We start from the raw sequence: 55,250 nt of genomic DNA on the forward strand, positions 1-55,250 counted from the left end.
CTCGACCTGATCGAGCACCTTGCTGGACGGGGGACCGACATCCCCGTGCTCGGCACCTGGCGGGTGGACGATCCAACGATCGACCGGTCGAACCTCAAGTGGTTCACGCGAGTGCGGCGGTCCTCATCGGTGAGGTCGCTTCCGCTCGCCGCGCTCAGCCCGGCTGAGACGTGCGATCAGCTGGCGCTCCTGACGGGTCAAGCTCCGGCAGCCGGCTTCGTCGAAGGCATTTTCCGACGTACGCAGGGCCAGCCGCTGTTCACCGAGCAGCTTGCCGCGGACGTCGACGCGAACCGCGAGCTCCCCGCGCTCCTTGCCGATCTCCTCGATGATCGTCTGGGACGCCTGACCGGATCTGCTTGGGCCGTGGCCCGCGCCTTAGGCGCCGCCGATCGCCCGGTCACCGCTGCACTCCTCGCCCAGATCTCCGGTCTCTCCGCCGAGGCTCTCTCTGCCGGGCTGCACGATCTCGACGCCCGCCGGCTGCTCGGCACGTCGAGAGACGAGGTCATCTTGCGGCACCCACTGCTCGCCGAAGCGATCCGCCGACGACTCGTGGCGGGTGAGGTCGAAAGCCTGCACGCTGCAGTGGCCGGCGCCTTGGCAGCTACGCCAGACCCCGAGCCCGCTGAGGTCGCTCGCCATTGGCAGTCGGCAGGCAACCGTGACAAGGAGCTGCAATGGAGGATCCGCGCAGCACAGGTCGCCCATGAGCGCTACGCCATGCGTCAAGAGGTGGCGGAGTGGCGGCGAGTCCTCGAGCTCTGGCCGGAAGGCCAACTGGTCGCCAGTGAGCCGCCCACTCGACGATATGACGTGCTCGTCTCCTTAATGACCACGTGGACCGGGGTCGACGTCGAGCGCCCCGATGACGTGGCGGCAGACTGCTTGGCCCTTGTCCCGGACCTCCCGCCACTCGAGGCGGCCATGATGCTCTATCTCGCAGGCGACCACTACGCGGATTCCGGTCAACGAGAGTTGGGATTGGAGCTGCTGCACCGTGCGATTGCGATTTTCGAGGACTGCCCTCCAAACGAGGGGCATGTGCGGGCTATCAAATGTTTGGGTTCAGCACTGCGCGAGGCCGGTCGCAACCAGGACGCTGCACGAGCGGCCAGCCGCGGCATTGAAGTCAGCGCCGAGCTGAGGGACCCGGCGTGGCATCGAAGGATGCTCATGGAGAAGGCGTGGCACGACGTTCGAGCAGGGGACATTGCGCCCGGAATGGCGCGGGCGCGCCAGGCCGCGGCAATGTCGGTCGACCCACCCGACCCGCGCGGGGAGGCCAGTGTCCTGTCGGCCTACACCGACCTCCTGCTCCTCACTGCCGGTGACGTCGACGAGGTGGTCACGGTCGGTCAACAGGCACTCGACTCGGCTGCCGTTTGGACCCTGGAGTCGTACGGAGTGTCAGCGATCCGGTACAACATGGCCGTCGCGATGCGTCGCAGTGGTCAGGTGCGGCGAGCCGCTGCGCTGATCGAGCCGTACGCCGCCGAGGTGCCCACCAAGGGCCAATGGGGCGGGTTGCACGTCGAACGCGCACGCCTTCACATGTTGCAGGGGCACTTGGAGGCGGCTCAGGCGTTCAGGGACGTGCTACGCGCAAGCCGCCCGATCTCGCTCGACGAACTCCTCGAAGACGCCGAAGCATTCGCCGAGATCGACGTGTGGACCTGTGACCACGAGGCGGGGTTCGCCAACGCAGTCGCGCTGGCCGACGAGGTCGCGCCGACGGAAGCAGCGCTCTCTCTGGGACCGCACCTGACGTTGGCGGCGCGTTCAGCCGCAGACGGTCCTGCAAGCGACCGCGACGCTCGCCTGCGCCGGCTGCTCGCGGTGCGCGAGGCCTGTGTGGTGGATCCCTTCGCGATCCGGCCGGTACCGGCGGACGGCAAGGCGTGGACAGCGACCTGGACCGCGGAGATATCGCGATTGTCCAGCCGGCCCAGCGTCGAGCTCTGGATTACCGCAGCCAGTGAGTGGGACAGACTCAGCCGGCCACATGACTCGGCGTATTGCAGTTGGCGAGCAGCGCAGTTTGCTGTCTCGACCGGGCAGGCCGCGACGGCTGCCAAACTCCTGCGTCGAGCGTCGCGCGACGCTGCTGAGCACGTCCCCTTGCTGAAGGCCGTCCGCGCGACCACCCCTAAACCTGCCCGTGAGCCAGGTTGAATTCATGGCCGATCCTGTGGCCCACGACCGCAGGCAGATCCGGACGGTCAACCGGGCGCCGACAGGCGGCGTAGTGACGCACCCATTACGGCATCCGGTCGCTTCCCGACGTTCGCAATGCCGGCGGCTTCCGCTGGTCCTGGCACAGGCACGAGCCTGACGTGCCCGATCCGTCTGCGGACCTCTGCCACTGTCTCGCTTGGCGTCGCGGAGGTATCGCCTTAAGGCAGCAGATTGAGGTCCACCAGCACCGCGACCGCCTGGAGGTCCCGGTCGAAGCCGGCGTACGCCGGGTAGAGGCCGGAGCCGTCCGGGCACAGGAAGACCGCCGCGGCCACCCGCCCGTCCACCTCCATGGCCACGATCCGCTCGACGAGCGCGCGGTTGTAGACCTCCTGCATGTGCAGGGCGTCCTCGAACAGCGGCTTGAGCATGGCCGAGTCGGTGACGTCGTAGAACGCGCCGAGGGCCGAGTCGCAGTCGAGGTGGAAGTGCGACTCGTGATGCACCAGAGGCTGCCACGACGTCACCTGGTCGACCGCGCCGATGGCCGCCGCACAGCTCATCTCCACCGGCTCGGGCTGCCCGGCCCTCGGCACGGCGATCGTGCTGAGCACCGTGGTCTGCTCACCCTGCCCGATGCTGATCTGCTGGACCTCCGGCACGCTGGGTTCGAACCAAGGGTCGGCGATCGCCAGGGTGCCCCAGCGCAGCGGGACGCCCGGCCCGGGAGTGGCGGTCACGGTGACCGCCTCCCCCCGGAGCTCGACGCTGCGGCCGAAGTCGACTAGTACCTCTGGAGCCGTGCTCATGCTCCTCCTCAACACACGTTGCTGAACGACTCGATCCCGGCGGACCCACGGTTGCCGACGTAGAACGCCGATACCGTCCATGACGGGCACCGTATCGAGGACTGCCGCCACCGTCAGGGCGACTGCGCGAGGCAACTGACGAAGGGGCAAAGACTCTGATGCGTTCCTGTACTCGACTTAGTGACGCCGGCACGCGGCGGAATGACTCGGCATGCCCGAGGAGCAACTGCACGGATCAAACAAGCCGCGGTCGTTCGAGCCACCCAACAGCACCGGCATGGGTGTGGCGTGTCGGGCATCGCCGAACAAGTCGTGACCCGGTGGCCCTGACTAGGCCAGTGACAGCTCCATAGACGCGAACACAGGGCTGGCTCATGCTTGAGATGACTCGAGGGAGTGGTCCATGCAAGCAGTGACCTGGCGTCGCCGTATCCCGTTCACTATCTGTCTGATAGTCACGCTCTTCACGTTGCCGCCCACGGCTTCAGCCACCTCCAAGGCGCGCACGGAGTGCCTCGGCCAGAGCGCCACCTTGGTCGGGGAGGTTGGCTCGCCGCTGGAGGGAACCGACGGCCCGGACGTCGTTGTCACGAATGGCGTGGGCTTCGTTGAAACGTATGGCGGGGACGACGTCGTGTGCATCACCGGCTCGTATGACGCTGAGGCGTATGGCGACCATTGCCCCGTCTTTGCCACAGGCGCGGGGCGTGACCGCATCGACTCGTCGATGATGGCGGAGGACCCGCACTTGCTGCTCTGCATCGATCCGGGTCGGGATGCAGACAAGGTCACTGGTGGGCCGGTGAGCGAGGACGTTCGCGCGGCGGAGCCGACAGCGAAGTCCTCACAGATAGACGTCGTGGTTACGGCAGGAGGTCGAGATTTCGTCTGGACCCGCGGAGACGACGTAGTAACACTTGGGGCCGATGTCGACGAGCTGACGCTGTTGGGAGACATGTCCGGTGGCTCGTACGACGCCGGCGGGACCCTGGGTGACACCTTGCTCGCCGAGCTCCCTGGGTTGCGCAGTGACGCCTCGTGGCAGCTCGACAATCGCTCCGGGGAGATCGTCGGGGACGCCGGCGAGATCGGTATCAGCGGCTTCTCCACATTCAGGGTGCGCGCGAGCGGCGACTTCACGTTCACCGGGTCGGATGAACGAGAGACCTTCCACTTCGCAAACAACAACAAGTTCTGGATTCCCCGCGAAAGCTCCGTGCACCTGCGGATGCGGGGCGGTAACGACGAGGTGTGGTTCTACGGGGGCGCACCTGGCGGCCGGCTGGGCGGTGGAGATGGCAACGACACCTTCCACTACTTCCGCTCGAATGGTGAGGGCACGAACAGTCGCCTGCCAATCGTCTTCAACCTCGCCTCGGGCCGACTCGAGGACGTGGGATCCGCCGGTTACACGAGACGAGCCCTCGGCTTTGAGAACGGTGACGTCTTCAGTGCCTATTGCTCCCCAAACGGGGGAGCTTGCAGCATGGCTCCTATAGCCCTTACAGGAACACATGGGCCCAACTACCTTCGAGTGTGGGGCGCTGCGGGGCAGACTGAACGCAACGTCGTGCGCGGGCGCGGGGGCGACGACGTCCTGGCTGGTAGCGGCCTAGATGACATCCTCGTCGGGGGCGGCGGCGATGACGTAGCTAAGGGACGAATGGGCGTCGACCGGTGTTCAGCCGAGATTCAGATCGGCTGTGAGGACTAAGCACCGGGCCGAAAACAAATCGCAATGTCAGACGCCGGCGACGTAGGCGGTGAGGAAGTGGACGCCGTGGCGGTCGAGGTTCCCACGGGCCCGGTCGTAGTGCTCTGTGGTACGCGGGTCGGCGTGCCGAGCGAGGATCTGGGCGTCGCGCAGTGGGACGCCGGCGTCGAGGGCGTTGGTGATCGCGGCGTGGCGTAGGGAGTGGGGGCTGATGTGCCGTGGAATGGCCGCTGCTTTCGCGATGCGGGCCACCATTCGGTAGGCATCCCGGCGGTCGATGGGGTTGCCGGACACGGGGCGCAGAATGAGTCGGCCCTCGGAACGGTCGCCGCGGCAGGCTTCGAGGACGCGCAGCACGGGCACGGTGATAGGCATGGTGGCGGGCTTGTCGCCCTTCCCGACGAGGTGCAGAACCCGGTGCCCGCGAAGTGTTTCGGCGTAGTCCTCGATCCGGACCGCGGCTGCCTCGGATGCTCGTAGGGCGTTGATGCCGAGCAGGAATGCCAGCGCTCCGTGATGGACGGTGAGGGTCTGGGCGACTTGGAGGAACCGGATGAGCTCGAGGCGGTCCAGTCCTTGGGTGCGGGATTCGTCGCGGTGCACCTTGGGCAGGCGTGCGTAGACGGCTGGGTCGCACCCGATGAGTCCGTCGATGTGGGCGTACTTGAAGTAGCCGCGGACGGCGTGCATCGAGGTGACGACCGAGGACGCGATCAGGCCGGCTTGTCCGAGGTGTCGGATGTAGAGCTCGACGTGCGCGCGTCGGATCCCGATGAGCGGGTCGAGTTCGTTGCGTTCGCACCACGCGAACCAGCGCCGCAGCTGGGAGGAGTAGAGGGTGTGGGTGTGCCCGGAGTAGCGAGCGAGGTACGAGACAGCCGCCAGTTGTGCCGGCGTCATGGAATCTGGCTGGAAGGGCAGGAGGATGCTCACGGGTGTCACCTGGCGGAGTCGGGCAAGCCCCGACCTGGTCCGCCGGAGCGAGGACGAGGCACGTGCCTGACGTTATGCCGGAGCCGCTGCTCCGTAGACACCCGTCTCGGCAGGGATTGCGGCGAAGTGACGCGGTTGCTTGGTTGCCTGAGGAGGCGGCGATGTTCTCGCGGGACTTGGGACGCGAGCGTTTCCGAGGTCTTCACCCTTGTGCTCAGCGCACATGCCGCGCGCGCATGGGTTAGCCAGATCGCTCCAAGGGCATCAGGGGTTTAGCCAGGTCTGGCTGCAAGTCCAAAGGACCGCCTGAGAAGTCATGGAGTCGAAGTCCTGTGCAAAACCGCCGACCGTCACGCCGCCTCCGGGCGCGAAGGGTGAGGCACCGCGGGCAACCGCGGCGGCATAGACATTCGACCATCCGAGTGACCCATCGGGGACTGACGGTTGCGGCAGCCGGGCCTTGATGCCGCCGTCCCGGCGGTGGCCGATGTATGCCGTAGCGCCGTATCCTCGAAAACCTGGCTCCACTGCTGCTAGGTATCCGCTGTTGTGCAGGTCAACGGTTCGTATGCGCATCAATCGGACCGGGGAAGCGGCTGGGTTGCGCCACAGAATGGTCCGAATCGCGTCTCCTGGGCCGACGTGCTGGCCTCCGATGATGAGGCCGGAGTCGTCGACGTCGGTTGCCGCCGTCACGGCTGTGGTGTCCGTTGGACGGAGCGGCATGAGTTTGGGGCCGCCGTCCCAGGTCCATGAGCCTGCTGTCCCGTAGCGCCCCCAGTACGACCCCACGATCAAGCCATCGTTGTTGATGTCAGTCCCGTACGCCTTGTCGTGTCGTGGCACTGGAAGCCGCAACCGTTCGCCGTCTGTCCAGATCACCGGAACGCTTCCATGGCCGCGCCCGCGGACGTGTCCGAGTACATCTCCTTCGTCGTTGATCGCCGTGACCGAAGCGCGAGGCCGATACCTCGAGGTCGGCAAGACGGTGGCGCCGTCTTGCTGGCTCCACACGAGCGCCTCCTCATGGGAGATGCTGAGTCGCGGGGTCGACTTCCAGCGGTTGATGGCCACCGTTCCGCTCTCGTTGACGTCGATGGCGGAGGCGGATATCGCTACCCCATCGGCGACTGCCACGCCTCCGACGCCGGTGTCGACCACCCGCTCGGGGTCGGACCACACCACAGCTGAGTACGGTATCCCGTCTTCCCATGAGGCCCCGGCGACCCAGCCGCTGTCACTCAGCGCCTCAACCCTCGCGTCACTGGTCGGCGTCAGTCCCGGTAGGACATGCAACCGTGGCTCACAACTCGACTTGCTCACGCGCGAAGCCGGTTCCGTCCACATCGCTGCGCTCGGTAGACCGGCCGCACTGACTACCGCTGAGGCGAGAACCAGTGCCCCCACCGTGACGGGCCGCCGAGGGCGCAGCGACGCCGAACTGGCGCTCGTGCCACTGTGTCGTCGATGAGGCCGCATGCCTTCTCCTAGCGGAGCAACCATGCTGGGACGCCGCAACCCGCCCGTCCATCTTCAACCCGGCGACTGCTCCTCGCAAGACCGTAACTGGAAGCGAACGACGCTCCCATTGCCGAACTGAAGGTTGCTGCTGTGCCATCGCAATAACAGATTTCAGGTCACGAGTTGCACTGCGCGGTCACCAGGCTCGGCGCACTGATGGGCGCTATATCGTTCACGAAGCACAGGCCACGAGCTCAGGCAGTTCCCGTCGAGCTCGGAGCTTCTCGCATCCGTTACCGTGACGCCGGCACGCGGCGAAATGGGTCACCTGTGCGACTGCGCGGAACGCGGCAGCGGATGCCCGAACGGGCAGTACGGCTCGTTGGAGTGGACGGTTGGGGCTGGCAACGATTCGGTGACGTCCGTTGCACCTGTCGGTCTCCCCGGTCACCCTCGGCAGGTGAAGTCAGCAGTGGTCCTGCTCGGTGCACTGATGCTGTCCGCGTGCGGTAGCACCGCCGCACCGGCCCTGGTCGAGGACTCCGACGCTGCGGTACCGACGGGTCTGGAGTCCGGGTGCCCGCCGCCTGACACGCCGCCGCGGTACGCGGGCGGCGATCTGCCGCTGGGCACGGTCGGCGTACGACTGTGCCCCGGGAGCCCTGACGACCGCGTCCGACGGGACGACGTTCGGTGCGGTCATCCAGGCCCCTGCCGACGAACTGACCACCGGCGTCGATGCGCTGGTGGAGGTGGTGAACGACCTCTCGGTCTTCGACCCGGACACCGCGTGCTTCGCCGATGACGGGCCACATCACGTCTACTGGTTCCGCTACCCGGACGGCGACGCCCGAGCCGTCGCCTACGCCGAGGCCGGGTGCCATCTCCTGACCGTCGGGAAGTATCGGGAGTATCGGGAGGGAGAACGCGTAGCGGCGGCCTTCGCCGACGCACTGGCCGCTCAGCGCGCTGACTCCACGCCATCTGCGGCTACGCGCGCGGAAGGGCCGGGATGTTCGATGCCACCCATGTCGCAGCCCATCAGCACCCTGCCGCATGTACCGCTCGCCATGACCGCCGCGACCTGGTGCGAAGGCGTCGGGCCCTACCGCATGCGGGCCACCCCCATTCCCGCGCCTCTCCTGCAACGCATCAACGAGACGCTCCTGGGCGACCCCACCGACCAGCGCGATGACTGCGAGCCCTCCGCCTATGGACGCGGCATCGAAGGCACCACCGGATGGGGAGACCGGGTCTACTACGGCGTACAGGGTTGCGACATCTACGCCCGCACCGGGTACGGCCGCGACCTCGCCTACACCGTCTACGAAGCAGACCGCGACCTTCTCGCCGCCCTCAAGGCCCTCCCGCCCGGGCCGGTCCGACGCTGGCAACAACACCCGTGACTCTGTAAACGCTGGGCACACGTTCTGTGCAGGGGGTCTGAGGAGGCGCCATCTCATCGCCAGATCCCCTTGTGGCACCGGTGACGACACGCGGCGAAGCGACGCGGAGTTACGACACCACCCTGTCGGCGCTCGGGCCTACGCTGCCGGCATGTGGGAGAGCCCGACAGCCCTGTGGGCGCGATTGAAGCTGGGCCGCGAGGAGTATCTTCAGCGGCTCCTCACCACGCTGATCCTCGACGGCGATGCACCACCGTGGAACACGCCGCGGTCACCAGGCGCCGCGGGGCGACGGTTCCTCGAACTGCTGGACGAAGCCGTTCATGGTCCACACGTCAGGGATGGATCGTCGATGTCTCCAGAGGTGTTCATCGATGAGTACCTGCTGCCCAAGCTCGAGGAGGAAGCGGCGAACGGCTGGCCGGACTGGGCGGTCTTGTCTGATGACCGCGTGTGGGTCATCGAACTGAAGACGGAAGCCGGGAGCCACCGTGCCGATCAACTGCCGTACTACTTGAGGCTCGCCGCTGCGGCGCACCCCGATTGCAACCTGGACCTGACCTACATCACCGGTCCTCTGACGAAGCCCGCGCCAGCGTTGCGCAAGGGCCAGCGCTACAGCCACCTCGCATGGCAAGAGGTCCTTCCACTCGTCGATAGCGCGTGGGGTGACGACCAACGCCCAGAGGTGGAGGCCTACGTGGAGATGGTCGCCACAGTCGTGGGCAACCTGAGCCTGCTTAAGCCGTCGGAGCAGCGCCAGATGGTGCTCGGCTTGCCACGTGCCGACCCCGTCAGTGCCACGGATGAAGGGGTGGTCTCTGACCGGATGACAGACCTGTCAACGACGGAGCCACCTGCCTTGCTTGATCTCGCTCGCGCAACTGCCGCCGACGGTCGCCAGCGAGGTATCGGCGCTCAGAATCCCGAAGCGCTCGAAGCGCTCCGCGACCAAGCGCTCGCGGAGATTGGCAGCCTGCCGCCGGACGATGCCACTCGGTTCGTCCTTCCTTGGCTTTGGCGAGGCGGTCGCACCGACGGCCGGACACTCACGCCCGAGGGCGAGGAGTTCGGACTCGAACTTCGCTTCTCCCGGTACAAGAAGGTCCAGGTAGAGGCCTAGTGCGTGCCGCCGTCACGCGGCGGTATGACTCACCTGTCAGCGCGGTGGTCTCAACGCTCATCGCTTCAACGTGCGTGCCCGGCACGAATGACCCACGTTGGTCTATCTGCAGTCGCAGGACTTCTCTACATTCAGTACATGCCGGACCCTCCCGCCGCCTGCCAGCCGCTCGCCGATGAGCTCGCCACACTGCACGCTCAGGACCAGTCGCTCGCGGCCCTCGCAGAGACCCTCGTCGGTCCCGCCGCCTGGCAGTCCCTCGCCGAGCTTGGCCGCGTCAGAGCCCAAAAGGCAGCCAAGCAGCGCGAGCTCGACGGCTGCGTCGCCGCGAACACGGCGACGCTGACCGGAACCCTCACCGTCATCGACGTCCGACTGAGCCCCCCGCACGAGATTAGGAACATCGTCCTGTGGGACGTGGACCACCCCAACCACTCAGTCCCCGCGAACATGACCGGGCCCATGTTCGGTTTCAAGCCCCCGGGAGCGCTGCCGGAGAACAAGGCGGTCACGGTCCAGTCCATTGCGCCCAACGGAGCGGCGGTCGGCGCCGGTTTCGACTTCCGCACGGGTCCACTGCCGGCCATCCGGAATAGCCTGCCGATCGAGATCATGCTGCTACCCGACGTGAACTTCGACGAGGCCACCATCAATGCCTGGGCATTCACGGTCCAACTCCCCGCGCAGCCGATGAGCACCGGCGTTGGAGGAGCCGTGAACGTCGGCCCGACCACGTTCACGGTCTCGCTTGCGACCGGCAATCTCGTTGTGACCGTCCACAGCGTCCTTGCCGGCATCGGTGGTGGCGGTGGAGTGCCGTTGGTTTCGGCGACGCCCCACCCGGTGTCAGCAACCCTCCCAGTGACCGTGCTCCCAAACATGAACCCGGTCGGTGACCCGGCAGCGCCAGTGACGGTCAAGGTCGGCGACCCCACGTCGAGCCAGGACGGCGGCCTGTTCGGGGGAGTTGCCGCAGCGCTCGTCCCGCTCGCGTTCGGCTCTATCCGTAGCCAGTTTGAGCAACAGATCACCGCGTGGCTCAACGGCCAGCTGCCCGGCCTGGTGGCGGCCGTGTTCACTCTCGAATCACTTCCAACAGGGTGCTCGATCGCGGTGCGGTCTGTCGACGTTAGCTCGGCCGGGATGAGCCTCTCGGCGGTCGTCGGCAACCTCGGGACTGCTCTGAGCACGTTCAGCCCACATGATCTCTGAAGAAGTTCGAGGACCCTTGATGATCCCCGTGCTCGTTGACGGACCTTTCAAATGCCCATAGCGTCGTAAGCAATCACACTCGCCACCCAGTCGGTTGCCAACAGGCTCATGAAGGGTGCCCCCATGGAGATCCAACGTCGGGTCAACTTCGTCGTTGACCTCAGTGATGATGGCGGTTTGCAGCCTCACGAAATGCATGGACGCTGGTGGCTATTTCGGGACGTCGTAAACCCGGTCTCCGTGGTAGCCACGGCATCGCCGATCGATGGAGGCTATCTGAGTGTGAAAGATGTGATCGTGAAGGTCCGGATAGAGCCTTCCTACTGTTACGAGGTGGGCGTGAATGTAGTCAACATGGGCGAGGAGCCAGTCGGGCGTTTTACGGTAATGATCGACTTCCTGTTGCCGTAGCTAGCCCAGATCAAGTCGCCCATTCGATGCTCGGCCCGTTTAGCGGTCAGGGTGATGGAGCCGGAGCAACGAACCTTCTTCAGCGAGGACGTTGTTGAGTTTCGCCAGATCCGCCTCTGACACGTTCTGAACAGCTGAGAGCAGGGTCACTAGAGCCGGCACTCGCTGGTGCTCGTCAAGCAGTGCGAACCAGTGCTCTTCCGACCCGTGGGCGCTGGTCAACTTGGCGTCTATCTCCTGCAATGCGTCCTCGATGTCGCCAACGATCACCGATTCGGCATCGACCTCGGCGTAGGCGGCCCCATTGGCGAGCGGCACCTCCGTCGAGGAGGTGTCCTCCCCTTCAGTCGTGTGCTGGTAAGAGACGCCGTGAGGGTCGGAGATCTGAACCATCGTCGGCTCCCTGGTGGTTCGCGTCCAGGCCGAGAGCAGCACCGGGACAGGGCCGGAGGCTTGCGGCCACAGGCGAAGGAGTTTGCCCTCACGGGAAACGGGCGGTACCCGTAGCGTCACGTAGCCGGTCACCGGAACGTTCCTATATTCGACTCCTCCCGCGTGCTCGGGGTTCTCTCTGCGTTGGAAGTGCACCATCGTCGTGCCGCCGGCCGGTGCACGCAGCATCCACCATGCCCGGGTCGCTGATTTCGCGCTGCCTAGCTGAACGGGACCCATCTCGGTTCCAGCGACGACGAGCGATGCTCGCGGTACGTTCGCTCGGCCGAGTCGGTCCTTGGTTTCTGCATCGATATGCACGTGGGCCCCGACCAAGAACTTGATGGGCTCATCGTGGAGATTGGTGATCAGGGCGAAGAAGTCAGTGAACCGCTCGCCGAGCGGGGAACGCGCACGGTCCACGATGAAGTTCGACACCAGCACGGGACGACCTCCCTCGCTTCTCAGCCGCCGCGAGCCATCGTCCGGTGTCCTGCGGCCGCATGACGGGTCTGGGTGGCGACAATCCTGGGCGTGAGACGGTATCTGCTCTGATGGTGGCGTACTGCGGCGGTGACGTCCAGTGACGGCCGGGGAGACGGCCGCTCGGACCCGTTGGAGGTCGGTGTATTGCACCGGGGCGTCTGGGCATCCTGCAGGCGCCGCAATGACGCGCCTTGAGCTGTCTGAGCGGTCAGCGACAGGGCGCTACGGCTGCGAACGACATGCGAGCGCGACGGAATGACGCTAGGTGGGCGAGGTCGCGCTTATGCGCTGGCTTGATCGCCTTGGCAGGCCTTTCCGCGCCCTTGCCTGGGGAGCGAACTGCTAGTCCTTTTCGGTCGCGCCGTCAAGCAGTTGCTCGCAGTTCGAGGTCCACGGTCCCCCTATGTGCCGTGCAAAGGTGGGGCGTGCCTCCACCGTCACCTCGCTTGCGCCTTGCTGCCGCAACGGCACTCTTCCTCGTCGCCGGCCAACATGCCATCCAGTGCGCGGGACTCGCGGCGAAAGGACGCACTCCATGGCAGTGGGTCTGGACGGCAGAGACGCGATCGCCGCTCTCACCGTTTCGCCGCTCGGGGAGTGCCCTCAGATGCCGGTACCTGTCGGTCACGCCGACATGATCGAGCGGATCGGCGCCCCATACTTTAGGGATAGATGGTTACCCAGACAGCGAACGACGATGCAGTCATTAGCGTTGTTCCGCAGGCATGAGGAGGCTGCGGTGTCGGACTGGGTGGTCGTTCTCGGAACATTGAGTGGAACCGCGCTTGGTGCCGGAACCACCTACCTGAGCCAGCGAACCCAGGATCGACGTCGCGCAACCGAGGTCCTCCGAACCGACCGACGGCGAACCTACACAGACTTCTTGTCAGCGATGCACGGCCTCTTTCTAGAGGTTCGGATGGCTAGGCAAGCAGCACAGGCGCCGCTAGACAGCGGCCTCCCTGGAGATTCCGTTACGTTCAGATTGTCGCTCCGTAAAATCCAGCCACTTGAAGCGCAGAAAGCGTTGGACTCCCTTCGACTTATCGCCGGCGATGCGACGATCGAGCGCGGCGAGGCGATGTTCCGGTTTCTGCGCGAGGTAGAGCCTGAAGTACTTCGCGCGAACCGCTGGTCGGGATGGCACCACCAGTATCGAGAACTGAGGTACCAATTCCTGCACGCCGCGCGCATCGACCTTGGTGACGTTCCGAAAAGTTCACGATCAGCACAGTGACGACCGCCGTTGGGCTTCGGCTCCGGCGACGCAAGGCCCTCGCGGTGGCGTTCGGGTAGCGCATCTTGTGCAGCCGATTGATCGACGACGAACACTCATCGGCAGACCCGGACATCCCCGACAGGCGGCGGAATGGGCTAGGTCGGGCGGCACCGGTACGTGCAACATTCCCGGCCGTCGGAGATGACGCTGAGGACCTACTGCACCGACTGGCTGCGAAACTCATGCGCTGATCAACCTAACGACTGACCGCACACCGGGAGACGAGTGCGGCTACTGGGGCGGGTGCGCCGTGAAGCCGCCAGCGTACTCATCGGAGTCGACCACCCGCGCCCATCCGAGCGAGTAGCTGGACCTGCTCAGGGGTCATCAAAAGCGACGGTTCGGCAGCGCGTGAGCCCTGTTTAGGCGGTGGCGGGTCTAGTCGACGGTTCGGGGATGCGCTCGCCCCGCAGACGGCTCGCAGTGCATGACTGACGCTCTTCCTAGGGCCCTCGCCGAAAGCCCTGTATTGCCGCCGGATCTCTGCGAAACTCCGCGACGTGCACAGACAACTTATCCCTATCCTAATCACGGCCGGCCTGCTGACGGGCGGGGTTCTGCCCTCCTCGGCTTCGACACAGACACTCGCGCCCTTGACCGCCAGTGCAGCCACGGACGCGTCCAAGGCTGAGTGGCTAAAGACGACAAAGTCCGCCTGGCTGAAGAAGTCCAAGACGAAGTTCACGGCCTACAAGCGCACCCACCCGAAGGCGACGCTTAAGACCTACCGCGCAGAGATCTACACCCTGACGAAGTACCGAAAGAAGCACCCCTTCGTGGCTCCTCCTTCGTACCGGTGGATCCCCCTCGCGGCAGCGTTTGAACCCTCGAGCACCGACTTGCCGTCGCCCTCCCTCGTTCCCGCGGGCGGCGTCGGCCTCCCCGAGCTGACGACAATCTACGACAACATGGGTGGCACCAACGCCTCTCAATTCACCCAGCCAGCCAGCGAGCGGTGGTCGTGCACGTCGGTCGTCGTGGGCGCCCACATCGTCAAGGACTCCAGCCACAAGGGAGATGTTGGCACCCAGACCTGGCAGTTCGTCCAGGAGTCGGGAACCATCGTCAACTATGAGACCGACATCGACGAGCAGGGCGCTAACTCCACTCTTGCCCTCGACGGCAGCAAGTTCACCCTCAACGTGAAGATGGAGGGGAAGAACAACTCGATCACCATCGCGCCTTTCGGAGGCAAGGCTTTCTGCACCAAGTAGGCCATCGTCCTGGCGCAGTTCAGCGACGAAGACCCCTGCTTTCGAGACACCACTCGAGAGCAGGGGTCCTTCGTTTCCCGCCGACTCGTCATATGCCCTTCGTGCGTTCCACATCGACCCCCTCCCTTGATAGGGGAATACGAACGGGGCACGCTCGCCGGCCGATCCGGATGTTTGACTGCGCCCGACAAGCGGCGAAAAGTAGCATGTCTGCGGAGACCTCGAGCGCCGGCGGGCTGTACAGATAGCGCCGGAACTTGTCCGCGCTATCGCGGTGCCCGCCACACCTAGACAATGTTAATACCGTGTCGGTCGGCTTCGTCGCGTGTCAGAGGTATCAGTGGACGACCCCCGGCCTCCTCGTGAGGATAAGGACACGTCGACAGCGGTGCTGTTGACGGTATAGATCTGACGGTCCAGCCTTTTGGAAGACACACGAGGCGCAAGGGGGAGCAATGAGCGAAACAGTCGGGGTGGCGCAGCCGCAATCTGAGGAATCCATCCGTCTCGAGGCACAGTCGCTGGTCCTTGAGGAGGCACGGAGAGCGTTCACCGAGCGCGATGTCGCGCGATTTGACCATCTCCTGGACCGCCTAACGGGCTCGCCCGATGCGGGGCCGGATGCCGTCCTGACTCACGACATCGAGCGCGAGACATTCATGGACCGGTGGCGACTTGCGCTGGCCGCCGTGTTGATCATCGGCCTCATCGTTGTCGTCGGAGTCTCCGTGGCCCAGGACAGTCAATTCGGCGGCGAGTACGTCCCACTGCTCAGCGGACTCGCCGGTATCGCCATTGGCTGGCTCTACTCCGGCACAACAGGGCGCCGTGGGCCCAGTGGCGATGCCTAGCTGGGCATCACACCTAGCGATCCGCGTACGCGCACGAGACAGCACAGTGACCATTGAAACTGCGAGCCCGGGGGACACATGGCAGACACTCTCAAGACGACGGTCGTCGTTCCACCTCAGAGTCCCGAGGAAAGGGCCGCGGAACTGGCCGACATACGCAAATGGCGCGCTGTCCTGGTTGTGGCCGCGGTGGTCTTCGTCCTCCTGACCATCGGCCTTCAAGCCTGGTCCTCGATACAGACGAGCAGCACTGAAGTCGTGACGACAGGGACCGACGCCGAAACCAAGAACGGCACGGTGATGACTACCGTGAAGAAGGGGCCTCCGGACAGCCTGGTATCGACGTCGATGGGTGCCGCAGCCGCGCTGCTGGCCGCGGCCGCCTTCTACGGTCGTAAAGAAGTTCTCTTTCGGCGGCGCGGATATCGAGCTAGCAACGGCTGGCGGGCTCACCGAGCCCGAGACGAAGGCCGTGGTTCAGGAGGCCGCCAAGCAGGCCGATGCCGAGGGTCTCGAGGAGGACAAGCCTGCAGTCGTTGCCAGTGCCCTCGACAGTGCGAGAGGCACCAAGGCAATGCTTCGCAGCGGAGTCACTCCAGATGACGCCCCTGATGCCCTCGAGCTCCTCCGCGACCCGGACGCCCTCGCGAACTACTCAGCCATCAGAGCGGTCCACAAGTTCAAGACGGACCCGTGAGCGAGAGAGCGCTGTCCTTTCCCTAGCGGCTCTGAGCGCGCGGCGCGCAAACCGAGTGTCCTCGGGCCTCCTGTAGGACCGTCTTGCTGAAGACGCCCGGGCAGATCACGCAGCACACTCCGACCTTCGGCCTCGGGGTGAACGATCCGAATATCCGAGCGGAGGTTCCTCGACAGCGAGCCTCCGTGCAGCGCGTGAGAACGGCCCAGGCTTGGTCGCGATGAACATAGCTGCGGTGCAGCGGATTAGGCGGAACTGACACCGCCTTCTTCGGAGGGCGTCCGCCAGCAAGTCGTGCAGCACGATCTCGCCGGTCTGCTCCAGCCGGGCCTGTGCAGCCTTCACCCCCGCAGCGAAGAATCGATCACGCTGTGCATGCTGTTTCTCCCTGGCGGGTGACCGCAAAGCGGCGAACTGGGCGCCCATCGCGGGCGCTGTGTGGCATCCGGCCCCTCCCTGCTAAATCCGCCTGAGACAGCCGGACCAGAGCCGAACGGCTCACCCAAGCCCCACCGGGTCGGTCGCCGATGGCGCAGGGTCTGGCAGCCGCATCATCCGGAACGCCACGGCGATCCCGACCAGGGCAGCGAGGAGCGCGACGAGGAGGGCGACCTGGAGCGCGAGGTCCCGGGCGTCGTCGTTGATGGCGAGGACTTCGTCCTGGATGTCCTCGGGCTGGCCGGCGAGGAGCTCCTCGAGCTGCGCGTCGCTCATCACCTGCGCGTCCTCCTCGAGGACGGTCGCGACGCGCTCCTGGTCGGCCGGCGGGAGGACGCTGCTGGACTCCGCCATGTTCGTGAAGGAGGTCGACAAGGTGGCGAGCATGATCGCGCCGGCGAAGGCGAGACCGAACGACAGGCCGAACGACCCGGTCGCGGAGGTGACGCCCGCGGCCTCGCCGACCCGTTCCTCCGAGAGCGGGGCCAGCGCGTAGTTGTTGAGCTGGGAGGCGAGGAGGCCGAGGCCGGCGCCCGCGAGCATGAGCGGGACCGCCAGGTGCCAGCCGGAGTCGGCCCGGGGCACCAGGAGGATGAGGCCGGCGATCGACACGGCGAGCAGGACGAAGCCCGCTCGGATGATGCTGCTCGCCCTCCGTCGCCCCGCTCTCCGCCCGGCGAGCAGCGCGACGCCGAACATCGTGAGGGACAGCGGCGCGAGCGTGATGCCCGCCTGGAGCGCGTTGTAGCCCCAGACGAGCTGCAGGAAGATCGGCAGCGCGATGAGCAGCCCGCCCAGCGCGACCTGCTGCAGGAAGATCTGGGTCACGCCGGTGCTGAACAGCTTGGAGGAGAAGAGGCCCGGATCCAGCAGCGCGGGCTTGCCCTCCCGCTTGCGGCGGACCAGCCAGTACACGAGGCCGGCCATCGCCGCTGCCCCGATCGCGAGGAGCAGGGCGACGGACTCGCCGCCCTCCTGCCACGCCAGCACGCCGAGCACGAGGCCGCCCATGCCGATCACCGAGAGGAACGCCCCGGGTACGTCTACGGACCGGTCTCCGGCGTACGGCACGTCGCGGATGCCGCGGCTCCCGAGGAGCACGACGCCGATGATGAGCGCCTCCAGCAGGAAGCCGACGCGCCAGGACAGGAGCGTCGTGACGAAGCCCCCGATCAGTGGGCCGATCGCGGCGGCGATGGCCCCCGACGCACCGACCAGGGCGAACACCTTGGCGCGCGCCTTTCCCTCGAAGTTCCCGTGGATCAAGGACTGCATCGCCGGGAGGTAGAGCGACGCGCCGAGTCCGCCGAGGACCGCCCAGAAGACGATGATCGCCGTCAGGCCCTGCGCGAACACCATCGCGAGCGCCCCGACGGCGTAGAACAGCATGCCGAGGACGAACGCCCGCTTCCGCCCGAACAGGTCACCGAGCTTGCTGCTGATGAGGATGAACGCGGCGGACACGAGCGCCTCGATCGCCACGGCTGACTGGACGCCGCTGACGGTCGTGTCGAGGTCCTCCACGACGGCCGAGATGGACACGTTCATGAACGACGTGTCGATCACGAAGACGAACATCGCCGCCGCCAGCAGGATGCCCTGGCGCGGGATGCCGTCGGAGCTCTCGGCTTGAGCCATGGATCACGCCCGTCGGTCGTGGCGACGTTCGTACGTCGCCGAGGAGGGAGGCCAGTCGCCCCCATCGTGGACGCACAGATGCGTCGTGGCTTCACCCGCGGCGGAGTAGCGCGAGGCTGGGACTTTGCGAGGGCGAACGACGTCCGTCGAGTCAGGCGCCGTCAGGATTGTCGTGGGGTCCCAGTCGCCGTGTCCTAGGCGCCTCGACCGCCTCATCCTCGGACTCGGACTCGACGTAGCGACGTCCGAGTGGGCCCGCCGAGACTCCGTGCGCGACCACGCTCAGCAGCACGGTGAGGGCGACGATCGCGATGCTCTGGCGTATGACCTCGCTCTCGCCGAGCTCCTCGACGGCCAGGATGGCGAAGACGACGGAGGCGAGCCCCCGCGGTCCGAACCACCCGACGAACGCCACGGTGCGGCCGTCCAGCCCCATCCCCATCAGCGCGACCGCAACAGGAAGCATCCGGACCACCGTCAGGCTGAGGAACGCGTAGGCGAGCATCGACCAGGAGACGTGGTCGAGCGCCACCGGCACCAGGGCCGCACCGAAGAGGAACCAGACGCCCAGCGCCATTACCTCGCCCACCAGCTCCGGCAGCTCGCCGATCTCCTCCACGTCGGCGACATCCTCGGGGAGCGCCGCTCCGAACGCGATGCCGGCAACGAAGGCGGCGATGAAGCCGTTGCTGTCCAGGGCCACGGCAACGGCGAAGCTCGCGAGGGCTGCGGCCAACGTCGCCACCCGCCGGCCACCGGGGATGATCCACCGCCGTCTCGAGGCCATCGCGATCATCCGGGCGCTCCCGGCGCCGACCACGATGCCCACGACGACGCCCAGCACGAGATCGACGAGGGCGCCGCCCGAAGCGGAGGCACCGTGGCCGGTCGTCCCGACCTCCATCGCCGCCACCGCCAGCATGAAGACGACGATCGGTGTGGCGATGCCGTCGTTCAGTCCGCTCTCCACGTTCAGCGCTCGACGCAACCGGAGAGGTATCCGCTTGTCGTTGATGACCTGCGCGCTGAGGGCAGCGTCGGTGGGGGCCAGCGTCGCCCCGACGAATCCGGCGAGCCCCCAGGAGAGGTCGTCGAACAGCAGGGCTGCGAGGAGCGAGCCGAGGACGATCGAGAGGGGAAGACCGATCCCCAGCAACCGTGCCGGGAACGCGACGTCCCGCCGCAGCTGGGACACGTTCACCCGTGCCGCGTCCGAGAACAAGAGGAGCGCAAGGGTCACCTCGGCCAGCAGGTGGACCGCCGGCGTCTCCACGTCGACGAGGAGCGGGCCCCAGCTCGGGTTGGCGAGCACGTACCCGGCGACGGCGAGGACGATGGCGCCGGTGATGTTGAACCGAGCCAGCAGGCGCGACGTCACCGCCCACGCCAGCACCAGGAGCAGGAGGACGGCGAAGGCTGGCTCGGACAATTGGAGCGCCTTCCCAACCGTGCGTTGTCGGCGACGTGCGCACGCGGTCGGCACGGATGCGCTGCCCTTCACTGTCGGCGATGCACCCCGACCCCGCTTCACCCGGTCGGGATGAAGCCCGCACGCGGCGAGATGGGCACGCCGTGGGGTCGGGAGCCGGCGGCGGTCAGGAGCTCTCGGGCGGCAGGTGCTTCTTCATCAGGCGCCGGACGCGCTTCTGCTTGCGGTCCGGGATCATCGACCGCATCTCCTCGAGCTTGCCGAAGCAGAGGAGGCGGTCCTCTCCCTCGAGCACGGTCTTGTTGCGCGGGTTCGGGATGACCTGGGGTCCGCGGTGCAGCGTCAGGACGGTGATGTCGCGCTCGTCGAGGCCGGAGTCGCCGAGCTTCTTGCCGACCATGTCGGAGCCGGCGTGCACGACGATCTCGGCCACGCCGTACCCGGTCGAGACGGTCAGCCGCTGGCGTACGTCGATGTCGGGGAAGGCCACCTGGTTGGCCATGTAGTCGACGATCGCGCCGGCGACGTCGAGCTTGGTCGCGCGCTCGATGCCCTCGAGCCCGGGCGAGGAGTTGACCTCCATCACCTGCGGGCCGCGACGGCCCTCGAGCATGTCGACACCGGCGACGCGCAGCCCCATGATCTGCGCGGACCGGACGGCCACCCGCTCGAACTCCTCGTCGAGCTCGACCGGCTCGACGCTGCCGCCGCGGTGGACGTTGGAGCGGAACTCGTCGCCCTGGGCGACGCGCCGCATCGCCGCGACGACGCGGTCCCCGACGACGAGGGCGCGGATGTCGCGGCCCTTGCTCTCCTTGACGAAGCGCTGGATCAGGACGTTCTGGCGCGTGCTCTGCAGCGTCTCGATGATCGCCTCGGCCACCTTGAGCGTCGGGGCCAGGATCACGCCGATGCCCTGGGTGCCCTCCAGCAGCTTGATCACGACCGGCGCCCCGCCGACGCGCTCGATCGCCGGGATCACGTCGGCCCGGTCCTGCACGAAGGTCGTGGCCGGCATCGGGATCTTGTGGCGCGACAGGATCTGCGTGGCACGCAGCTTGTCGCGGCTGTTGGCGATGCCGTAGCTGGTGTTGGGCGTGTAGACGTCCATCTGCTCGAACTGGCGCACGACCGCGGTGCCGAAGTAGGTGATCGAGTTGCCGATGCGCGGCAGCACGGCGTCGTACGTCGACAGCTGCTTGCCGCGGAAGAGCAGGTCGGGCTCATCGCCGGTGAGGTCGATGCCGAACCGCAGGGTGTTGAGCACCTTCACGTCGTGGCCGCGGTCCAGGGCTGCGGTCCGGAGCCGCTGCGTGCTGTAGGAGCGCGGGGCCCGGGACAGGATGGCGAGCTTCATGGGACGTCATCCAACCACCTGCCCGGAGGCCGCCACCTGCCAAGATGGCCCCGTGGAATCCGCCCCGCTGCCGACCGCCGCTGACGATGCCAAGGTCGTCGTCGGCTGGCGCGAGTGGGTGGCGCTGCCCCAAGCCGACGTGCCGTGGGTGAAGGCGAAGATCGACACGGGCGCGCGGTCGTCGTCGATCCATGCCTTCGACCTCGAGGTGTTCGAGGAGGACGGCCACGAGCGGGTGCGTTTCTCCATCCACCCGTGGCAGCGCTCCGACGAGGACCACGTCGAGCTCATCCTGCCCGTGCTCGACATGCGCGAGGTGCGCTCCAGCAACGGCCAGGTCGAGAAGAGGTACGCCGTCTCCCTCGACGTCACGCTCGCGGGCCGCACGATCACGACCGTGATGACGCTGAGCAACCGTGACGAGATGGGCTTCCGGATGCTGATCGGCCGCGAGGCGCTCGAGCGCGGGTTCCTCGTCGACGCCTCGCTGTCGTACGCCGGTGGCAGGCCGCGGCGCGCCGTGCGACGCAAGAACTGGGGCAAGTAGCGCGTCAGCGCTGTCGACGGACCATCCGGTCCGAGGAACTGCGGCCGTACGACACGCCGCTGGACTCCGTCCGGTCGTACCGCCGCAGTTCTTTCGGGCCGCCTGGTGCTGCGTGGCCGGGTCTCGTGACAGGCGCCAGGGCGCCTTCCTCGACCGACGAGTGGCTCACAGGAGACGCACAAGGTGGGCCCACTGCCTCGACAGGTGGGGCGTCCAGCATCGACGCCACGAGCCGCTGACCGCGGCGGCACCACCGACCGAAAGGCCGCACCCCATGCGACTTCTCCCCCTCCGCCAGGCCGTGGCCGGGACCCTGGCCGCCGTCCTCCTCGCGGGGTGCGGCGCGTCCGTGGCCAGTGACACCGGCTCGACCAGCTCCCCCGCGTCCTCGTCGGCGACCACCACCCTCGCGACCAGCGACGGCACCACGGTCGAGGACGTGCTCGACGACGACGTCGAGGTCGAGACCGGCGACACCGCCTACGACGCGGCCGACGCCACCGCGATCAGGCTGACCGGCTCGACCGCCGACTCCAACAGTGACGCGGTCACCGTCGCGGACGGCACCGTCACCATCTCGGCCGCCGGCACGTACGTCCTGACCGGCGAGCTGACCGGGCAGGTGGTCGTCGACAGCGCTGGCGACGGCGTCGTACGCCTCGTGCTCGACGACGCGACGATCACCTCCGGGACCACCGCCGCGATCGACGTCGTCGACGCGCAGTCAGTGGTGGTCGTCCTCGCCGACGGGAGCACCAACGCGGTCGCCGACGCGGAGACGTACGCCGACACGTCCGAGGACGCGCCCACCGGCGCCCTCTACTCCACGGCCGACCTGACCATCGGCGGCACCGGGTCGCTGACGGTCACCGGCAACAGCAACAACGGCATCGTCGGCAAGGACGGGCTGGTCATCACCGGCGGCACCATCGACGTGACCGCCGTCGACGACGGCATCCTCGGCAAGGACTACCTCGTCCTCGCCGACGGCACCGTCACCGTCGACGCCGTCGGCGACACCGTCAAGTCCGACAACACCGAGGACGCCGGCTCCGGCTTCGTGCTCATCGAGGGAGGCGCGCTCACCGTCACCTCGCAGGACGACGGCATCAAGGGCGTCCAGGTGCTCATCAGCGGCGGCACGGTCGACGTGGCGGGCTCCAACGAGGCGCTCGAGGGTTCGCTGGTCGTCATCGACGACGGCGACGTAGAGCTGCACTCCGCCGACGACGGCGTCAACGCCGCCTCGTCGGACGACAGCGCCTCCACGGACGGGCAGCCAGGGGGCGAGATGGCGGCGGACGGCTCCCTCGCCCTGTACGTCAACGGCGGCACGCTCGAGGTGTGGGCCAGCGGCGACGGCCTCGACTCCAACGGCAACGCCACGATCACCGGCGGCGAGATCACCGTCTACGGTCCGACCACCGAGGGCAACGGCGCGCTCGACGTCAACGGCACCTTCGACGTCAGCGGCGGCACCCTGGTCGCGACCGGCAGCGCGGGGATGATGGTCGGCCCGTCGACCGACTCCGCCCAGGGCTGGATCGCCGCCGCCCTCGGCACCACCGCCGCGGCCGGGTCGGAGGTGGTCGTCACCGACGCCGACGGCGCCGAGGTGGCGGCGTACACGATCGCGAAGGACTTCGCCTCCGTCGTCCTCTCGTCCGCCGACCTCACGTCCGGCGAGGCCTACACCGTCACCGTCGACGGCACGGCGACGACCGTCACCGCCGGCGAGGCACCCGCCGGCGGCCACGGCGGCCCGATGGGTGGCTGACACCCGTCCTCACGCACCCGCTCCGCCCCACTCCCACCACGTCCCACCTGGAGGAACCCAGATGAACGACAGCCAGCTCCCGCCCGCCCCCGCCCGTCCCACCTGGCGCGACCGCCTCCCTCGCCGGTTCCCCTCGGGCCGCAGGGCGGTCGCCGCGGGCGCCGTCGTCGCAGGCCTCGCGATCGGCGGTGCCGGCTTCGGGGCCGGGTACGCCGTCGGCGACGACGGCTCGGCCGACACCACGACCACGCAGACCGGCTCCGGCTGGGACCGCGGCCAGCCCGGCGACGGTCGCGGCCCGATGGGCGACCTGGAGGGTCAGGTGCCCGGGGGTGGAATCACCGACCAGGCGCCCGACTTCGACGGCGACGGCCAGCCCGACACGGAGAACGGGTCGACCACCGACTCGGCACTGAACAGCTGATCCGCGGTCCGCTCGCCCCGACCCCTCCGATCCCCCGGGAGGCGGTCGGGGCGAGCCCGCGTCCGCACTACCCTGACCGTCGTGATCCCTCGTGCCGCGACACCCCCGAGCGAGGCCTAGTGCCGCGCGAGTCCTTCGCCATCGGCGGCGTGCGGATCCGTTCCGGGACGGCACGTGCGCTCGAGCTGCCGATCACCCGCCTGGTGACCGGTGCGGACGTCGACCTCCCGGTGCGTGTCGTGCACGGCCGCGAGGACGGACCGCGCATCTGGATCGACGCCGCGATCCACGGCGACGAGGTGGCCGGCGTCGAGATCGTGCGGCAGGTGATGGCGGGCCTCGACCCGAAGACGTTCCGCGGGACGCTCGTCGCGGTGCCGATCGTCAACGTGCTCGGCTTCATGAACGGCGACCGCTACCTGCCCGACCGTCGCGACCTCAACCGTTCGTTCCCCGGGTCGGCCCGCGGCTCGCTCGCCAGCCGGATCGCCCACCTCTTCATGCGCGAGATCGTCGAGGGCTGCGAGGTCGGCATCGACCTCCACACCGGGTCCGACCGCCGCAGCAACCTGCCCCAGGTCCGCGCCGACCTCGACGACCCCCGCACCCGCGAGCTGGCCGCCGCCTTCGGCGCGCCGGTCATGCTGCACGCCCGGATCCGCGACGGGTCGCTGCGCCACGCCGCCGGCGAGCACGGGGCGAAGGTGCTGCTCTACGAGGCCGGCGAGCCGCTGCGGTTCGACGACTACGCCGTCTCGGCCGGCGTGATCGGCGTACGTCGCGTGCTGGCCGCGCTCGGCATGACCGAGCCCGTCGACGAGCGTCCGGTCGAGCCGAGCCTGGAGTGTCGCTCCAGCGGCTGGGTCCGCGCCCGCCGGACGGGCATCCTGCATCTCGACGCGCGCCTCGGCCAGAAGGTGAGCGACGGCGAGCGGCTCGGCACCCTGTTCGACTCCTTCGGCAAGACCTTGCGCGCCGTCTACGCCAACCGCGACGGCATCGTGATCGGCCGGACCGAGGCCCCGCTGGTGAACTCCGGCGACGCCGTGGTGCACATCGCGTCCTGAGCGTCTGGTTGAGTGCGGGGGGTGTCCGCCTTCGACGTCGCCGCCTTCCGCGCCGGGTTCCCCTCCCTCGACTCGGGCATCGCCCACTTCGACAACCCCGGCGGGACCCAGACGCCGCGGGTGGTCGGCGACGCGATCGCTTGCACCCTCACCGGCCCGCTGTCCCAGCGGGGCTCCGCCCTGGTCAGCCAGCGCAACGCCGAGGACGCCGTGGCCGGCTACCGCGCCGCCGTGGCCGACCTCGTCGGCGGTGACCCCGGCGGTGTGGTCCACGGCCGCAGCGCCACCGCGCTGACGTACGACGTCTCGCGCACGCTCGCGCGCACCTGGTCACCGGGCGACGAGATCGTCCTCTGCGAGCTGGACCACGACTCCAACGTGCGCCCGTGGATCCAGGCTGCCGAGCGGGCCGGCGCGACCGTGCGGTGGCTGCGCCTCGACCCGGTGACCGCCGAGCTCGACCTGTCCCCGCTCGACGAGATCACCGACCGCACCCGCCTCGTCGCCCTCACGGCCGCGTCCAACCTGCTCGGCACCCGGCCCCCGGTCGCCACCGTCGCCGCGCGCGCGCACGAGGTCGGGGCGCTCGTCCACGTGGACGCGGTGCACCACACCGCGCACGCCGCTCCCGACATCACCGCGATGGGGGCGGACTTCCTGGTCTGCTCGGCCTACAAGTTCTTCGGCCCGCACTGCGGGTCGCTGGTCGCGGACCCCGCCCTGCTCGAGACCCTGCGGCCCGACAAGCTGCTCCCCTCGACCGACGTGGTCCCCGAGCGGTTCGAGCTCGGCACTCTTCCGTACGAGCTGCTGGCCGGCGTCACCGCCGCGATCGAACTGATCGCCTCGGTCGGATCGGGCGGCACGCGGCGCGAGCGCCTCGTCGATGCCGCGGCCAGGATCGCCGCGCACGAGCTGCGGCTGCGGACCCGGATCGAGGAGGGCCTCGCGTCCCTCGGCGACCGGCTCACCCTCCACTCGCGGGCGGCCGAGCGGACCTCGACGCTCTTCCTCACGCTGCGAGACCGCTCGCCCCTCGACGTCTTCGAGCACCTGGCCAAGCGGGACGTGCTCGTGCCGGCCGGCACGTTCTACGCGCACGAGACCTTCCGCGCCCTCGGCCTCTCCGTCGACTCCGGGCTCCGGATCGGGCTGGCCGCCTACAACGACGACTCGGACGTCGACCGGCTGCTCGAGGGGCTGGCGGAGGCCCTCGGCTGACGCTTCCGGGTCCGGATCGTCGCGTCGACCGAACCGACACGCGCCTTCACAGCGTTGAAGGTCGGGAACGGTTCCCGATGACGAGGCCCTGGAAGAGGGTGGCGAGATGCGCAGGCTGACGCGTCCCGGGATGCAGATCGGCTGGAGGACCTGGCTCGGGATCGCGGTCGTCGGGCCGTTGGTCCTAGGGGTGGCGATGATCCCCTCCAACGCCTCGGACGTGGGCGACACCGCTCAACCCGACCAGACCCAGCACGACCCGGCCCAGCACGGGGACCACGACCACGCGGCGATGACCGAGGGCCTGCAGGACGAGCTCGCCCAGGTCCGCAGGGCCACCGAGAAGTACCACCGGGTGGAGGCTGCGGAGGCCGCGGGCTACCGACTCGGCTGGGTGAACGGCGCGGGCAGGCTGATCGTCAACACCTGCATCGCCCGCCCTGCGGCGGCCGGCGGCGGCGCGATGGGCTTCCACTACTTCCGTGCCGACCTCATGGCGACCGACGAGGTCGACCTCCTCCGACCGGAGGTCCTGGTCTACGCACCCGGGGACGACGGGCGCCTGCACCTGGCCGCGGTCGAGTGGGTCGCCCGGAGCGCCACCTCCAACCCTCCCGGCGTCTCGACCGCACCGTCGGTGCTCGGGATGCCGATGCACATCATCGCTCCCGCACCGGCCGGGCCGGCGTTCTACCTGACCCACGCCTGGGTCTGGAAGGAGAACCCCGCCGGCATGTTCGCCGACTGGAATCCGGACGTGAGCTGCGACTGATGCCTCTGGCGGCGACGAACCGGATGGCAGGACCATCGCGTTGAGGCAGTGATGCCCACGACGCGAGGGGGTGACCCATGGACCTCGAGGACCAGCGCAACCAGGACTTCGCCGAGTTCGTCGGCGCCCGCTGGGCCTCGCTCTACCGACTGGCCTACCTGCTGGCGGCGTCGCCCGCGGGCGCGGAGGACCTGTTGCAGACCACCTTGGAGAAGGCGTACGTGAGCTGGGGGCGGATCAGCGCGATGGAGTACCCGGAGGCCTACGTGCGCCGCATGCTCACCACGACCCTCGTGTCCAGCCGCCGTCGGGCGTGGAACCGCGAGCGCCCCACCGAGCACCTCCCCGAGACCGGCGCCGACTCGGGTGAGCTCGGCGCGCTCGACCGGTCCCTGCTGTGGCCGCTGGTCTGCGCGCTCCCCGAACGGCAGCGCGCCGTGATCGTGCTCCGCTACTACGAGGACATGTCGGAGGCGCAGATCGCCGATGCCATGGGGTGTGCGCCCGGGACGGTGAAGTCGCAGTCCTCGGCGGCGATGGCGGCGTTGCGCCGCGGCCTCGCCGCGTCGGGCGTGGTCCAGGCAGCGGGTGGGTCATGAGCCTCGACGAAGAGCTGCGGACGACCCTCGGGATCGAGGCAGGGATGCGCACCGTGCCTCCGCCCGACGTGGTCGGACTGATCCACGGGGGCCGCGCCCGCCGACGCCGACGGACGCTCGTACGCGCTGCGGTGGTCGTCGCGGCGAGCGTGGCCGTCGGCGCAGCGACCCTGGGCTACGTGTCGCTCGACCCGCGAGCGGAGGGCGAGGTGGTGTCGCCTCCGAGCCCCTCGCCGCGGCCCCTGCTCGAGACCTACTCGGACGACGGCCGTGCCCCGTTGGAGCCCGGCACCTACCGGGTGCTCGCCGGGCGCCACGGACTGGACGGTGCGGCGGTCGAGGTCGACGTCACCGTGGATGGGCCCGGCTGGAAGCACGGCGACTTCCCGCTGCTGTCCGACCGGTCCGGCGCGGTACACGCGGGCGTCGGCGCCTACCAGGCGTTCTCGCTGGCGTCCGGCGACGGCTGCGAGGCCGGCCCGACCGTCGCGGCGGCACGCACGCCGGCGGCCTTGGCCACGCAGCTCGCCGGGCTCCCGCGAAGCACCGTCCTGCGCGCGCCTGCGCCTGCGCGGATCCTGGGCCGTCACGCCGTCCACCTGCGACTTCGCGTCGAGGTCGGGTGTCGCAGCTACTACCGGGTCGCACACACCGCCAGCGGGTCCCGCGGCATCAGCTACACCCCGAGCGGGCTCCCATCGTCCGACGTCGTCATCGACTTCTGGGTGCTTCGCGCCGGCGGCGTCGTGCTGGTCGTGGACGAGTGGCACGACGTCGACGCGCCGGCAGACCTGCTGGCGCGGGCCCGGGCGGCGCGCCAGTCGATCAGGTTCGTCGGGGGCGGCTGAGGCGACTGCCTCTGCACCGGGCCGACTCGAAGATCACTCGCAGCGGGCACGAGTGATCGTCGAGCATCCGGTCAGTCGACCTGGTGGCCGCCCTCGACCTGCTCGGCGACCTCCTGCGAACCGGCACCCTCCTCGTGGGCGCGCGAGTCGATCCCGTCGGTGTCGACCATGTCACCGACGGTGGCGTTGCCCGCGGGCTCGGCGTCGAGCGCGCGCTGCCGGTCGGCGTCGCTGACCCGCTCGCCCGCACCGGGGAAGACCGACTGCTCGGGGTGCTCGGCGTAGGGGTCGGGCCCGGCCTGGTCGTCGCTCGTCATGACCTCGACCGTACGCCGACGGCGTACCCCCGCGACCCTCCCGAGGGGTGGCGGCAGATCGCAGGTTCCGCCGGCCGGATCGTGCGATGTGCCGCCACCCCACGCCCACCACGGCACAACGGCCCGCTGTCGGAGCGTCCGGCCAGAATGGGCGGATGCCGCAGCACTGGGTGCTCCACGTCGACATGGACCAGTTCCTCGTCGCCGTCGAGCTGCTACGCCGCCCCGAGCTGGTCGGCCTGCCGGTGGTGGTCGGCGGGCGGGGCGACCCGACCGAGCGGGCGGTGGTGTCGACGGCGTCCTACGAGGCCCGGGCGCACGGCGTCCGCAGCGGGCTGGCGCTCAAGCTGGCCAAGCGGCGCTCGCCCGACGCGGTGTTCCTGCCGGTCGACTTCCCGGTCTACGAGGAGGCGTCGGCGCGGGTGATGGAGACGTTGCGAGCGACGCCTGGCGCCGTGGTGGAGGTGCTCGGCTGGGACGAGGCGTTCGTGGGCGTGGAGACCGACGACGCAGTCGGGACCGCGCGACAGGTGCAGGCGGCGGTGCTCGAGGCGACCGGCCTCCACTGCTCCGTCGGCGTCGGCGACACGCTCGTCCGGGCCAAGATCGCGACCGACTTCGGCAAGCCGCAGGGCGTCTTCGAGCTCACCCGGGACAACTGGATGGAGTTCATGGGCGAGCGGCCGACGACCGCGTTGTGGGGCGTGGGCCCGAAGATCTCCAAGCGGCTCGAGCAGATCGGCATCCGCACCGTCGCGGACCTCGCGGGGGCCGACGACGAGGCGCTGGTCGCGGCGTTCGGGCCGACCAACGGCCCCCACCTCGGACGGCTCGGGCGCGGGGGCGGCCGCTCGCGTCCCGACGACACCCCGTGGGTGGCGCGCGCCCACGGCCGCGAGACGACCTACCAGGCCGACCTGCTCACGCCTGACGACGTCCGCGCCGCCCTGCACGAGCTCGCCGCGCGGGTCGTCGACGACGTCCGCAAGGAGGGGCGAGCAGTGCAGCGGGTGCACCTCAAGATCCGCTTCGCGCCGTTCTTCACCTTCACCCGCATCCGCAAGCTCCCCGAGGCGACGTACGACGTCGAGGTGATCGCGCGGACGGCCTTCGACCTCTACCTCGCCCTCGCCGACGACCGCCCGGTGCGGCTGCTCGGGGTGCGCGGCGAGATGGTCCCGCCCGACGGCGGCTACTAGCTAGCCGCCGAGCAGCAAGAGCCCCGCCGCGAGCGCGAATCCGGCGACGGTCGCCAGGCCGGCCCAGTCCTTCGCCTTCTCCTTGGCCTCGGGCACCATCGAGTCGATCAGCATCGTGAGCAGCGCGCCAGCGGCGAACCCGTCGACGAACGCCTGCGCGTCGTTGGAGACCGCGTCGGCGAGCGCGGTGCCGGCGAGGGTGGCGAGCGCACAGCAGACCGCGACCCCCGTCCAGAGGACGACCACCGAGCGCCGCGACCGTCCCGCGGACCGCATGTCGGCGGCCGAGCCGACCGCCTCGGGCAGGTTGGACGCGAAGATCGCGACCACCAGCGCGGCGCTCACGCCCTCCCCCGACGCGATGCCGATGCCGAGCACGGCCTGCTCCGGGATGCCGTCGAGGAACGCCCCCAACCGCCAGCGGCGCTCCGGCGGACGAGCCGCCCGATCGACCACCCCACTTCTCGACCAGCCGGTCGGCGGTGAAGTAGGTCAGCCCGCCGAGCGCCAGCCCGCCCGCGACGGCGTACGCGCTGCCGATCCGCAGGCCCTCCTCGGCCAGCTCGAAGGAGACGCTGGCGATCAGCGCACCGGCACCGAAGCCGAGCACCAGCCCGACGACGGTCGCCGACCACGTGCGTACGAGCGCGAGGAGAGCACCGACGACCAGGGAGCTGGCGGCCAGCGCACCCCACCCGAGCGCCGCGAGCACGTGGTCGGTCACGGTCCCACGGTTCCACCGACCCCCGGGTCGTATCCGCCCCGGGGGTCGGGGCCGTGGAGCGCGTCACCTCGCGCGGCTACTCCGTGGCGATCGCGTCAAGCACCTTCATCCGCGACGCGCGGACGGCGGGGACGATCGCGGCGAGCACGCCGAACACGACGGCGATGAGCAGGAAGACCACCAGCGATCCGAGGGGCAGCGACAGCACGGTGAGGTCCTCCGACAGCGACTGGCGCAGCGCGACCCCGATGAGGAGCCCGACGACCAGGCCGAGGACGGCACCGAGCACTGCGATGGCGATCGACTCCAGGGTGATCATCCGGCGCAGTCGTCGCCGCGACAGGCCGACGGCCCGCAGCAGCCCCACCTCGCGGGTCCGCTCGATCACGCTGAGGCCGAGCGTGTTGACGATGCCGATGACGGCGATGATCACCGCCAGCGCCAGCAGGCCGTAGATCATGAACAACAGCTGGTTGACCTGCTGCTTGATCAGCTCGGAGAAGCCCTCCTTGTCCTGCACCGTCACGATCGGCAGGTCCTCGACGACCGCGTCGAGCGCGTCGTGCACCTCGCCGACGTCGGCGCCTTCGGCGACGTTGATGCTGAGCATGCTGTCGTTGCGCCGGAGGCCGGCGTCCTCCAGGACGCTGATCGGCAACGTCACGCCCTGCAGGATCGGGGTGTCCTCGAAGACACCGACCACCTCGAGGTCCACGGTCTCTCCGCCGGGGAACGCCACCGGCAGCGTGGTGCCGACATCGGCGTCGAGCTCCTCGGCGCTCGACCTGCTGAGGATCGTCTGGTCGCCGCTCATGTTCTGGGTGCCGCGCACCATGTCGAGCTCGTAGATGTCCCCGAACGAATCGTCGATCCCGGCGACGAAGGTCTGGTCCTGCTCGACGAGCGCCACCGAGCCCTGCATCCGCGAGACCGTGCCGACCCCGTCCACATCGGACATCTCGTCGCCCACCTTGGTGGGGAAGCCCTGGAAGCTCGGGGACTGCACGAGGAAGTCGCTGCGGAACTCCTGGTCGACGAGCTCGTCGTTGGTGGCGCTGAGCGACGCGGCCAGCACGCCGACGGCCGAGACCACGGCGAGGCCGATCATCAGCGCCGAGGCGGTGGCGCCCGTACGACGCGGGTTGCGGAGGGCGTTCTCGCCGGCGAGCTTGCCGGCGGTGCCGAACAGCTTGCCGAACACCGCCCGGCAGGCCAGCAGGACCGGCCGTCCGAGGACCGGCGCCATCACGGCGACGGTGATCACCCAGATGACCGCACCCGCGCCGATCCACGCCGGGTCTGCGCCGGGGGCGCCGACCAGGCCGGCAGCCATGAGGGCGGCGCCCACGAGCAGGGCGATCGTGCCGAGGACGAGCCGGCGGCGGCCGAGCGCCTTCTCCTGCACCGTCAGGTCGTCGCGCAGGGCGGCGACCGGCGGCACCTTGGCGGCCCGTCGGGCCGGCACGAAGGCCGCGACCATCGTCACGACGATGCCGACGACGTAGGCGGCGACGACCGTCGAGGGCGTCAGCACCAGCACGTCCCCGGCGATGTCGAGCCCTTGCGAGCGGAAGACCGCGGCGAGGGCGCGCGCGAGCCCGAGCCCGATCAGGAGCCCGACGGTCGAGCCCAGCAGCGCCATCAGGAACGCCTCGATGAGGACCGACCGCGTCACCTGGCGGCGGCTCGCTCCGAGGGCACGAAGCAGCGCCGACTCGCGGACTCGCTGCGAGACCAGGATCGAGAAGGTGTTGAAGATGATGAAGGCGCCCACGACGATCGCGATCACCGCGAAGGCCACCAGGAAGTAGCCGATGACGTCGAGGAACTGGCCGATCTGCTCGTCGGACTCGTCGATCACCTCCTGCCCGGTGACCGCGGTGAAGCCGTCGGGCAGGACCGTCTTGGCGGCGTCGGCGAGCTCGGTCTGGCTGACGCCCTCGGCGCCCGTGAGGCTCACGGTCGTGAAGGCGTCCTCGCCGCCGAGGAAGAGGTCCTGCGCCTCGCTGGTCTCGAGGAGCGCGAGGGTGGCGCCGGCGGTGCCCCCGCCGTTGAAGTTGGAGGTGCCGACGAGCTCGAACGTCTTGCGCAGCTCGCCGGTCGGCAGCAGGAGGGTCACCTCGTCGCCCACCTCGTAGCCCCCGCGCTCGGCGGACGAGACGTCGAGGTTGATCTGGCCGGGCTCGTCGGGCCACTCGCCGGACTCCAGGAGCAGGATCGGGTCCCCGGCGACGTTGACGCTGTCGTAGTAGTTGAAGACGAGCGTGGGAGCGCCGGTGCCGCCGACGAGCTTGCCGTCCTCACCGAGGAGGTAGGCGCCCACGCCGTCGACCGAGCCGTCGGCCGCGGCCACCTCCGGCAGCGCGGCCAGCCGGTCGACGACCTTCGGCTCCACCAGCTTGGTCGTGCCGGCACCGGAGGCCTGGAACGACACCTCGCCCTCGGTGCGCACGACCGCGTCGGAGGTGGAGCCCTCGATGATGTTGTCGAAGGTCGCGCCCAGGCCGTGGCTGAATGTCAGGACGCCGGCGAGGAAGCCGATGCCGAGCACGATGGCCAGCGTGCTCATGATCAGGCGGACCTTGCGGGCCACCAGGTTGCGCCAGGTGAGTCGGAGCACCGCTCAGCCCGCCTTGCGCGCGGCGGCGTCGTGCAGCGCGCCCATCCGCTCGAGGATCGCGTCGCGGTCGGGGTCGCGCAGCTCGTCGACGAGCTTGCCGTCGGCGAGGAACAGGACCCGGTCGGCGTACGACGCCGCGACCGGGTCGTGGGTGACCATGACGACCGTCTGGCCGAACTCGTCGACGCTCCGGCGCAGGAAGCCCAGCACCTCGGCGGAGCTGGTGGAGTCGAGGTTGCCGGTGGGCTCGTCGGCGAAGACGATCGAGGGGCGGCTCACGAGCGCCCGGGCGCAGGCCACGCGCTGCTGCTGGCCACCCGACATCTCGCTGGGCCGGTGGCTCAGGCGCGGGCGCAGGCCGACGGCGTCGATGACCTGGTCGAACCACGCCTGGTCGGCCTTCTTCCCGGCCAGGTCGAGCGGCAGCAGGATGTTCTCCTTCGCCGTGAGCGTGGGCACGAGGTTGAACGCCTGGAAGACGAAGCCGATGCGGTCGCGGCGCAGGTTGGTCAGCGCCTTGTCCTTGAGCTTGCCCAGCGCGGTGCCGTCGACGACGGCCTCGCCCGACGTGGGGGTGTCCAGGGCCGCCAGGCAGTGCATCAGCGTGGACTTCCCCGAGCCCGATGGACCCATGATGGCGGTGAACTCCCCCTTCATCAGGTCCACGGTCACCCCGTCGAGGGCCCGGACCTCGGCCTCCTCCGTGCCGTAGACCTTCACCAGGTCCAGTGCGCTTGCCGCGACGCCCTGCGGCGCCCCTCCCGTGGGCTGCTCAGTCATGGGAGGAGTCTGGCAGGGGGCTCGGACACGCTGCCATGGGATAACACCCGCAGCCGACCCTGACATCTGTCAGGGGTCTCCCGGGGTCTGGACCAGTGGCCCTAGGTTGTCCCGCGTGGGAGATGTCGTCGCCGGGCTGCTGGCCGGCCTGTCCCTCATCGTGGCGATCGGCGCGCAGAACGCCTTCGTGCTCCGGCAGGGACTGCGTCGCAGCCACGTCGGATTGGTCGTCGCGATCTGTGCGCTGTCCGACGTGGTGCTGATCCTCGCGGGGGTCGCGGGCATCGGCGTCCTCGTCGACCGGGCCCCGTGGGCTGTCGAGGTGGTCCGCTGGCTCGGCGTCGCGTTCCTCACCGTCTACGGCGTGGCCTCGCTGCTGCGCGCCCGACGCGCGCAGGCCCTCGACGTGGGCGACGGCGTGGTCGAGGCGCGACGCGGCGTGGTGGGGCGCGCGGTCGCCCTCACCTGGCTCAACCCGCACGTCTACCTCGACACCGTGCTCCTGCTCGGGTCGATCGCCGGGACCCACGGGACGCCCGGCCGCTGGTGGTTCGCGCTCGGCGCGTGCGTGGCGAGCATCGCCTGGTTCGCGGGCCTCGGGTACGGCGCCCGGCTGGCCGCGCCGCGGCTCGCCAGCCCCCGCGCCTGGCAGGTGCTCGACGTGCTGGTCGGCCTGGTGATGCTGGCGATCGCCGTACGCCTCGCGCTCCCGTCCGCTGGTTGAGCAGGTCGCGACCTCCTCGACCGACGGGTCGCGGGCGAGGACACTGGCGGGATGGGCGACCGGAAGACGCAGCCGACCGACACCTCCGTGGAGGAGGTCATCGACCGCGCGGGCGACGCGCGACGGCGCGACGACGCGCGTGACGTGCTCGACCTCATGCGGGAGGTGACCGGTGCCGAGCCGGTGGTCTGGGGGCCGTCGATGATCGGGTTCGGCCGCCAGCCCTACACGACCGCCGACGGCAAGGAGCGCGAGTGGTTCGCCGTCGGGCTCGCGCCGCGCAAGGCCGCGCTCACAATCTACGGCCTGACGTCCTACGGCTCCAACGAGGACCTCCTCGAGCGGCTGGGACCGCACACGACCGGCAAGGGGTGCGTGTACGTCAAGCGCGTCGGCGACCTCGACCGCACCGTGCTCACCGAGATCATCGACCGCGCCTGGCGGGAGAACCACCAGCCCGGGTGAGGGGGCGGTGCTCAGTCGGCGGAGGGGTCGCGCTCGGCCGCCTGGCGTGCGACGGCCTCGTCGTGGCGGGCGCGGAGCCGGTCGCGGACCTCGGACGGCTCGTAGTGGCGACGCTCGCGCTCGTCGCGGGCGACGGCGGCGCCGGTGGCCACGCCGGCCAGGATCCCGGCCAGCCCGACCCACTTCCACACGCGCATGCTCGGAGCCTAGTGGTCCCGGCACGTCGATCGTGCAGACTGCGCGCATGACCCTGAGCCCCGACCAGGCGGTGGACCTCACCCGCAGCGGCGACATCTGGTTGTTCCGCGGTCGTCGGGCACCCGACCGGGCGATCCGCGCGGTCACCAACTCGCCGGTCAACCACGTCGGTATGGCGGTGGTCGTCGACGACCTGCCGCCGCTGATCTTCCACGCCGAGCTCGGCAAGAAGCAGGTCGACATGTGGACCGGCGCCCACCACCGAGGCGTGCAGCTGCACGACCTGCGCGAGGCCGTGACGCGGTGGCAGGTCGAGTACGACCAGGACGCCTGGGTCCGCCAGCTCGACCCGCAGATCGGCCAGTCCGAGGAGGACGGGATGCTGCGCACCATCGCGCGGCTCGACGGGGTCTCCTTCCCCAGCCTGACCCGGCTGGGCGCGCGGTGGCTCCGTGGCCGCGACGCCTACGTCCCGCGACGGAAGCGCGGTCAGCGGGTCACCCCGGAGGCGGCGTTCTGCGCCGAGATCGTGGCCAGCTGCTACATCGAGATGGGCATCCTGCGCGACGACCGGCGCGCGACCTGGTACGACCCCGGCAAGTTCTGGAGCGGCGACTACCTGCCGATCTCGCCCGGCTGGACGCTCGGCAAGGAGGTCGCGGTCAGTCGCTGACCGACCGCACCAGCCTCGCTGCCACCACGCCGACCGCCGCCCGCAGCTCCTCGCCCCCGACGACCGTGAAGTCGAACGGGATGCCGGCCAGCCACTCGCCGGCGTACGCCTCGGGGTTGCTCGTGCTGCCGACGAGCTCGCACCGCCCGTCCGGGAGCGCGCGGAGGTCGCCGATGGTGGGCCGGATCCACGGTCGGACCTCGTCGAAGGGGGAGTGGAACACGACGTGCGTCTCGTGCTCCCAGCCCTTACTGAGGTTGGCCTCGAGCTCGGCGGCGGGGTCGAGGTCGGCCGGCAGCTCGAAGGTGCCCTCGAGGACGGCGACCTCGGTGATCCGGTCGATGCGGAAGGTGCGCAGCGCCGCGGCGTGGTGGGAGTGGCACAGCAGGTACCACCGCCCGTAGCGCACCACCACCGACCACGGGTCGACCTCGAAGGTGCGCGGGTTGCCCGCGGCCGTGCGGTAGCCCAGGCGCACCTGTCGCTGCGCGGCCACGGCGGCGACCAGCTCGGTCGTCACGCCGGGGTCCGGCTTGGCTGACACCCGCTCGGGCACGGAGCGCGCCGTCTCGCGCAGCATGACCGCCTGCCGAGCGACGTTGGTCGGCAGCACCCGCAGGATCTTTCCGAGCGCGGAGCCCACCGGGTCGTCGGGATCGGCGACCGCGTGCTGGGAGTCGAGCGCGGCCATCACCAGCCCGAGCGCCTCGGTCGCCGAGAAGACCAGCGGCGGAAGCCGCAGGCCGCGCCCCAGCGTGTAGCCGCCGTAGGGACCGCGCGTGGACTCGACCGGGATGTCGGCCTCACGCAGGATCGCGACGTAGCGCCGCGCCGCGCGCTCGGTGACGCCGAGCCGGTCGGCCAGCTCCGCGGCGGTGACCCCCGGTCGCGCCTGGAGGACGTCGAGCGCCCGCAGCGCACGCGCGGTCGGACTGATCTCGCTCATAAGGAGCATGGTGGCACCGGTTCCGGACGTGGAGCGTCCGGAATGGCCTCTAGCGTGGGCCGCGAGGGTCGATCACACCGAGATCAAGGAGAACTCATGGACATCGTGCTCATCGCCGGACTCTGGCTCGACGGCTCCGCCTGGGACGACGTGCTGCCCGAGCTCGAGCGGCTCGGCCACCGCGGCCTCCCGGTGACGCTGCCGGGCCAGGGCGACGGCGCCGCCTCGGCGACGTACGACGACCAGGCCGACGCGGTCGTCGCCGCCGTCGACGCGGCCGACGGGTCGCCCCTCGTCGTCGGCCACTCGGCCGCGTCGACGCTGGCGTGGGTCGCGGCGGACCGACGTCCGGACGCGGTGACCGGGGTGGTCCTGATCGGCGGCTTCCCGACGACCGCCGGCAACGCCTACGCCGACTTCTTCGACACCGACGGCGACGCGGTGCCGTTCCCCGGCTGGGAGCCCTTCGCCGGGCCGGACTCCGACGACATGTCGCCCGAGCTGAAGGCGGAGGTGGCAGCGTCCACCCACCCGGTGCCCGTCGGCGTCACCAAGGGGACGGTGCAGTGGAGCGACGAGCGTCGCCACGGCGTACCGCTCACGCTGGTGTGCCCGGAGTTCAGCCCCGCCCAGGCGCAGGAGTGGATCGACTCCGGCGACGTGCCCGAGCTGGCCGACGCCACGGCGCTGGAGCTCGTCGACCTCGAGTCCGGCCACTGGCCGATGTTCACGCAGCCGGCGGCGTTGGCCGGTCTGCTCGACGCGGCGACCAAGCGCTGACCTCGCTGCACCAGGCGCCGGGCTGCGCCCGGGGTCCTCAGTCGAGGAGCTCCTCGGGCGCGGCCGCCATGGTCGGGATGTCGGCGGGCGCGCGGTCGGCCGGCTTGACGGCCTCGAGGGGCGTGGACGGCGTCAGCGGCGTGACCGGCAGAACGACGTAGCCGCCGCTCGGCACGCCGGAGGCGAGGTCGACGTCGACGTCGGCGAGCTCGGCCGGGGCCACGCCCAGGAGCACGGCGACGGCGAGGGCGTTCTCCGGCCGGTCGGCGGGGTCCTTCTCCAGCAGGCTCGCCACGACGTCGCGCAGGTCCTCGGGCACCTCGTCACCGAGCGGCGGCGGAGGCTCGTTGACGTGGCACAGCGCGGTCGCGATCGGGGTGCCGCGGTCGAAGGGCCGCTTGCCGGTGAGCATCTCGTGCGCGACCACACCGAGGGCGTAGAGGTCGCTGGCACCGGTGGCCTGCTGCCCGATCGCCTGCTCGGGGCTGATGTAGTTGGGCGTGCCGAGCATCTCGCCGACGCGGGTGTGGCCGATGGTGTCGATCGCGCGGGCGATGCCGAAGTCGGTCAGCTTCACCAGGCCGTCCTCGCGGACGAGGATGTTGGCGGGCTTCACGTCGCGGTGGACGACACCGGCCTCGTGGGCGGTGCCGAGGCCGAGGGCGGCCTGGCCGACGATCGACCGCACGGCCTCGGGCTGCATCGCGCCCTGCTCGCGGATGATCGCCGAGAGTGGCAGCCCCGGGACGAGCTCCATCACGAGGTAGGTGCGGTGGTCGTCCTCGCCGTAGTCGAAGACGGTGGTGATGTTGGGGTGCAGGAGGGCAGCCGAGTGACGGGCCTCGTCGCGGAACCGCTCCGCGAAGATCTCCTCGTTGTCGGGGTCGGCGCGCATCACCTTGACGGCGACGTCGCGCTTGAGCACGTCGTCCAGCCCGCGCCAGACATCGGCCATGCCGCCGGAGGCGATGCGCTCCTGCAGGACGTATCGGTCCCCGAGACGCAGTCCTTCCACGAGCCTGTGCACTGGGCGGTGCCCCACTTCTCTCGAAACAGGTGCGCAGCGGCGCACCAACGACGGATGTTACTCCGACCTGTACCCCGTTCCGGCCTCGACGACGGCACTTCCACCCCCATGGGTGCCCTTGACAACCTACAACCGCTTGGTTGTATGTTGGTCCCATGAACGAGACGGACGAGGACCGGGCCGACGCCTGGTTCCACGCGCTCTCCGACCGGACGCGTCGCGACATCCTGCGGCGCGTGCTGTCCGGCGAGCACTCCGTCTCCACGCTGGCGCGCAGCTACGACATGAGCTTCGCCGCCGTCCAGAAGCACGTCGCGGTGCTCGAGCGTGCGGGCCTGCTGACCAAGCGTCGGCGGGGTCGCGAGGCCCTCGCCAGCGGCGACGTGGAGGCCGTGCGGTCGGTGGGCGCGATGCTCACCGACCTCGAGGCCCTCTGGCGCGGCCGCATCTCGCGGATGGACGAGCTGTTCGCCGAGCACCAGCAGCAGGACCACGAGCAGGACCAGCAGCACGACGACCGCCCCGACCCGACCGACCGATGAGAGAAGGACCGAACCCATGCCTGTCACCGACGTCCAGCACGACCTCGACGCCCTCACCCTGACCATCACCGCCGACTTCGCCGCGCCCGTGGAGCGCGTGTGGGAGGTGTACGCCGACCCGCGCCAGCTCGAGCGGGTGTGGGGCCCTCCCGGCTACCCCGCCACCTTCGTCGACCACGCGCTCGTCCCGGGCGGGCGGATGAACTACTTCATGACCAGCCCCGAGGGGGAGAAGTACTACTCCTACTGGGACGTCACCGAGGTCCACGCGCCCAGCCGCTTCGACTTCAAGGACGGCTTCGCCAGCGACGACAGCTTCACCCCCAACCCCGACATGCCCGAGGCCTTCAACACCTACAACTTCACGGCCACCAGCAGCGGCACCCGCGCGACCTTCATCGGCACCTACGGCAGCGCCGAGTCCCTCCAGCAGGTGCTCGACATGGGCGCCGTCGAGGGCTCGACCCAGGCGATCAACCAGATCGACGACCTGCTCGCCTCCTGACCCGCCGCGACGCGACCCGATCACGAGAGGATCCACCCATGCGCCCCATCGTCATCACCACGTTCCTGTCCCTCGACGGCGTCATGGAGGCCCCCGGAGGCGGCGACCACCCGCACGCCGGCTGGACCTTCAAGGACGTCGAGTTCGACGAGGCCGCCTACGAGATCAAGGGCCGGGAGATGAGCGAGGCCACCGCGCTCATGTTCGGCCGGCAGTCCTACGACGAGTTCCACCCCGTGTGGCCGTCGATGGAGGAGTTCGCCACGTACAACGCGATGCCCAAGTACGTCGTGTCCACGACCCTTCCCGGCGACACCGCGCCCTGGGGCGAGGGCGAGGTGACGGTGCTGTCCTCCCTCGACGACGTCGCCGCCCTGAAGGAGACCGAGGGCGGGGAGATCCACGTCCACGGCAGCGCGCGCCTGGCCCAGTCGCTCGCCGCCGCCGGACTGGTCGACCGGTACACCTTGCTCGTCTACCCCCTGCTGCTCGGCAGCGGCAAGAAGCTCTTCGGCGAGGGCGACAAGACCAAGCTCCAGCTCGTCGAGCACGCGGCCTACGGCAACGGCATCACCCTGCTGCGCTACGACGTCGTGCGCTGAGCAACCACTCGCGTATCAGCGCGTCCTCGACCAGCGAGACGCGCACGCGGGCGGTGAGAGACTCCCACCGTGGACCTCGCCCTGCTGCTCGTCTCCATGGCAGCCGTCGTGCTCGCCGCCACCGCCGTCAGTGAGCGGCTGCGCGTCCCGGCGCCGCTCCTGCTGGTCGTCGTCGGCGCCGCGGCGGCGTACGTCCCCGGGGTCCCGACGATCCACCTCGAGTCGGAGGTCGTCCTGCTGGGGCTGCTGCCGCCCCTGCTCTACGCGGCGGCGATCCAGACCTCGCTGGTCGACTTCAACGCCAACCGCGGCACGATCCTCCGGCTCTCGGTGCTGCTCGTCCTCGTCACCACGTTCGCGGTGGCTGCGGTCGTCCACTGGCTAGTGCCGAGCCTGGGCTGGGCGGCCTCGATCGCCATCGGGGCCGTCGTCGCACCCCCGGACGCCGTCGCCGCCACGGCCGTGGCGCGGCGCATCGGGCTGCCGCGCCGCGTCGTGACGATCCTCGAGGGTGAGTCGCTCCTCAACGACGCCACCGCCCTCGTCACCCTCCGCACCGCGATCGCGGCGCTGTCCGGCGGCGTGGCCATCACCGCGGTCGCGGGCGACTTCGTCCTCGCAGCCGGCGGCGGCCTGGTGATCGGCGTCCTCTTCTTCCTCCTCGTCGCCTGGCTGCGCAAGCGGATCACCGATCCGCTGATGGACACCGCGATCTCGTTCCTCACCCCGTTCGCGGCGTTCGTGGCCGCCGAGGAGATCCACGCCTCCGGCGTCATCTCGGTCGTCGTCGCCGGCCTGCTGCTCGGCCACAAGGCACCGATCATCCAGACCGCGCAGTCCCGCATCACCGAGCGGATCACCTGGCGCACGGTCGCCTTCGTGCTGGAGAACACCGTCTTCCTCCTCATCGGCCTCCAGCTCGACTGGATCCTGCAGGACGTCAGCGAGTCGACCCTGCCCACCAGCCGCATCGCGCTCGTCTGCCTCGCGACCCTGCTGACCGTCGTCGTCGTGCGCCTCGTCTACATGCAGGCCACCGGCTTCCTCCGGCGGCGCGACCCGATCCCGCCGGCGTGGAGCTTCCTCATCGGCTGGGCCGGGATGCGCGGCGTCGTCACGCTCGCCGCGGCGTTCGTGATCCCCGAGGACGCGCCCCACCGCGAGGTGCTGCTCCTCGTCGCGTTCACCGTCGTGGCCGGCACGCTGCTCGTGCAGGGCCTGACACTGCCGCTGATGACCCGGCTGCTCGACGTGCCGGCCCCCGACCCGGCGGAGGACGCCCTCGCCCGCGCCGGCCTGCTCCAGCAGGCCGCCGACGCCGGCTTCGCACGCCTCGACGAGCTCGAGTACGACGACCACCACGGGGTCGCCGACCAGGTGCGCGCCCGCGTCGACCAGCGCACCTTCGCGGCCTGGGAGCAGCTGGCGACCACCGACGGCGAGGAGACGCCCTCCGAGCTCTACGCCCGGATCCGGGGCGAGATGATCGAGGCCGAGCGGGCCAAGGTGCTGCTGGTCCGCGGCAAGGGCAAGGTGCCGTCGGAGGTCGTGAGCCAGGTGCTCGGCATGCTCGACATCGAGGAGTCGATGCTCGACGCCGGCTCCGCGGCACGCGCCGGCGTACGCTCCGGGAGCCTCACCTTCGCCGGCGGCCGCACCTGCGACGACCTCGACGAGCACCCCCCGGTCGACACGGTCGACGAGCCGGCGTGCGCCACGTGCCTGGCCGACGGCACCCGCTGGGTGTCGCTGCGGCAGTGCCTCACCTGCGGCAACGTCGGCTGCTGCGACTCCTCCGTCGGCAAGCACGCCACCGCCCACTTCCACGACAGCCTGCACCCCGTCGTTGAGTCCGCCGAGCGGGACGAGTCGTGGCGGTGGTGCTACGTGCACAACCTCACGGGCTGAAACGCGGCCGGTGACGATCCACCCCGCCACTAGGCTCGTGGCATGGGAGCGCCCGCGATCGTCATCGCCTCCACCCACCACGCGCCCGAGCTGGGCGAGGCGTTCGCCCGCTACGAGCGCGAGTACGACGTCCGCATGGCGACCGACGAGGCCTCCGCCAAGGCCTGCGCCAAGGATCTGGTGACGACCGGTCACCCCGTGGCGCTGTTCGTGGTCGACACCGACCATGATCGCGAGCGGCTCTACGAGCTGATCGGCGGGACCCGGCAGGCGGTCCCGACCGCGCGGCGGCTGATCGTCACGCACGTCAGCCGGTTCCGCGAGGACAACCAGACCTTCCGCGAAGCCGTTGCCAGGGGCAAGGTGGACGCGCTGCTGCTCATGCCGCAGGGGCCGCGCGACGAGGAGTTCCACCTCGCCGTCGGCGAGCTGCTCAACGAGTGGAACGCGACCGTCGCCGCTCCGGTGGTGGAGAACGTCCGCATCATCGCCCCCGAGAAGGACGGGCTGACGCGCGGCCTGCTCGACTACCTCGCCCGGGTCGGGATGCCGGCCGGCGTGCACCACCCCGACAGCGAGGTCGGCCGCGAGGTGATGGCGAGCTGCCCGGAGGACGAGGGCCGCTGGCCGATCGTGTCCTCGCTCGCCGGATGGTGCGGCCACTGCCCCGACGTGCGGTCGCTGGCCAACCAGCTCTACGGCCGGCCCGACCAGATCGACGTCGACAAGGTGGTCGACCTCGTCGTGGTGGGTGCGGGTCCGGCGGGACTGGCTGCCAGCGTGTACGCCTCGAGCGAGGGCCTTTCGACCGTCTGCCTGGAGGCCGAGGCGATCGGCGGCCAGGCCGGCACCAGCTCGATGATCCGCAACTACCTCGGCTTCCCGCGCGGCATCTCCGGCATGCGCCTGGCGCAGCGCGCCCGCGGGCAGGCGCTGCGCTTCGGCACCCGCTTCTTCACCGGGTGGCCGGCGACCGGCATCTCACGCTGCGCGGACGGTGACCACCACGTCGTGCACACCGACGGCGGCGACGTGCACACCCGGACGGTGCTCGTCTCGACCGGGGTCGACTACCGCCGCCTGGGTGTCGAGTCGCTCGAGGAGCTCGTCGGACGCGGGGTCTACTACGGCGCGGCCATGGCCGCCGCCCGCGAGCTCGCCGGCGACCACGTCGTGGTGGTCGGCGGCGGCAACTCAGCCGGGCAGGCGGCCATCCACGCCGCCCGCTTCGCCGCGTCGGTCACGATCGTGGTGCGCCGACCCGACCTCACCTCCACCATGTCGTCGTACCTCATCAACGAGATCGAGTGGAACCCGCGCATCACCGTGCGCCCCTGCACCCGCGTGGTCGACGGCGGCCCCGACGACGTCGGTCAGCTCGCCTGGCTCGACATGGAGGACGTCGACACCGGCGCGCGCGAGCGGGTCGAGGCGCGCGGGTTGTTCCTGCTCCTCGGCGCGGCGCCCGAGTGCGGCTGGTTGCCGGATGCGGTGCTGCGCGACGAGCGGGGCTTCGTCCTCACCGGCCGCGACGTGCCGACCGAGCACTGGGTCGACAGCGTGCCTCCGGAGGACCTGGCCACCACCGTCCCGGGCATCTTCGCCGGCGGTGACATCCGCGCCGGGTCGATGAAGCGGGTCGCGTCGGCGACCGGCGAGGGCGCCTCGGTGGTGTCCTCGGTCCACACCTGGCTCGGGCAGTAGCGCTCATCGGGTCGAGACCGGGCCGGGGCCCGGGCGAGACCTACATCGACAGCAGCAGGAAGAGCACGGCCAGCGCCGGCAGGGTCCCTTGGGTGATCGCGGCGCGCGCCATCGACCCGTCGTGGGTCACCAGCACCAGCGCGGCGCCGAGCATCGACCCCGTGCCGGCCAGCGCCAGCGCGCGTCCGACGTCCTCCTGCTCGCCCAGCAGCGCCACGCCGACGATCGTGATGATCGCCAGGAAGAGGTTGTAGAAGCCCTGGTTGTAGGCCATCGGCGCCAGGACCGGGGCGTCGGCCTCGGAGACGCCGAAGGTCCTGCGGGTCGCGGGCTCGGTCCACCGGAAGGCCTCGAGGACCCAGATGTAGACGTGCAGCAGCGCGGCCGCGACCGCGAACACCACAGCGAGGATGGTCATGCGGTCACCCTAGGGCCGCCTACCCCTGGGAGGGTGGCAGGCCGTACGCCGTTCGGCGCACACTCGCGACGAGCGGCTACCCCGCCGCGAGGATCGAGGAGGTCCCGTGGGACGACTGATCGGCATCCTGCTCGTGGTCTGGCTCGTCATCGGCGCGATCGCCGCCTTCCAGCGCGGCTACTTCGACGACACGAGGACCAACTGCTCCGAGGCGAGCGACATCGCGCTCACCGTCGTCGCCGGGCCGCTGAACTACCTCGGCGTCAACCCCAAGGTGACGTGCGCCGACGTCGACGTCCCGGAGCCCAGCAAGTAGGGCGTGTTCTCAAGTCTCGGCGCGCAGCAGGCCATGGACGTGAGGGACACGCCCTCGTCAGCGACCCGCGTTGCGCGGGTGGTTCCTCGCCGTCCGCTCGTTGCCGCGACGGTAGTTGCCGGTGACCCGGGCCATCAGCTCCTGCTCGTCGTCGTCCTCGACGTCGGCGAGGAACCGTGCGGCCGCCGCACCGCGCAGCACCGTCGCGCGGCGGCCGTGGTGCGAGATCACGACCTCGCTGCCACGCACCTCGTAGTCGAAGCCCTGAGGTCCCGGCACGTCACTCCTCCGGCTTCTCGAACGCCGTCGCGCTGCCGCCCCGTGCCGGCCAGGCGAGCACGCCGTCGCGCGGGCTCACCGCGTACACGCGTGAGCCGTCAGGTGCGACGAGCACGGCCCGCGGGGTGTCGGTGGCGCCCGCGAGCGAGCGCACGTCGTCGGTGCGCCAGTCCCAGACCCGCAGGTCGGGCTCGTCCTTCACGCTCGCCGCCACGCGGTCGGAGCCGAGCCAGGCCAGGTGGTCGGCGGCGACCGGCGACGACGCCTGCTCCTCGTAGGTCTCGCCGTCCCAGACCGTCAGTGCCGCCTGCTCGTCGAGGGCGAACGACGACGTCGCGAGGGTGGCGTCGTCCGGGCTCCAGGCGACGTGCCCCTGCGGCGGGGCGTCGAGCTGTCCGAGAGCGGCCCCGGACCCGACCTCGAAGACCGTGACCGGGGCGTCGGAGGACGCGACGGCGAGCGCGGACCCGTCGGAGCTGAAGGCCACGGCCACCGGTGCCTCGCCCTCCGGGTCGACCTCGGTCACGTCCGTCGGGTCGTCCACCGACCAGAGGCGTACGACACCGTCGGCGCCCGCACCGGCGAGCGTCTCGCCGTCGGGCGAGAACTCGAGGTCACGCATGCCGGCGCCCGGACCGTCCTGGACGACCTCGGCGTCGTAGGCCTGGGCCGTGCCGACCTCGTCACCGGTGGCGTCGTCCACGAGGACCACCGAGACGGTCCCACCGTCGACCTGGTCGGTCGCGACGAGTCCGCCGGTGCCCCAGGCGACCACGCCACCCCCGTCCCACCGGTCGTCGAGGGTGCCCTCGGCCGTGGACCAGAGGCACAGCTCGCCGTCGCACGGCACCGCGATCCGCGACCCGTCAGGGCTCAGCGCCGCTGAGTCACCGGCGAAGGCCACGCCGGGCACCTCGACGACGTCGCCCGCGCCGGTGTCGCCTCCGTCGGTCACGGCGTCACCGGAGTCGTCCGAGCAGCCGGCGAGCGCCAGCGCGGCGACCGCCAGCCCCGCCGCGAGCGGGAGCGCACGCCTCATGCGCGCACCAGCCGGCTGACGTCGAACCACGCCTCGCCGCCGTCGTCGCACACGTGGCGGTCGAGCGACGCGCCGTCGGCCGCGACCAGCGTCTGCTGCTGCGAGGTGCGGCGGTCGGCGCGCAGCACGTCGTACTCGTCGCTGATCCGCAGCACGCTCCACGGGTGCTCCCGGGTGCCGTCGCCGGTGCTGCGGATGGACTGGATCGCCAACGCCTGCAGGCCGCGCTCCGCCCGGGCGCGGGCGTCGTCACCGAGCCCGGCGTGGGCGGCGGCGAGCGCCGCGTGGGCCGACGGGGAGAAGAAGGCTCCGGGCATCAGGCGTTGCACGACCTCGGCCGCCTCGGCGTGGTCGCCGCGCGCGAGGGCGGGCGCGACGGCGTCGACGACGTCGAGACCGGGGTCGAAGCCGGGTGAACGGCGTACGGCGTCACGCAGCGCTGCGAGGTCGGCGGCCGACCGGGTGCGGGCCCAGACGAGGGCGAGGTCGGACAGCGCGGGTCCGCCGGACTCGGTGTGCGTGCTCATCGTGCCTCCTCCCTGATCCGGTCGAGGTCGTCACTGTCGAGGTCGTCGAGGTAGTCGCCGCCGGTCTCGCGGGCGTCCCGCTCGACAGGCTGGTCACGATAGGCCTCGAAGCCGTCGTCCTCCGTGGTCTGGTAGTCGTCGAAGTTGTCGCGCCACTCCTCGACCTCCGCCTGGCTGACGCCCGGTGGACCGTCGTAGTCCTCCCACCACCACCAGGGAAGGTCGTCGACCTCCTTGCGCTGCTGGGCGTGCCGCACCTCGTGGGCCACGGTGCCGAGGATGGTCGGGTCGGAGAGGTTGTCCTCGTCGATGCGCAGCACCCGGTCGTCCTCGCTCCAGCTGCCGCGGGAGTCCGTGGTCGGGTCGTCGTCCTTGCCGTCGCCGTCCGCGTCCTCGAGGTCCTCGATGCGGACCTCGAAGTCGTCCACGCCCGCGTCGCGGGCCTGCTGCTCCGCGATGTGCTCCAGCACCCGGCGGCGCTCGTCGTCGGACATCGAGGCCCAGTCGCGCTCGACCTCCGGGTCGACGACGTAGTCGGGTCCGTCGTCGCTGAACGACCCGTGCGGGCGCGCGGCGATCAGCGCCGAGTCGACGGCGTAGGCGTCGTCGAGGACGGCGCCCACCCGTGCGGCCAGGGCGGTGACCGCGTGCTGCCGGCTCGCCTGGTGCTCCTGCGCCTCGAAGCGGTTGTCGAAGGTCGGCCGCGGGGCGACGTCGCTGACGGTGCCGGACGCGTCGACCTCCAGCTGGGCGGCCGCGGCGTCGCTGAGGATGTCCTGCACGGCCTGCTCGATCGCCGTGACGGGACCGACCTGGGCGTAGACCTGGCGCTCGAAGTCGGTCAGTCCCTCGATGTGGCGCGTCATCCGGGCGACCAGCGCCGCCTGGCGTGCCGAGGCCGCCCACCGACCGACGCCGGTCCACCCGTCGGGGACCGCGTCGGACTCCACGACGTCCCGGGCCTTCTCCAGCGCAAGCACGTCGACCCGCAGCTCGTCGCTCGCGGCCTGCACGCCGGCGGCACGCCAGGACCGGAGCCGGCCGAAGGTGATGCTCACGACCCGCCTCCGAGGAAGGTCTGCAGCCACTTCTGGAAGGCCTGCGCGCGGGCGTCGGCGGCCTCGGCGTCGGCGGCGGCCGCGTCGAGCCCGTCGGCGAAGTCGCCGACCGACGACGCCCACGCCCGGATGCCCTCGTCCCACGCGGTCGCGAGCTCCGGCATCACGCTCGCGGTGCTGCTGCCGGGGAGCGCACCGGCGAGCGTCGCGACGGCATCCGCCGCGTCGGCGTCGCGGGCGTCCGTGGCGGCGGACCGCAGGTCGCTCGCCGTGGTGCGGAGCTCATCGGGCTCCACCTGGTAGGTCGACATGTCGGGTGGATGCCCCGCCGCGACGCTCGCCAAACAGCGGCGACCGGCGCCTGTGCACAACGAGGGCACAACGAGGGCACAACTAGGCGAGCCAGGCGGGCGTCCAGTCCTCGGGCGGGTCCTCGCCGACGCGCCCGTCGACGGCCTCGCGGAGCAGGTCGGCGTGGCCGGTGTGCCGGGCGTACTCCTCGAGCAGGTCGACGAGGAGGCGCCGCAGCCGCGGGTGGTTGCCGTTGCCGTCGTCGATGTGGGCCACCAGGTCGAGACCGCCCTCGGCGAGCGCGTCGTCGATGCGCCGCGTGTTCCGGACGACGGCCTCGTCGAAGACGGCGTACGTCTCCGCGGCGGTGAGGTGGTCGGCCTCGAACTCCCACTCGTCGGTGTCGTCGTGCCCGAGCGAGCGCCACGGCTCGACGAACTCCTCGCCGCGCAGCTTGGTGGTCAGGTAGTAGTCCTCGGCCAGCGCCAGGTGGCGCAGGAGGCCGCCCAGGGAGAGCGACGACGACGGCAGGCGGTGCCGGAGGCCGGCCTCGTCGAGGCCGTCGGCCTTCCACCGCAGCGTCGCGCGCATCCGGCCGAGCGCTCCGGTCAGGTGCTCGGCCTCGGTGCCGTCGATGGGCGGCTCCCACGGCGGCGGGACCCAGGTCTCGTGGTCAGGGGTGCTCATGCCCCGACGCTAGACCGGGTTCCGGACGATCCGCTGCCGCAAGGCCCGCCCTTCCGGCGTTGCGACGGGTCTGGACATGATCCGCGCCGTGGGTGGAAGGTGACCGGATGCGACGACTCGGAGTCCCTGCCCTGATCCCTGCCCTCCTCACGATCCCCGCCCTGGCGCTCACCCTCCCTGCGAGCTCGGCGGCGCAGCCGGAGGCCGCCGCCGGGCCGAACCCGTTCCGCGACGGCTGGAGCGAGACCGTCGTCGACGCCGACCAGAACCTCCGCGGCCTCGAGGCCGTGAGCAGGCGCGAGGCCTGGGTGACCGGGGAGAGCCTGACCGATGACGGGCCCGCGCGGGTGTTCCGCACGACCGACCGCGGCCGGACCTGGACCGACGTCAGCCCGGACGGCACCGAGGGCCTGTCGTTCCGCGACGTCGAGGTGCACGGCTCCGTCGCGCACGTGCTGGCGATCGGCCCCGGCGAGGCGTCCCGCATCTACCGCTCCACCGACGGCGGCGCCTCGTGGGACGAGTCGTTCCGCAACACCGACGAGAAGGCGTTCTACGACTGCATGGCCTTCTACGGCAAGGGCCGGCACGGACTGGCGGTGAGCGACCCGGTCGGCGGCAAGCTGCGCATCCTCGCCACCGACGACCGTGGCCGCTCGTGGTCGGTGCTGCCCGACAAGGGCATGCCCCGCTCCAAGGACGAGTTCGGCTTCGCCGCCAGCGGCGACTGCCTCGTCACCTCGGGCAGGTCGGCGTTCCTGATCACCGGGGGCAAGAAGTCGCGCGTCCTCCGCTCCGACGACCGCGGCCGCACCTGGACGGCGGTCCCCTCGGGGATCCCGGCCGGTGAGGCAGCCGGCGGGTTCGCGGGCGCGTTCGCCTCGCCCCGCGTGGGCATCGCGGTCGGCGGCGACTTCGCGGAGGCCGACGACACCGAGGACACGACGGCGTACACCCGCGACGGCCGGACCTGGACCACCGGCGGCGACCTCTCCCACGTCGGCGAGGACGTCACCTTCCTGCGCGGCACGAGGTACGCCGTCGCGACGGGCGACTACGACGGGTCGGTCGGGTCGAGCATCACCACCGACGGCGGGCGCACGTGGAAGCGTGCGAGCAGGAAGGGCTACCACGCCATCGACTGCGTCGACACCGTCTGCTGGGCCGCCGGCAGCAAGGGCCGCGTCGGCCACAACTGAGTGCTGGCTACGCTCGAGGTGTGCCTGGCCTGACGCGCGTCCCGACCGCTCCCCTGCTCGCCGCCGGCCTCGTCGGCGGCTTCGCAGCCGCCCAGCAGACCGGCGTACGCCCCCTCGGCGGTGCTGCGATGCTCGGCGCCAACGTGGTCGCGGCCCGGCAGTGGTACGCCGTCGGCGGCGCGCCGCTGGCCCTCGGGCTGAGCGCCGCCTACTGGACCGCGATGGGTGTCTCGCACCCGCTCGCCAAGAAGATCGGCACCTGGCCCTCGGTGCTCGGCGTCACCGCGGTGGCGTCGGGTGCCGCCTGGCTGTTGGCGGACCGCCGCGCGCGCTGACCTCTGTCGCTGCTTCACCATGGGATGTCGCTGGATGTGCACTTCCCTCGGTTGGTTGCACCAGGGACGTGCGGTGGTTCCCGACATCCCATGGTGAAGCAGCAAGGGGGACGGGGTCAGTCCTCCGGCAGGGCGGCGAAGTCGGCCTGCATCTGGCGGTACCAGCCGAGCGACTTCTTCGGGTGGCGCCAGCGACCCTTCATCTTCTTGCGGGCCGGCAGGTGCGCCTGGTCGCCGTCCTTCTCGGCCTGCTTGAGGTGGTGGTCCTGCGCGTTGATGACGTCGTCGTGGGTCTCGCCGCGGTGGGCGAGGTCGCACGGTCCGCCCAGCTGGCGGCAGGTCATGGTCTTCACTTTGCTTCTCCTCCTGGTGTGGTCACTCCACTGACGTACGACGCCGCGCGGGTGTGACCGCTGCGGCTGGTCATCGGACCTCGGGTCCGTCGCGGCGCACGACCTGCTCGAGCAGGGCCGGCTCGGCGCGGAACGTGATCGCGCGGACCTTGCCGTAAGCGACCTCGAAGTCGAAGACGACCGCCGCGGCCCCGCGGTGGAACCATGCGGACGCCGGTCGGTCGCCCACGAAGACGGGCATCGCAGCCTGGGCGCTGCCGTTGAAGAACGTGGCCACCTCGTCGCGACCCTCGATGGAGGCGGGAGTGCCCGCCAAGACCGCGGCCTCGTCGGCGCCGACCACCGCATCGGGCGCGAGCAGCTGGAGCAGCCGCTCGAAGTCACCGCCGCGGGCGGCGGCCATGAACGCGTCGACGACCTCCCAGTCGGCCAGCGCGTCCTCGGGGGCCGGTTGCGCGACCTTGGCCCGGGCCCGCGACGCGAGCTTGCGTGCCGCGACGGGCGAGGTGTCGAGGACGGCGCCGATGGTCGCGAAGTCGAAGCCGAAGCTGTCGTGCAGGACGAAGGCCACCCGCTCGCGCGGGGACAGACGGTCGATGACCGCCTGGAGGGCGATGCCGACCGTGTCGGCCAGCGCGACGTCGTCCGCGGGGTCGGTCACCGGCTCGGACCACGGCTCCACCGCCTCCTCGAGGTGCGGGTCCTCCACCGGCACGGGCGTGCGCGCCCGCAGCCGGTCCAGGCAGAGCCGGGTGGTGACGGTGGTCAGCCATGCGGGGAGGTTCTCGATGTCGGTGCCGTCCTGGGCGACCGCGCGGTCGAGGCGCAGCCAGGCCTGCTGCACCACGTCCTCCGCCTCGGCGTGGTCGCCCAGCACGCGGGTCGCGATGCCGAGCAGTCGGGGCCGCTCGGCCTCGAAGCTCTCCGTCCGGTCCATGAGGTCCACCCTTCCGTGTGCGCGTCGTGTCGACCAGTCGACGTCCCGCGAGCCCCAGACGTGACCAGCAGTGCCGCAGACTGGTCGACATGCCCGCCCTGAGGCCCCGAGCCGCCGGCCCTGTCGCGACCGCCGCCGCGGTCCTGGTGCTGCTCGCCGGCTGCTCGAGCGGCGCCGACGAGCCCGACCCCGCCGGCTCGTCGGACGCTCCGAGCGCCACCCCGACCAACGAGCCGACCACCCAGCCCACCAGCCAGCCCACCAGCCAGCCGACCAGCGAGCCGACCAGCGAGCCGACCGAGCAACCGTCGGAGCAGCCCTCCGCGGACCCCGAGCCGGCCCACCCGATCTCGATGGCCGCGCTCGCCCGGGCCGACCTGACCGGCGGTGACCTGCGGCTCGGTGCCGTGCGCGAGCGGACCCCCGCCTACACGTCGTACGACGTCACCTTCGCGTCCACGACGATGGGCCGGGGCACCGAGCCGCTGCGGATCAGCGGCGTGCTCAACGTGCCGACCGGGCGGGGCCCCTTCCCGGCGGTGGTGCTGTCCCACGGCTACATCGACCCGGCCTACTACGTCCGCGGGCAGGGGATGACGCGTGAGCGCGGGTTCCTCGCCCAGCGCGGCTACGTCGCGCTGCATGTCGACTACCGCAACCACGCCGAGTCGACCGACGACCCGCGCGTCGAGCAGGCGGTCCGGCTCGGCTACGCCGCCGACGCGGTCGCCGCTCTCCACGCCCTCCGGACGTCCGACGACGTGCGGGTCGACCCCGGCCGGATCGCGCTGTTCGGCCGCTCGATGGGCGGCGGCGTGATGATGAAGGCGCTCGCCGCCGAGCCCGGCCTCTTCGCCGCCGGGGTGGGCTGGGCGTCCGTCTCGAGCCTCGAGGCGGAGAACTTCGCCCAGTTCCAGCGCCCCGACGCGCCCCTCGCCGAGCTGAAGGCCGACTTCCGGGGACGCCACGGGCTCCCGGCCGAGGACCCGGAGTTCTGGCGGGGCGTCTCGCCGCGGCCACTCTTCGGCGACATCACGGAGCCGGTGCTGATGGTGCACGGCCGCTTCGACGACACCTGCCCGCCCCGGTGGGCCCGCGCCACCCAGCGCGCCATGACGAAGGCCGGCGTGGACGCCACCCTGGAGTGGTACGACGACGGGCACCCGTTCGGGCCGGCCTTCATCGCAGCCATGGACCGGACCGTCCGCTTCCTCGACGCCCGGATGCCTGCGTGAGCCACCCCGCCGGGGGTCAGTCGGTCGCCGCACCCTCGAGCTGCTGCGGCGGCGCGTCGGCGTACGCCGCGGAGAGCCGGCGGTAGGGAGCGGACACCAGCGCGACGAGCACGGTGACGAACATGATCCCGCCGGCGATCATGAAGACCAGCGCGATGCCCCGGGCGTCGCCGTCGCCGAGCAGCCAGCGCCACGAGTCGCGGCCCTCCTCGGACTCCATGTAGGGGATCAGCGCGAACTCCGCGATCGGGCCGATGAGGAACGCGGAGATCGGGCTGGCGGCCAGCTCGACGCTCTGGGCGAAGCCGAACACCCGGCCCTGGGTGCGGAACGGGACGACCCGCTGCAGGATCGTCTGCTCGGCCGCCTCGGCGGCCGGGATCACCGCCATGAAGACGAAGATGCCGAGGACGTAGAGCCAGGCCCACTCGCGCACGGTGAAGGTCATCCCGATCAGGGCGATGGCGAGGTTGACGAGCAGGAGGGTGCGGACCGGGTTGGCTCCGAGGCCGAGCTTGGCGACGAGTCCACCGCCGACGACGAACCCCAGCCCCGTGACGCCGAGGACGATGCCCCACGCCTCGACGCTGAACAACGTCAGGCCGTAGGGGTCCATCAGCGCGATGTAGACACCGGAGACCAGGTTGTTGAACGTCGTGAAGAGGATCAGCGCGACCAGCCCGGGGACAGCGGTGATCGCGGAGATCGCCCCGCGGAAGTCGAAGTGCGGCCCGCCCTCCTCAGGCTCCGGATCGACCTCGGGGATCGTGATCGGCGCCAGGTGCAGCAGCGCGACGCCGGTCAGCGCGACCGCGATCGCGAGGGTCCACCCCATGCCGAGCAGCCCGACGCTCAGGCCGCTGAAGACGCTCGTGATCATGAACGAGATGCCCTGGACGGTGCCGACCAGGCCGTTGGCCTTGTCGCGGTCGTCGTCGGGGACGAGCAGGGTCACGGTGGTGGAGAGCGCGATGTTGCGCAGGCTCTCGACGATGCCGCCGACGAGGATCACGCCGGTGAACAGCCAGAACCACGGGCTGCCCCAGTCGGCCAGCCGGTCCTCGCCGAGCAGCAGCCACAGGCCGGCCGAGGCGGCGTAGGCGACAAGCGTGACGGTCGAGGAGATGACCATCACCTGCTTCTTGCGGTGGCGGTCGACGAGCGTGCCGAAGAACGTGCCGAAGACCGCCGTGAAGAGCATGTAGCCGCCGCCGATGATCGCGGTGGCCATCACCGAGCGGGTCTCGAGGTAGGCCCAGAAGGTGAGGGCGAACCAGAGGAAGCTCGCGGTCACGTTGGCGACCAGCGTGTTGCCGAGGACCTGCCGGAACGCGCGCACGGTCTCCGGGCCGCGGGTCACCCCCGGCGGCAGGTGCGCCTAGACCTGCGGCGCGGCGGGGTCGGCCGGGACCTGGTCGGGCTCGTCCATGGGCACCCGACGACCCTAGGCGCAGCCACCGACACTCCGCGTCCGACTTATGGCCACCAGCGCGCCGCGGGGTCGCGTGCCCCTACCCGGCCGGGAACTCCTCGGCGACGCTCCTCAGCCGGGTGACGTACGCCGGCCAGTCGACCTCGGGCAGGTTGGTGACGTCCACCTTGAGGCCGGCGGCGCCGTCGATGCCTTCGCGCAGGACGTCGGCGTGACCGGCGTGCCGGGTGACGTCGGCGAGGACGTGGACGAGCACCCGCTGGAGCGTGATGTCGCGGTGCGCGGCCGACCACCACGGCACCGTCCCGGCCGCGTCGAGCGGGAGCTCGGCCACCGTCGCGTCGCTGAAGGCCCACACGTCTCGGTAGAAGTCGACGACCTCCGTCGCCGGGACCGAGGCGGGCACCCACCAGTCGGCCTGCGGGTCGGCGTCGTAGTCCGGGTCCGTCACGAAGAGCGGGTGGTCGGGGTGGTGCCACTCGCGGCCGAAGGTGGGTCCGAAGTAGCCGATCTCCACGTTGGCGACGTGCCGGACGATGCCGAGCAGGTTGGTCCCGGTGGGCGTGAGCGGGAGACGCAGGTCGCGCTCGCCGAGGCCGTCGAGCTTCCAGAGGATGGCGTCGCGTGCCTCTTGGAGGTAGCGGTGGAGGGCTTCCTTCGGATTGCGCAGATCGCTCATGGCAACCGATCATGCCTCCCGCGACGCCCCTGCGGTCACCGGATATCCGGTGACCGGCCCACTTGGCGGCCCAGATCCCGGGTGCAAAGCGCGAGACTTGGGTGCGAAGTACGGTCGCACCCGTGAGCTCTCGCGTGCACGCCATCCACATCGCCCCCGGGCGGAAGGTCCCCACGAGGTCGGTGGACTCCGTCGAGGCCGAGGCGGGCGTCGGCCTGGTCGGCGACCGCTACCACGGGGCGAGGCACCGCCACGTGACCGTGCAGGCGCTCGACGACCTGGAGGCGGCGGCCGAGGTGCTCGGCCGGCCGGTCGACCCGGGACTCACCCGCCGCAACATCACCCTGACGACCGGACCGATCCCGACGCGGCCGGGCGAGCGGATGCGGATCGCGGACGTCGAGCTCGAGGTGGTGCGCATCGCCGCT

General features: G+C 70.3%; 58 protein-coding genes and 1 pseudogene (2 of these 59 cut by a window edge). 33 read left to right on the forward strand and 26 right to left on the reverse strand.

Features of this window, described 5'->3' with window-relative positions; genetic code table 11:
• On the forward strand, positions 1-2,175 hold the 3' portion of the coding sequence (locus ACFQW6_RS12965; RefSeq protein WP_378545641.1) for an ATP-binding protein. Its footprint begins 705 nt before the window's first position; only the last 2,175 of its 2,880 coding nucleotides appear in the window; the start codon falls outside the window, past its left edge; its stop codon occupies positions 2,173-2,175.
• A gap of 221 nt (positions 2,176-2,396) precedes the next feature.
• On the opposite strand, the gene ACFQW6_RS12970 is transcribed toward ACFQW6_RS12965, so the two are convergent.
• Positions 2,397-2,987, reverse strand: coding sequence for a hypothetical protein (locus ACFQW6_RS12970; RefSeq protein WP_378545644.1), 591 nt, complete (start codon positions 2,985-2,987; stop codon positions 2,397-2,399).
• A 403-nt stretch (positions 2,988-3,390) separates the two neighbouring features.
• Here ACFQW6_RS12970 and ACFQW6_RS12975 point away from each other — a divergent pair, with 403 nt between their 5' ends.
• Positions 3,391-4,701: a hypothetical protein gene (locus ACFQW6_RS12975; protein ID WP_378545647.1), complete on the forward strand. Its 1,311-nt coding sequence runs from the start codon at positions 3,391-3,393 to the stop codon at positions 4,699-4,701.
• Between the two features lie 27 nt (positions 4,702-4,728).
• On the opposite strand, the gene ACFQW6_RS12980 is transcribed toward ACFQW6_RS12975, so the two are convergent.
• Together ACFQW6_RS12980 and ACFQW6_RS12985 are read right to left on the reverse strand one after the other, a co-directional pair.
• Entirely contained in the window at positions 4,729-5,634 is a 906-nt protein-coding gene (locus ACFQW6_RS12980; protein ID WP_378545650.1) for a tyrosine-type recombinase/integrase, read from the reverse strand.
• A 264-nt stretch (positions 5,635-5,898) separates the two neighbouring features.
• Complete coding sequence (locus ACFQW6_RS12985) at positions 5,899-6,957, reverse strand: hypothetical protein (RefSeq protein WP_378545653.1); 1,059 nt, start codon at positions 6,955-6,957, stop codon at positions 5,899-5,901.
• An 884-nt stretch (positions 6,958-7,841) separates the two neighbouring features.
• On the opposite strand from ACFQW6_RS12985, the gene ACFQW6_RS12990 reads away from it, so the two are divergent.
• From ACFQW6_RS12990 to ACFQW6_RS13005, 4 genes are all read left to right on the forward strand, one after another.
• Positions 7,842-8,501, forward strand: coding sequence for a hypothetical protein (locus ACFQW6_RS12990; protein WP_378545656.1), 660 nt, complete (start codon positions 7,842-7,844; stop codon positions 8,499-8,501).
• Between the two features lie 151 nt (positions 8,502-8,652).
• A complete protein-coding gene (locus ACFQW6_RS12995; RefSeq protein WP_378545659.1) occupies positions 8,653-9,624 on the forward strand; it encodes a hypothetical protein in 972 nt (323 codons plus the stop codon).
• A 138-nt stretch (positions 9,625-9,762) separates the two neighbouring features.
• A complete protein-coding gene (locus ACFQW6_RS13000) occupies positions 9,763-10,836 on the forward strand; it encodes a hypothetical protein (RefSeq protein WP_378545662.1) in 1,074 nt (357 codons plus the stop codon).
• Positions 10,837-10,959: 123 nt separating this feature from the next.
• Entirely contained in the window at positions 10,960-11,247 is a 288-nt protein-coding gene (locus ACFQW6_RS13005; RefSeq protein ID WP_378545665.1) for a hypothetical protein, read from the forward strand.
• Between the two features lie 39 nt (positions 11,248-11,286).
• On the opposite strand, the gene ACFQW6_RS13010 is transcribed toward ACFQW6_RS13005, so the two are convergent.
• Positions 11,287-12,123, reverse strand: a complete 837-nt coding sequence (locus ACFQW6_RS13010; protein WP_378545668.1) for a hypothetical protein — start codon at positions 12,121-12,123, stop codon at positions 11,287-11,289.
• 577 nt (positions 12,124-12,700) lie between these two features.
• Between ACFQW6_RS13010 and ACFQW6_RS13015 the strand changes: the two genes are divergently transcribed.
• The 4 genes from ACFQW6_RS13015 (at position 12,701) to ACFQW6_RS13030 (ending at position 16,206) form a co-directional block, all read left to right on the forward strand.
• Positions 12,701-13,402: a hypothetical protein gene (locus ACFQW6_RS13015; protein WP_378545671.1), complete on the forward strand. Its 702-nt coding sequence runs from the start codon at positions 12,701-12,703 to the stop codon at positions 13,400-13,402.
• 635 nt (positions 13,403-14,037) lie between these two features.
• Positions 14,038-14,658: a hypothetical protein gene (locus ACFQW6_RS13020; protein WP_378545674.1), complete on the forward strand. Its 621-nt coding sequence runs from the start codon at positions 14,038-14,040 to the stop codon at positions 14,656-14,658.
• 455 nt (positions 14,659-15,113) lie between these two features.
• Positions 15,114-15,509 carry a hypothetical protein gene (locus ACFQW6_RS13025; protein WP_378545677.1) on the forward strand — a complete coding sequence of 132 codons (396 nt, stop codon included), beginning with the start codon at positions 15,114-15,116 and terminating at the stop codon, positions 15,507-15,509.
• A gap of 352 nt (positions 15,510-15,861) precedes the next feature.
• Positions 15,862-16,206 carry a hypothetical protein gene (locus tag ACFQW6_RS13030; RefSeq protein ID WP_378545680.1) on the forward strand — a complete coding sequence of 115 codons (345 nt, stop codon included), beginning with the start codon at positions 15,862-15,864 and terminating at the stop codon, positions 16,204-16,206.
• A gap of 498 nt (positions 16,207-16,704) precedes the next feature.
• Here the strand turns inward: ACFQW6_RS13030 and ACFQW6_RS13035 are convergent, their stop codons facing one another.
• The 4 genes and pseudogenes from ACFQW6_RS13035 to ACFQW6_RS13050 all read right to left on the reverse strand — a co-directional run.
• On the reverse strand, positions 16,705-18,282 hold the full coding sequence (locus ACFQW6_RS13035) for an MFS transporter (RefSeq protein WP_378545683.1): 1,578 nt from the start codon (positions 18,280-18,282) through the stop codon (positions 16,705-16,707).
• 151 nt (positions 18,283-18,433) lie between these two features.
• Positions 18,434-19,711, reverse strand: a complete 1,278-nt coding sequence (locus ACFQW6_RS13040; RefSeq protein WP_378545686.1) for a cation:proton antiporter — start codon at positions 19,709-19,711, stop codon at positions 18,434-18,436.
• A gap of 166 nt (positions 19,712-19,877) precedes the next feature.
• Positions 19,878-20,213: a cation:proton antiporter regulatory subunit gene (locus ACFQW6_RS13045; RefSeq protein ID WP_368858766.1), complete on the reverse strand. Its 336-nt coding sequence runs from the start codon at positions 20,211-20,213 to the stop codon at positions 19,878-19,880.
• A pseudogene (locus ACFQW6_RS13050) lies at positions 20,211-21,068 on the reverse strand (RimK family alpha-L-glutamate ligase); the annotation flags it as partial. The gene ACFQW6_RS13045 and the pseudogene ACFQW6_RS13050, both read right to left, overlap by 3 nt.
• 52 nt (positions 21,069-21,120) lie before the next feature.
• Here ACFQW6_RS13050 and ACFQW6_RS13055 point away from each other — a divergent pair.
• The 8 genes from ACFQW6_RS13055 to ACFQW6_RS13090 all read left to right on the forward strand — a co-directional run bounded on the left by ACFQW6_RS13055 (position 21,121) and on the right by ACFQW6_RS13090 (position 28,323).
• Complete coding sequence (locus ACFQW6_RS13055; RefSeq protein WP_378545689.1) at positions 21,121-21,615, forward strand: ATP-dependent zinc protease; 495 nt, start codon at positions 21,121-21,123, stop codon at positions 21,613-21,615.
• Positions 21,616-21,889: 274 nt separating this feature from the next.
• Complete coding sequence (locus ACFQW6_RS13060; protein ID WP_378545692.1) at positions 21,890-23,392, forward strand: carbohydrate-binding domain-containing protein; 1,503 nt, start codon at positions 21,890-21,892, stop codon at positions 23,390-23,392.
• A 61-nt stretch (positions 23,393-23,453) separates the two neighbouring features.
• Positions 23,454-23,816: a hypothetical protein gene (locus ACFQW6_RS13065; RefSeq protein ID WP_378545695.1), complete on the forward strand. Its 363-nt coding sequence runs from the start codon at positions 23,454-23,456 to the stop codon at positions 23,814-23,816.
• 119 nt (positions 23,817-23,935) lie between these two features.
• Positions 23,936-24,883, forward strand: coding sequence for a succinylglutamate desuccinylase/aspartoacylase family protein (locus ACFQW6_RS13070; protein WP_378545698.1), 948 nt, complete (start codon positions 23,936-23,938; stop codon positions 24,881-24,883).
• 21 nt (positions 24,884-24,904) lie between these two features.
• Positions 24,905-26,104, forward strand: a complete 1,200-nt coding sequence (locus ACFQW6_RS13075) for a cysteine desulfurase-like protein (RefSeq protein WP_378545701.1) — start codon at positions 24,905-24,907, stop codon at positions 26,102-26,104.
• 106 nt (positions 26,105-26,210) lie between these two features.
• Positions 26,211-26,876 (forward strand): hypothetical protein, encoded by a 666-nt coding sequence (locus tag ACFQW6_RS13080; RefSeq protein WP_378545704.1) that lies wholly within the window; start codon positions 26,211-26,213, stop codon positions 26,874-26,876.
• 77 nt (positions 26,877-26,953) lie between these two features.
• Positions 26,954-27,475: a SigE family RNA polymerase sigma factor gene (locus tag ACFQW6_RS13085; RefSeq protein ID WP_378545706.1), complete on the forward strand. Its 522-nt coding sequence runs from the start codon at positions 26,954-26,956 to the stop codon at positions 27,473-27,475.
• Positions 27,472-28,323, forward strand: a complete 852-nt coding sequence (locus ACFQW6_RS13090; RefSeq protein ID WP_378545709.1) for a hypothetical protein — start codon at positions 27,472-27,474, stop codon at positions 28,321-28,323. Before ACFQW6_RS13085 ends, ACFQW6_RS13090 begins: the two co-directional genes overlap by 4 nt.
• Before the next feature lie 71 nt (positions 28,324-28,394).
• Here the strand turns inward: ACFQW6_RS13090 and ACFQW6_RS13095 are convergent, their stop codons facing one another.
• Positions 28,395-28,640, reverse strand: a complete 246-nt coding sequence (locus tag ACFQW6_RS13095; protein ID WP_378545717.1) for a hypothetical protein — start codon at positions 28,638-28,640, stop codon at positions 28,395-28,397.
• 155 nt (positions 28,641-28,795) lie between these two features.
• Between ACFQW6_RS13095 and ACFQW6_RS13100 the strand changes: the two genes are divergently transcribed.
• Complete coding sequence (locus ACFQW6_RS13100) at positions 28,796-29,839, forward strand: DNA polymerase IV (protein ID WP_378545720.1); 1,044 nt, start codon at positions 28,796-28,798, stop codon at positions 29,837-29,839.
• Here the strand turns inward: ACFQW6_RS13100 and ACFQW6_RS13105 are convergent, their stop codons facing one another.
• The 3 genes from ACFQW6_RS13105 to ACFQW6_RS13115 all read right to left on the reverse strand — a co-directional run bounded on the left by ACFQW6_RS13105 (position 29,840) and on the right by ACFQW6_RS13115 (position 33,963).
• On the reverse strand, positions 29,840-30,295 hold the full coding sequence (locus ACFQW6_RS13105; RefSeq protein ID WP_378545723.1) for a ZIP family metal transporter: 456 nt from the start codon (positions 30,293-30,295) through the stop codon (positions 29,840-29,842).
• Between the two features lie 344 nt (positions 30,296-30,639).
• A complete protein-coding gene (locus ACFQW6_RS13110) occupies positions 30,640-33,183 on the reverse strand; it encodes an ABC transporter permease (RefSeq protein WP_378545726.1) in 2,544 nt (847 codons plus the stop codon).
• Positions 33,184-33,186: 3 nt separating this feature from the next.
• On the reverse strand, positions 33,187-33,963 hold the full coding sequence (locus tag ACFQW6_RS13115) for an ABC transporter ATP-binding protein (protein ID WP_378545729.1): 777 nt from the start codon (positions 33,961-33,963) through the stop codon (positions 33,187-33,189).
• A gap of 115 nt (positions 33,964-34,078) precedes the next feature.
• Here ACFQW6_RS13115 and ACFQW6_RS13120 point away from each other — a divergent pair, with 115 nt between their 5' ends.
• Both ACFQW6_RS13120 and ACFQW6_RS13125 read left to right on the forward strand, forming a co-directional pair.
• The gene (locus tag ACFQW6_RS13120) at positions 34,079-34,687 is read left to right on the forward strand and encodes a LysE/ArgO family amino acid transporter (RefSeq protein ID WP_378545732.1); all 609 of its coding nucleotides are present in this window, start codon (positions 34,079-34,081) and stop codon (positions 34,685-34,687) included.
• A 51-nt stretch (positions 34,688-34,738) separates the two neighbouring features.
• Positions 34,739-35,152 carry a DUF1801 domain-containing protein gene (locus ACFQW6_RS13125; RefSeq protein WP_378545735.1) on the forward strand — a complete coding sequence of 138 codons (414 nt, stop codon included), beginning with the start codon at positions 34,739-34,741 and terminating at the stop codon, positions 35,150-35,152.
• Between the two features lie 11 nt (positions 35,153-35,163).
• On the opposite strand, the gene ACFQW6_RS13130 is transcribed toward ACFQW6_RS13125, so the two are convergent.
• Positions 35,164-35,349, reverse strand: a complete 186-nt coding sequence (locus tag ACFQW6_RS13130; protein WP_378545738.1) for a hypothetical protein — start codon at positions 35,347-35,349, stop codon at positions 35,164-35,166.
• 47 nt (positions 35,350-35,396) lie between these two features.
• On the opposite strand from ACFQW6_RS13130, the gene ACFQW6_RS13135 reads away from it, so the two are divergent.
• Complete coding sequence (locus tag ACFQW6_RS13135; RefSeq protein WP_378545741.1) at positions 35,397-36,023, forward strand: hypothetical protein; 627 nt, start codon at positions 35,397-35,399, stop codon at positions 36,021-36,023.
• On the opposite strand, the gene ACFQW6_RS13140 is transcribed toward ACFQW6_RS13135, so the two are convergent.
• A complete protein-coding gene (locus ACFQW6_RS13140; RefSeq protein ID WP_378545744.1) occupies positions 36,013-36,969 on the reverse strand; it encodes a helix-turn-helix transcriptional regulator in 957 nt (318 codons plus the stop codon). The genes ACFQW6_RS13135 and ACFQW6_RS13140 overlap by 11 nt on opposite strands.
• A 96-nt stretch (positions 36,970-37,065) precedes the next feature.
• Here ACFQW6_RS13140 and ACFQW6_RS13145 point away from each other — a divergent pair, with 96 nt between their 5' ends.
• A complete protein-coding gene (locus ACFQW6_RS13145) occupies positions 37,066-37,749 on the forward strand; it encodes an alpha/beta fold hydrolase (protein WP_378545747.1) in 684 nt (227 codons plus the stop codon).
• 37 nt (positions 37,750-37,786) lie between these two features.
• Here the strand turns inward: ACFQW6_RS13145 and ACFQW6_RS13150 are convergent, their stop codons facing one another.
• Positions 37,787-38,764 carry a serine/threonine-protein kinase gene (locus ACFQW6_RS13150; protein WP_378545750.1) on the reverse strand — a complete coding sequence of 326 codons (978 nt, stop codon included), beginning with the start codon at positions 38,762-38,764 and terminating at the stop codon, positions 37,787-37,789.
• Positions 38,765-38,931: 167 nt separating this feature from the next.
• On the opposite strand from ACFQW6_RS13150, the gene ACFQW6_RS13155 reads away from it, so the two are divergent.
• The 5 genes from ACFQW6_RS13155 to ACFQW6_RS13175 all read left to right on the forward strand — a co-directional run bounded on the left by ACFQW6_RS13155 (position 38,932) and on the right by ACFQW6_RS13175 (position 44,037).
• Entirely contained in the window at positions 38,932-39,318 is a 387-nt protein-coding gene (locus tag ACFQW6_RS13155) for an ArsR/SmtB family transcription factor (RefSeq protein WP_378545753.1), read from the forward strand.
• A gap of 16 nt (positions 39,319-39,334) precedes the next feature.
• On the forward strand, positions 39,335-39,823 hold the full coding sequence (locus ACFQW6_RS13160; RefSeq protein WP_378545756.1) for an SRPBCC domain-containing protein: 489 nt from the start codon (positions 39,335-39,337) through the stop codon (positions 39,821-39,823).
• Between the two features lie 38 nt (positions 39,824-39,861).
• Positions 39,862-40,425, forward strand: coding sequence for a dihydrofolate reductase family protein (locus ACFQW6_RS13165; protein WP_378545759.1), 564 nt, complete (start codon positions 39,862-39,864; stop codon positions 40,423-40,425).
• 69 nt (positions 40,426-40,494) lie between these two features.
• A complete protein-coding gene (locus ACFQW6_RS13170) occupies positions 40,495-42,333 on the forward strand; it encodes a Na+/H+ antiporter (RefSeq protein ID WP_378545762.1) in 1,839 nt (612 codons plus the stop codon).
• Positions 42,334-42,375: 42 nt separating this feature from the next.
• Positions 42,376-44,037, forward strand: coding sequence for an FAD-dependent oxidoreductase (locus tag ACFQW6_RS13175; RefSeq protein ID WP_378545765.1), 1,662 nt, complete (start codon positions 42,376-42,378; stop codon positions 44,035-44,037).
• Between the two features lie 40 nt (positions 44,038-44,077).
• Here ACFQW6_RS13175 and ACFQW6_RS13180 read toward each other — a convergent pair whose 3' ends face one another.
• The gene (locus ACFQW6_RS13180) at positions 44,078-44,455 is read right to left on the reverse strand and encodes a DUF1304 domain-containing protein (RefSeq protein ID WP_378545768.1); all 378 of its coding nucleotides are present in this window, start codon (positions 44,453-44,455) and stop codon (positions 44,078-44,080) included.
• A 106-nt stretch (positions 44,456-44,561) separates the two neighbouring features.
• On the opposite strand from ACFQW6_RS13180, the gene ACFQW6_RS13185 reads away from it, so the two are divergent.
• A complete protein-coding gene (locus ACFQW6_RS13185; RefSeq protein WP_378545771.1) occupies positions 44,562-44,771 on the forward strand; it encodes a hypothetical protein in 210 nt (69 codons plus the stop codon).
• 57 nt (positions 44,772-44,828) lie between these two features.
• Here the strand turns inward: ACFQW6_RS13185 and ACFQW6_RS13190 are convergent, their stop codons facing one another.
• From ACFQW6_RS13190 to ACFQW6_RS13215, 6 genes are all read right to left on the reverse strand, one after another.
• Positions 44,829-45,050: a hypothetical protein gene (locus tag ACFQW6_RS13190; protein WP_378545774.1), complete on the reverse strand. Its 222-nt coding sequence runs from the start codon at positions 45,048-45,050 to the stop codon at positions 44,829-44,831.
• A gap of 1 nt (position 45,051) precedes the next feature.
• Positions 45,052-46,089: a WD40 repeat domain-containing protein gene (locus tag ACFQW6_RS13195; RefSeq protein WP_378545777.1), complete on the reverse strand. Its 1,038-nt coding sequence runs from the start codon at positions 46,087-46,089 to the stop codon at positions 45,052-45,054.
• Positions 46,086-46,616: a DUF4919 domain-containing protein gene (locus tag ACFQW6_RS13200; RefSeq protein WP_378545780.1), complete on the reverse strand. Its 531-nt coding sequence runs from the start codon at positions 46,614-46,616 to the stop codon at positions 46,086-46,088. Before ACFQW6_RS13200 ends, ACFQW6_RS13195 begins: the two co-directional genes overlap by 4 nt.
• Positions 46,613-47,674, reverse strand: a complete 1,062-nt coding sequence (locus ACFQW6_RS13205; protein WP_378545783.1) for a hypothetical protein — start codon at positions 47,672-47,674, stop codon at positions 46,613-46,615. The genes ACFQW6_RS13200 and ACFQW6_RS13205 overlap by 4 nt, the downstream gene beginning before the upstream one ends.
• Positions 47,671-47,985: a hypothetical protein gene (locus ACFQW6_RS13210; protein WP_378545786.1), complete on the reverse strand. Its 315-nt coding sequence runs from the start codon at positions 47,983-47,985 to the stop codon at positions 47,671-47,673. Before ACFQW6_RS13210 ends, ACFQW6_RS13205 begins: the two co-directional genes overlap by 4 nt.
• 82 nt (positions 47,986-48,067) lie before the next feature.
• A complete protein-coding gene (locus ACFQW6_RS13215; protein WP_378545789.1) occupies positions 48,068-48,652 on the reverse strand; it encodes a DUF664 domain-containing protein in 585 nt (194 codons plus the stop codon).
• A gap of 107 nt (positions 48,653-48,759) precedes the next feature.
• Between ACFQW6_RS13215 and ACFQW6_RS13220 the strand changes: the two genes are divergently transcribed.
• A complete protein-coding gene (locus ACFQW6_RS13220) occupies positions 48,760-49,851 on the forward strand; it encodes an oxidoreductase (protein WP_378545792.1) in 1,092 nt (363 codons plus the stop codon).
• Between the two features lie 20 nt (positions 49,852-49,871).
• Entirely contained in the window at positions 49,872-50,186 is a 315-nt protein-coding gene (locus ACFQW6_RS13225; RefSeq protein ID WP_378545795.1) for a hypothetical protein, read from the forward strand.
• A gap of 116 nt (positions 50,187-50,302) precedes the next feature.
• Here the strand turns inward: ACFQW6_RS13225 and ACFQW6_RS13230 are convergent, their stop codons facing one another.
• Both ACFQW6_RS13230 and ACFQW6_RS13235 read right to left on the reverse strand, forming a co-directional pair.
• Positions 50,303-50,530, reverse strand: coding sequence for a hypothetical protein (locus ACFQW6_RS13230; protein WP_378547553.1), 228 nt, complete (start codon positions 50,528-50,530; stop codon positions 50,303-50,305).
• Between the two features lie 79 nt (positions 50,531-50,609).
• On the reverse strand, positions 50,610-51,476 hold the full coding sequence (locus ACFQW6_RS13235; protein ID WP_378545798.1) for a sigma-70 family RNA polymerase sigma factor: 867 nt from the start codon (positions 51,474-51,476) through the stop codon (positions 50,610-50,612).
• An 89-nt stretch (positions 51,477-51,565) separates the two neighbouring features.
• Between ACFQW6_RS13235 and ACFQW6_RS13240 the strand changes: the two genes are divergently transcribed.
• On the forward strand, positions 51,566-52,711 hold the full coding sequence (locus ACFQW6_RS13240; protein ID WP_378545801.1) for a prolyl oligopeptidase family serine peptidase: 1,146 nt from the start codon (positions 51,566-51,568) through the stop codon (positions 52,709-52,711).
• 16 nt (positions 52,712-52,727) lie between these two features.
• Here the strand turns inward: ACFQW6_RS13240 and ACFQW6_RS13245 are convergent, their stop codons facing one another.
• Together ACFQW6_RS13245 and ACFQW6_RS13250 are read right to left on the reverse strand one after the other, a co-directional pair.
• Positions 52,728-54,071 (reverse strand): MFS transporter, encoded by a 1,344-nt coding sequence (locus tag ACFQW6_RS13245; RefSeq protein WP_378545804.1) that lies wholly within the window; start codon positions 54,069-54,071, stop codon positions 52,728-52,730.
• Positions 54,072-54,222: 151 nt separating this feature from the next.
• On the reverse strand, positions 54,223-54,822 hold the full coding sequence (locus tag ACFQW6_RS13250; protein ID WP_378545807.1) for a DinB family protein: 600 nt from the start codon (positions 54,820-54,822) through the stop codon (positions 54,223-54,225).
• Positions 54,823-54,944: 122 nt separating this feature from the next.
• Between ACFQW6_RS13250 and ACFQW6_RS13255 the strand changes: the two genes are divergently transcribed.
• A protein-coding gene (locus ACFQW6_RS13255; protein WP_378545810.1) for an MOSC domain-containing protein crosses the window boundary here: on the forward strand, positions 54,945-55,250 show its 5' portion. It continues 144 nt past the right edge of the window; 306 of the gene's 450 nt are visible here — the first part of the coding sequence; its start codon is at positions 54,945-54,947; its stop codon lies beyond the right edge, outside the window.

Source organism: Nocardioides sp. GCM10028917, from assembly GCF_042666175.1.
Classification (GTDB): domain Bacteria; phylum Actinomycetota; class Actinomycetes; order Propionibacteriales; family Nocardioidaceae; genus Nocardioides.

What these genes read in the sequence shown, in the direction of transcription:
- ACFQW6_RS13015 (WP_378545671.1), top strand. Translation starts at nt 12,701, where the DNA reads ATGGCAGTGGGTCTGGACGGCAGAGACGCGATCGCCGCTCTCACCGTT.
- ACFQW6_RS13125 (WP_378545735.1), top strand. Translation starts at nt 34,739, where the DNA reads ATGGGCGACCGGAAGACGCAGCCGACCGACACCTCCGTGGAGGAGGTC.
- ACFQW6_RS12970 (WP_378545644.1), bottom strand. Translation starts at nt 2,987, where the DNA reads ATGAGCACGGCTCCAGAGGTACTAGTCGACTTCGGCCGCAGCGTCGAG.
- ACFQW6_RS13035 (WP_378545683.1), bottom strand. Translation starts at nt 18,282, where the DNA reads ATGGCTCAAGCCGAGAGCTCCGACGGCATCCCGCGCCAGGGCATCCTG.
- ACFQW6_RS13235 (WP_378545798.1), bottom strand. Translation starts at nt 51,476, where the DNA reads ATGGACCGGACGGAGAGCTTCGAGGCCGAGCGGCCCCGACTGCTCGGC.
- ACFQW6_RS13215 (WP_378545789.1), bottom strand. Translation starts at nt 48,652, where the DNA reads ATGAGCACCCCTGACCACGAGACCTGGGTCCCGCCGCCGTGGGAGCCG.
- ACFQW6_RS13175 (WP_378545765.1), top strand. Translation starts at nt 42,376, where the DNA reads ATGGGAGCGCCCGCGATCGTCATCGCCTCCACCCACCACGCGCCCGAG.
- ACFQW6_RS13100 (WP_378545720.1), top strand. Translation starts at nt 28,796, where the DNA reads ATGCCGCAGCACTGGGTGCTCCACGTCGACATGGACCAGTTCCTCGTC.
- ACFQW6_RS13160 (WP_378545756.1), top strand. Translation starts at nt 39,335, where the DNA reads ATGCCTGTCACCGACGTCCAGCACGACCTCGACGCCCTCACCCTGACC.
- ACFQW6_RS13080 (WP_378545704.1), top strand. Translation starts at nt 26,211, where the DNA reads ATGCGCAGGCTGACGCGTCCCGGGATGCAGATCGGCTGGAGGACCTGG.
- ACFQW6_RS13025 (WP_378545677.1), top strand. Translation starts at nt 15,114, where the DNA reads ATGAGCGAAACAGTCGGGGTGGCGCAGCCGCAATCTGAGGAATCCATC.
- ACFQW6_RS13060 (WP_378545692.1), top strand. Translation starts at nt 21,890, where the DNA reads ATGCGACTTCTCCCCCTCCGCCAGGCCGTGGCCGGGACCCTGGCCGCC.
- ACFQW6_RS13095 (WP_378545717.1), bottom strand. Translation starts at nt 28,640, where the DNA reads ATGACGAGCGACGACCAGGCCGGGCCCGACCCCTACGCCGAGCACCCC.
- ACFQW6_RS13220 (WP_378545792.1), top strand. Translation starts at nt 48,760, where the DNA reads ATGCGACGACTCGGAGTCCCTGCCCTGATCCCTGCCCTCCTCACGATC.
- ACFQW6_RS13200 (WP_378545780.1), bottom strand. Translation starts at nt 46,616, where the DNA reads ATGAGCACGCACACCGAGTCCGGCGGACCCGCGCTGTCCGACCTCGCC.
- ACFQW6_RS13140 (WP_378545744.1), bottom strand. Translation starts at nt 36,969, where the DNA reads ATGAGCGAGATCAGTCCGACCGCGCGTGCGCTGCGGGCGCTCGACGTC.
- ACFQW6_RS12995 (WP_378545659.1), top strand. Translation starts at nt 8,653, where the DNA reads ATGTGGGAGAGCCCGACAGCCCTGTGGGCGCGATTGAAGCTGGGCCGC.
- ACFQW6_RS13090 (WP_378545709.1), top strand. Translation starts at nt 27,472, where the DNA reads ATGAGCCTCGACGAAGAGCTGCGGACGACCCTCGGGATCGAGGCAGGG.
- ACFQW6_RS13165 (WP_378545759.1), top strand. Translation starts at nt 39,862, where the DNA reads ATGCGCCCCATCGTCATCACCACGTTCCTGTCCCTCGACGGCGTCATG.
- ACFQW6_RS13195 (WP_378545777.1), bottom strand. Translation starts at nt 46,089, where the DNA reads ATGAGGCGTGCGCTCCCGCTCGCGGCGGGGCTGGCGGTCGCCGCGCTG.
- ACFQW6_RS13135 (WP_378545741.1), top strand. Translation starts at nt 35,397, where the DNA reads ATGACCCTGAGCCCCGACCAGGCGGTGGACCTCACCCGCAGCGGCGAC.
- ACFQW6_RS13005 (WP_378545665.1), top strand. Translation starts at nt 10,960, where the DNA reads ATGGAGATCCAACGTCGGGTCAACTTCGTCGTTGACCTCAGTGATGAT.
- ACFQW6_RS13145 (WP_378545747.1), top strand. Translation starts at nt 37,066, where the DNA reads ATGGACATCGTGCTCATCGCCGGACTCTGGCTCGACGGCTCCGCCTGG.
- ACFQW6_RS13085 (WP_378545706.1), top strand. Translation starts at nt 26,954, where the DNA reads ATGGACCTCGAGGACCAGCGCAACCAGGACTTCGCCGAGTTCGTCGGC.
- ACFQW6_RS13180 (WP_378545768.1), bottom strand. Translation starts at nt 44,455, where the DNA reads ATGACCATCCTCGCTGTGGTGTTCGCGGTCGCGGCCGCGCTGCTGCAC.
- ACFQW6_RS13210 (WP_378545786.1), bottom strand. Translation starts at nt 47,985, where the DNA reads ATGTCGACCTACCAGGTGGAGCCCGATGAGCTCCGCACCACGGCGAGC.
- ACFQW6_RS13115 (WP_378545729.1), bottom strand. Translation starts at nt 33,963, where the DNA reads ATGACTGAGCAGCCCACGGGAGGGGCGCCGCAGGGCGTCGCGGCAAGC.
- ACFQW6_RS12975 (WP_378545647.1), top strand. Translation starts at nt 3,391, where the DNA reads ATGCAAGCAGTGACCTGGCGTCGCCGTATCCCGTTCACTATCTGTCTG.
- ACFQW6_RS13240 (WP_378545801.1), top strand. Translation starts at nt 51,566, where the DNA reads ATGCCCGCCCTGAGGCCCCGAGCCGCCGGCCCTGTCGCGACCGCCGCC.
- ACFQW6_RS13045 (WP_368858766.1), bottom strand. Translation starts at nt 20,213, where the DNA reads ATGGCCAACCAGGTGGCCTTCCCCGACATCGACGTACGCCAGCGGCTG.
- ACFQW6_RS13155 (WP_378545753.1), top strand. Translation starts at nt 38,932, where the DNA reads ATGAACGAGACGGACGAGGACCGGGCCGACGCCTGGTTCCACGCGCTC.
- ACFQW6_RS13130 (WP_378545738.1), bottom strand. Translation starts at nt 35,349, where the DNA reads ATGCGCGTGTGGAAGTGGGTCGGGCTGGCCGGGATCCTGGCCGGCGTG.
- ACFQW6_RS13000 (WP_378545662.1), top strand. Translation starts at nt 9,763, where the DNA reads ATGCCGGACCCTCCCGCCGCCTGCCAGCCGCTCGCCGATGAGCTCGCC.
- ACFQW6_RS13065 (WP_378545695.1), top strand. Translation starts at nt 23,454, where the DNA reads ATGAACGACAGCCAGCTCCCGCCCGCCCCCGCCCGTCCCACCTGGCGC.
- ACFQW6_RS13230 (WP_378547553.1), bottom strand. Translation starts at nt 50,530, where the DNA reads ATGACCTGCCGCCAGCTGGGCGGACCGTGCGACCTCGCCCACCGCGGC.
- ACFQW6_RS13250 (WP_378545807.1), bottom strand. Translation starts at nt 54,822, where the DNA reads ATGAGCGATCTGCGCAATCCGAAGGAAGCCCTCCACCGCTACCTCCAA.